Origin of the sequence: Arenicella chitinivorans (genome assembly GCF_014651515.1) — a bacterium.
Taxonomy (GTDB): Bacteria; Pseudomonadota; Gammaproteobacteria; order Arenicellales; family Arenicellaceae; genus Arenicella; species Arenicella chitinivorans.
In genome coordinates this window covers 1-57,671 of record NZ_BMXA01000001.1, presented here as the reverse complement: position 1 = coordinate 57,671, position 57,671 = coordinate 1, and the positions used below count along the sequence as shown (strand labels likewise).

General features: G+C 50.0%; 46 protein-coding genes (1 of these 46 running past the window's edge). 21 read left to right on the top strand and 25 right to left on the bottom strand.

Annotated elements, in window-relative coordinates:
* Window positions 1-71 carry the start of a cupin-like domain-containing protein gene (locus tag IE055_RS00230; RefSeq protein ID WP_189397999.1) on the bottom strand. 814 nt of this gene lie to the left of the window's left edge, so only the first 71 of its 885 coding nucleotides appear in the window; the start codon lies at window positions 69-71; its stop codon lies beyond the left edge, outside the window.
* A 331-nt stretch (window positions 72-402) separates the two neighbouring features.
* Here IE055_RS00230 and IE055_RS00225 point away from each other — a divergent pair, with 331 nt between their 5' ends.
* Both IE055_RS00225 and IE055_RS00220 read left to right on the top strand, forming a co-directional pair.
* Entirely contained in the window at window positions 403-1,353 is a 951-nt protein-coding gene (locus IE055_RS00225; protein WP_189397998.1) for a DegV family protein, read from the top strand.
* Window positions 1,354-1,521: 168 nt separating this feature from the next.
* A complete protein-coding gene (locus tag IE055_RS00220; protein WP_189397997.1) occupies window positions 1,522-2,760 on the top strand; it encodes a M61 family metallopeptidase in 1,239 nt (412 codons plus the stop codon).
* Between the two features lie 134 nt (window positions 2,761-2,894).
* Here the strand turns inward: IE055_RS00220 and IE055_RS00215 are convergent, their stop codons facing one another.
* Window positions 2,895-3,203, bottom strand: a complete 309-nt coding sequence (locus IE055_RS00215) for a hypothetical protein (RefSeq protein WP_189397996.1) — start codon at window positions 3,201-3,203, stop codon at window positions 2,895-2,897.
* Between the two features lie 213 nt (window positions 3,204-3,416).
* Here IE055_RS00215 and IE055_RS00210 point away from each other — a divergent pair, with 213 nt between their 5' ends.
* Entirely contained in the window at window positions 3,417-4,592 is a 1,176-nt protein-coding gene (locus IE055_RS00210) for a PQQ-dependent sugar dehydrogenase (protein ID WP_189397995.1), read from the top strand.
* A 44-nt stretch (window positions 4,593-4,636) separates the two neighbouring features.
* On the opposite strand, the gene IE055_RS00205 is transcribed toward IE055_RS00210, so the two are convergent.
* The 4 genes from IE055_RS00205 to IE055_RS00190 all read right to left on the bottom strand — a co-directional run bounded on the left by IE055_RS00205 (window position 4,637) and on the right by IE055_RS00190 (window position 8,745).
* Window positions 4,637-5,467, bottom strand: coding sequence for a hypothetical protein (locus IE055_RS00205; protein WP_189397994.1), 831 nt, complete (start codon window positions 5,465-5,467; stop codon window positions 4,637-4,639).
* 58 nt (window positions 5,468-5,525) lie between these two features.
* Window positions 5,526-7,001: an apolipoprotein N-acyltransferase gene (locus tag IE055_RS00200; RefSeq protein WP_189397993.1), complete on the bottom strand. Its 1,476-nt coding sequence runs from the start codon at window positions 6,999-7,001 to the stop codon at window positions 5,526-5,528.
* 80 nt (window positions 7,002-7,081) lie between these two features.
* Window positions 7,082-7,669 carry a hypothetical protein gene (locus IE055_RS00195; protein ID WP_189397992.1) on the bottom strand — a complete coding sequence of 196 codons (588 nt, stop codon included), beginning with the start codon at window positions 7,667-7,669 and terminating at the stop codon, window positions 7,082-7,084.
* Between the two features lie 248 nt (window positions 7,670-7,917).
* Window positions 7,918-8,745: a phytanoyl-CoA dioxygenase family protein gene (locus IE055_RS00190; protein ID WP_189397991.1), complete on the bottom strand. Its 828-nt coding sequence runs from the start codon at window positions 8,743-8,745 to the stop codon at window positions 7,918-7,920.
* Window positions 8,746-9,232: 487 nt separating this feature from the next.
* On the opposite strand from IE055_RS00190, the gene IE055_RS00185 reads away from it, so the two are divergent.
* Window positions 9,233-9,493: a hypothetical protein gene (locus IE055_RS00185; protein WP_189397990.1), complete on the top strand. Its 261-nt coding sequence runs from the start codon at window positions 9,233-9,235 to the stop codon at window positions 9,491-9,493.
* 16 nt (window positions 9,494-9,509) lie between these two features.
* Here the strand turns inward: IE055_RS00185 and IE055_RS00180 are convergent, their stop codons facing one another.
* The gene (locus IE055_RS00180; protein WP_189397989.1) at window positions 9,510-13,082 is read right to left on the bottom strand and encodes a C25 family cysteine peptidase; all 3,573 of its coding nucleotides are present in this window, start codon (window positions 13,080-13,082) and stop codon (window positions 9,510-9,512) included.
* A gap of 389 nt (window positions 13,083-13,471) precedes the next feature.
* Here IE055_RS00180 and IE055_RS00175 point away from each other — a divergent pair, with 389 nt between their 5' ends.
* The 4 genes from IE055_RS00175 (at window position 13,472) to IE055_RS00160 (ending at window position 20,001) form a co-directional block, all read left to right on the top strand.
* A complete protein-coding gene (locus IE055_RS00175; protein ID WP_189397988.1) occupies window positions 13,472-14,065 on the top strand; it encodes a hypothetical protein in 594 nt (197 codons plus the stop codon).
* Window positions 14,066-14,076: 11 nt separating this feature from the next.
* Window positions 14,077-16,965, top strand: a complete 2,889-nt coding sequence (locus tag IE055_RS00170; RefSeq protein WP_189397987.1) for an NIDO-like domain-containing protein — start codon at window positions 14,077-14,079, stop codon at window positions 16,963-16,965.
* Window positions 16,966-17,491: 526 nt separating this feature from the next.
* Complete coding sequence (locus IE055_RS00165) at window positions 17,492-19,045, top strand: asparagine synthase-related protein (RefSeq protein ID WP_229794050.1); 1,554 nt, start codon at window positions 17,492-17,494, stop codon at window positions 19,043-19,045.
* Between the two features lie 110 nt (window positions 19,046-19,155).
* Window positions 19,156-20,001 carry a sugar phosphate isomerase/epimerase family protein gene (locus tag IE055_RS00160; protein ID WP_189397985.1) on the top strand — a complete coding sequence of 282 codons (846 nt, stop codon included), beginning with the start codon at window positions 19,156-19,158 and terminating at the stop codon, window positions 19,999-20,001.
* 150 nt (window positions 20,002-20,151) lie between these two features.
* Here IE055_RS00160 and IE055_RS00155 read toward each other — a convergent pair whose 3' ends face one another.
* The 3 genes from IE055_RS00155 to IE055_RS00145 all read right to left on the bottom strand — a co-directional run bounded on the left by IE055_RS00155 (window position 20,152) and on the right by IE055_RS00145 (window position 23,967).
* The gene (locus IE055_RS00155) at window positions 20,152-21,456 is read right to left on the bottom strand and encodes an acetylxylan esterase (RefSeq protein WP_189397984.1); all 1,305 of its coding nucleotides are present in this window, start codon (window positions 21,454-21,456) and stop codon (window positions 20,152-20,154) included.
* A gap of 115 nt (window positions 21,457-21,571) precedes the next feature.
* Window positions 21,572-22,636, bottom strand: coding sequence for an energy transducer TonB (locus tag IE055_RS00150; RefSeq protein ID WP_189397983.1), 1,065 nt, complete (start codon window positions 22,634-22,636; stop codon window positions 21,572-21,574).
* A 134-nt stretch (window positions 22,637-22,770) separates the two neighbouring features.
* Window positions 22,771-23,967, bottom strand: coding sequence for a multidrug effflux MFS transporter (locus IE055_RS00145; RefSeq protein WP_189397982.1), 1,197 nt, complete (start codon window positions 23,965-23,967; stop codon window positions 22,771-22,773).
* Between the two features lie 457 nt (window positions 23,968-24,424).
* Here IE055_RS00145 and IE055_RS00140 point away from each other — a divergent pair, with 457 nt between their 5' ends.
* The 6 genes from IE055_RS00140 (at window position 24,425) to IE055_RS00115 (ending at window position 33,617) form a co-directional block, all read left to right on the top strand.
* Window positions 24,425-25,702: a M20 metallopeptidase family protein gene (locus IE055_RS00140; RefSeq protein WP_189397981.1), complete on the top strand. Its 1,278-nt coding sequence runs from the start codon at window positions 24,425-24,427 to the stop codon at window positions 25,700-25,702.
* 767 nt (window positions 25,703-26,469) lie between these two features.
* Window positions 26,470-27,345: a diiron oxygenase gene (locus IE055_RS00135; RefSeq protein ID WP_189397980.1), complete on the top strand. Its 876-nt coding sequence runs from the start codon at window positions 26,470-26,472 to the stop codon at window positions 27,343-27,345.
* On the top strand, window positions 27,338-27,568 hold the full coding sequence (locus tag IE055_RS00130; protein WP_189397979.1) for a hypothetical protein: 231 nt from the start codon (window positions 27,338-27,340) through the stop codon (window positions 27,566-27,568). The genes IE055_RS00135 and IE055_RS00130 overlap by 8 nt, the downstream gene beginning before the upstream one ends.
* Window positions 27,569-27,665: 97 nt before the next feature.
* On the top strand, window positions 27,666-29,744 hold the full coding sequence (locus IE055_RS00125; RefSeq protein ID WP_189397978.1) for an alpha/beta fold hydrolase: 2,079 nt from the start codon (window positions 27,666-27,668) through the stop codon (window positions 29,742-29,744).
* A complete protein-coding gene (locus tag IE055_RS00120; RefSeq protein ID WP_189397977.1) occupies window positions 29,728-31,260 on the top strand; it encodes an AMP-binding protein in 1,533 nt (510 codons plus the stop codon). Before IE055_RS00125 ends, IE055_RS00120 begins: the two co-directional genes overlap by 17 nt.
* 26 nt (window positions 31,261-31,286) lie before the next feature.
* Complete coding sequence (locus tag IE055_RS00115; RefSeq protein WP_189397976.1) at window positions 31,287-33,617, top strand: efflux RND transporter permease subunit; 2,331 nt, start codon at window positions 31,287-31,289, stop codon at window positions 33,615-33,617.
* 157 nt (window positions 33,618-33,774) lie between these two features.
* Here the strand turns inward: IE055_RS00115 and IE055_RS00110 are convergent, their stop codons facing one another.
* Genes IE055_RS00110 through IE055_RS00100 form a run of 3 tightly spaced genes read right to left on the bottom strand, consistent with a single transcriptional unit; the run spans window position 33,775 to window position 35,907 of the window.
* Window positions 33,775-34,953 (bottom strand): metallophosphoesterase, encoded by a 1,179-nt coding sequence (locus IE055_RS00110; protein ID WP_189397975.1) that lies wholly within the window; start codon window positions 34,951-34,953, stop codon window positions 33,775-33,777.
* 26 nt (window positions 34,954-34,979) lie between these two features.
* Entirely contained in the window at window positions 34,980-35,525 is a 546-nt protein-coding gene (locus IE055_RS00105; protein WP_189397974.1) for an HAAS signaling domain-containing protein, read from the bottom strand.
* Window positions 35,526-35,559: 34 nt separating this feature from the next.
* Entirely contained in the window at window positions 35,560-35,907 is a 348-nt protein-coding gene (locus IE055_RS00100) for a PadR family transcriptional regulator (protein WP_189397973.1), read from the bottom strand.
* Window positions 35,908-36,305: 398 nt separating this feature from the next.
* Between IE055_RS00100 and IE055_RS00095 the strand changes: the two genes are divergently transcribed.
* From IE055_RS00095 to IE055_RS00080, 4 genes are all read left to right on the top strand, one after another.
* Window positions 36,306-38,039 carry a peptidoglycan-binding domain-containing protein gene (locus tag IE055_RS00095; protein ID WP_189397972.1) on the top strand — a complete coding sequence of 578 codons (1,734 nt, stop codon included), beginning with the start codon at window positions 36,306-36,308 and terminating at the stop codon, window positions 38,037-38,039.
* A 32-nt stretch (window positions 38,040-38,071) separates the two neighbouring features.
* Window positions 38,072-39,784, top strand: a complete 1,713-nt coding sequence (locus tag IE055_RS00090; RefSeq protein ID WP_189397971.1) for an ATP-binding protein — start codon at window positions 38,072-38,074, stop codon at window positions 39,782-39,784.
* A gap of 35 nt (window positions 39,785-39,819) precedes the next feature.
* Window positions 39,820-40,758, top strand: a complete 939-nt coding sequence (locus IE055_RS00085; protein ID WP_189397970.1) for a response regulator — start codon at window positions 39,820-39,822, stop codon at window positions 40,756-40,758.
* A gap of 418 nt (window positions 40,759-41,176) precedes the next feature.
* Window positions 41,177-42,358 (top strand): PilT/PilU family type 4a pilus ATPase, encoded by a 1,182-nt coding sequence (locus IE055_RS00080; protein WP_189397969.1) that lies wholly within the window; start codon window positions 41,177-41,179, stop codon window positions 42,356-42,358.
* 233 nt (window positions 42,359-42,591) lie between these two features.
* Here the strand turns inward: IE055_RS00080 and IE055_RS00075 are convergent, their stop codons facing one another.
* From IE055_RS00075 to IE055_RS00055, 5 genes are all read right to left on the bottom strand, one after another.
* Window positions 42,592-43,680 carry a hypothetical protein gene (locus IE055_RS00075; RefSeq protein ID WP_189397968.1) on the bottom strand — a complete coding sequence of 363 codons (1,089 nt, stop codon included), beginning with the start codon at window positions 43,678-43,680 and terminating at the stop codon, window positions 42,592-42,594.
* A gap of 231 nt (window positions 43,681-43,911) precedes the next feature.
* Window positions 43,912-45,225, bottom strand: a complete 1,314-nt coding sequence (locus IE055_RS00070; protein WP_189397967.1) for an ArnT family glycosyltransferase — start codon at window positions 45,223-45,225, stop codon at window positions 43,912-43,914.
* Between the two features lie 239 nt (window positions 45,226-45,464).
* The gene (locus IE055_RS00065) at window positions 45,465-46,610 is read right to left on the bottom strand and encodes an AraC family transcriptional regulator (protein ID WP_189397966.1); all 1,146 of its coding nucleotides are present in this window, start codon (window positions 46,608-46,610) and stop codon (window positions 45,465-45,467) included.
* A gap of 223 nt (window positions 46,611-46,833) precedes the next feature.
* Window positions 46,834-47,250, bottom strand: a complete 417-nt coding sequence (locus IE055_RS00060; RefSeq protein WP_189397965.1) for a DUF6524 family protein — start codon at window positions 47,248-47,250, stop codon at window positions 46,834-46,836.
* A gap of 153 nt (window positions 47,251-47,403) precedes the next feature.
* A complete protein-coding gene (locus tag IE055_RS00055; RefSeq protein WP_229794049.1) occupies window positions 47,404-48,276 on the bottom strand; it encodes a LysR family transcriptional regulator in 873 nt (290 codons plus the stop codon).
* Window positions 48,277-48,409: 133 nt separating this feature from the next.
* Here IE055_RS00055 and IE055_RS00050 point away from each other — a divergent pair, with 133 nt between their 5' ends.
* The gene (locus tag IE055_RS00050; protein WP_189397964.1) at window positions 48,410-49,054 is read left to right on the top strand and encodes a class I SAM-dependent methyltransferase; all 645 of its coding nucleotides are present in this window, start codon (window positions 48,410-48,412) and stop codon (window positions 49,052-49,054) included.
* Window positions 49,055-49,155: 101 nt separating this feature from the next.
* Window positions 49,156-49,734: an outer membrane beta-barrel protein gene (locus IE055_RS00045; protein ID WP_229794048.1), complete on the top strand. Its 579-nt coding sequence runs from the start codon at window positions 49,156-49,158 to the stop codon at window positions 49,732-49,734.
* Window positions 49,735-49,991: 257 nt separating this feature from the next.
* On the opposite strand, the gene IE055_RS00040 is transcribed toward IE055_RS00045, so the two are convergent.
* The 3 genes from IE055_RS00040 to IE055_RS00030 all read right to left on the bottom strand — a co-directional run bounded on the left by IE055_RS00040 (window position 49,992) and on the right by IE055_RS00030 (window position 52,976).
* On the bottom strand, window positions 49,992-51,248 hold the full coding sequence (locus tag IE055_RS00040; protein WP_189397962.1) for a hypothetical protein: 1,257 nt from the start codon (window positions 51,246-51,248) through the stop codon (window positions 49,992-49,994).
* Window positions 51,249-51,358: 110 nt separating this feature from the next.
* Window positions 51,359-52,258 carry a DMP19 family protein gene (locus IE055_RS00035; RefSeq protein WP_189397961.1) on the bottom strand — a complete coding sequence of 300 codons (900 nt, stop codon included), beginning with the start codon at window positions 52,256-52,258 and terminating at the stop codon, window positions 51,359-51,361.
* Between the two features lie 127 nt (window positions 52,259-52,385).
* Window positions 52,386-52,976 carry a DJ-1/PfpI family protein gene (locus tag IE055_RS00030; RefSeq protein WP_189397960.1) on the bottom strand — a complete coding sequence of 197 codons (591 nt, stop codon included), beginning with the start codon at window positions 52,974-52,976 and terminating at the stop codon, window positions 52,386-52,388.
* A 61-nt stretch (window positions 52,977-53,037) separates the two neighbouring features.
* Here IE055_RS00030 and IE055_RS00025 point away from each other — a divergent pair, with 61 nt between their 5' ends.
* Window positions 53,038-54,039 (top strand): GlxA family transcriptional regulator, encoded by a 1,002-nt coding sequence (locus IE055_RS00025; RefSeq protein ID WP_229794047.1) that lies wholly within the window; start codon window positions 53,038-53,040, stop codon window positions 54,037-54,039.
* A gap of 186 nt (window positions 54,040-54,225) precedes the next feature.
* Here the strand turns inward: IE055_RS00025 and IE055_RS00020 are convergent, their stop codons facing one another.
* From IE055_RS00020 to IE055_RS00005, 4 genes are all read right to left on the bottom strand, one after another.
* Complete coding sequence (locus tag IE055_RS00020; protein ID WP_189397958.1) at window positions 54,226-54,921, bottom strand: substrate-binding domain-containing protein; 696 nt, start codon at window positions 54,919-54,921, stop codon at window positions 54,226-54,228.
* Between the two features lie 365 nt (window positions 54,922-55,286).
* Window positions 55,287-56,240 (bottom strand): hypothetical protein, encoded by a 954-nt coding sequence (locus IE055_RS00015; protein ID WP_189397957.1) that lies wholly within the window; start codon window positions 56,238-56,240, stop codon window positions 55,287-55,289.
* A gap of 16 nt (window positions 56,241-56,256) precedes the next feature.
* Entirely contained in the window at window positions 56,257-56,748 is a 492-nt protein-coding gene (locus IE055_RS00010) for a hypothetical protein (RefSeq protein WP_189397956.1), read from the bottom strand.
* Between the two features lie 417 nt (window positions 56,749-57,165).
* Window positions 57,166-57,324 (bottom strand): hypothetical protein, encoded by a 159-nt coding sequence (locus IE055_RS00005; protein ID WP_189397955.1) that lies wholly within the window; start codon window positions 57,322-57,324, stop codon window positions 57,166-57,168.
* Window positions 57,325-57,671: the final 347 nt, after the last annotated feature.

Sequence of the window (57,671 nt, the reverse complement as noted above, 5' to 3'; positions counted from 1 at the left end):
CGCTTACGCAGATCTGAAACCGGTAAGGAATTTTTTCGATCTACTGGGATATGTCGAATTGAATCAAACACGTAATGTCACTTTAGTTTCAAGTTTGCGCAACTAGCTTTCGAGTTAAGGTGAGTACCATTTTAAAGATTGCAGATTGTAGACGCCCTTCCCAAATTGAACCATTATTTTTTAGTAAACAATTGATTTATCTTCTCTCGTCAGTATCGAAATCGAGCTGACTCGTGTCAATCAAACCGACAAACCACTTTATTATTGCGCGCTTTTTTTAGATACTTGTTAGGGTTTGATAAAAACACTGAAGAACAGATAGTAACTGCTTATTCACAGGGATCTTTTTTACGCAGACGGTGTAAGATAGACCCATAATAAGCATCACAGGGGATTTTGGAAATGAAGTACGCGATCATTATCGACTCCATTGCGGGTATACCCAATAGCATTTTGGAGAGTCGACCGTTCAAGGTAATGCCCGTGACGGTTGAGGTTAACGGCAAGGTCATGCCGGATACATTTGATGAAAAAACCTTGATCAACATTTATCAAGGCAAGACGCTTACCGCGCATTCTGAGATCAAGTCATCGCCACCGAGCGAAGAGGCTATATCCAATCTTATCACGCGCGAAGTCGCGCCTTTTTATGACTACGCGTTTTGTCAGACCGTCTCCAAGCAGGTCAGCGCGACCTATGACAACTTTCAACGCTCCTCTGAGGGAATCGCCGCTAAAGTTCGCGCATTGCGTAGTCGTCTCGGTATCGATCACCCGTTCCGAATGTCAAGCCTGAACTCAGGCACAACCATTGCCGGCCAAGGCCTTGCCGCGATTTACGCAGACATGCTGCTGAGCAAGGGAACTGATGCGGGCCAGTACACAAAAACCATGAACAAGTTGATCCGCTTAATTCAGTGTTACCCGGTAGTTGCGGATTTAATGTATACGCGCGAACGGAGTATGGAGCGTGGCATCAAAACCGTCAGCTTACCCGCGGCGTTTATCGGCAAAACCGTTGGTCTCAACCCCATCGTGAAAATCAGCTACGACCACCAGGTTGAGCCTTTGCTGACCAAGCGCGGACTCGATACGGCAGTATCACACTTAATGAAATACGCGATCGAGCGTATCGAAGAAGGCCTGTATGTGCCGCTGATCAATCTAAGTTACGCTGGCGACCCGAGCGAGCTAGAGCAATTTGATGAATACGACAACCTCGTAGTGGCAGCGCGCAAACACAATGTAAAAATCTTAAAAGGTGTCATGAGCCTTGCTGCCAGTGCCTTCTACGGCCCTGGTGCCTTCGCCATGGGCATTGCACCCAAAAATCAGAAAGCGGTGCCAAAATAGGCGTTCAAACACCGACCACACTGGCCTGTGCACGCATTACAATCTCCTCATTGATGGGTTTGACCCAGCTTCAGCCGTTACACTCGCTCGAAGTCCGCAGCCTATGCATCCAGCTACTACATCCAGCTACTATTAGGCTGCACACACGTAATGTGAACCCTATAACTTATGATTCATCCACGTTCGTTAAAACGACTCACTCTGATCGCTATTGCATTGCTACTCTCCTCTGGGTCTAGCTGGGCGTCCGATGCAGGTTTAGCCAAAGATCGCGAGTACCAAATCCATATCCACGCAGATTTTAGGCACGTTGCAGAAAATGAAGGTCATGCTGCTTGCACACCTGTCACTGTCGAAGTTAAACAGAATCGGCGGTTACTGCGTGAGCTGCGCTGGCGTGCTCCAAAAAGTTATCAAGGGTTTGAAGCTGAATCAGGATTATCACATAACAATGACGAATGGGTCTGGCACATTGAGCGTTCTGAGGGAACGCTTCGGTATTGTGTGCAATTAAATCACAAACGTGGCACTCGTTACGACGCGCTCATCACACCAGATTGGGCGACATTCAGAGCGGACGACCTTTTTCCAGCCACAGCGAGTGTGGCACTCAAAGGCAGTTATTCCGAAACGACGTTACGATTTACCTTACCAGAAGGCTGGAGTTCAATCACCCAGTACCCTGAAACCGCCGAACATATGTATACGATCACGAACCCTGCGCGCCGATTTGATCGTCCGACCGGTTGGGTTCAACTTGGGAAGTTAGGTGTCCGACGTGACAAGATCGCCAATACCCGGATTGCCGTGTCAGCTCCGATCGGTCAAGAGCTCGCCCGCCTTGAACTGATCACGTTTTTGACCTTCACCCTACCGACCGTGCGCGACTGGTTTCCAGCATTCCCCGACCGACTGTTGATTGTCAGCGCAGAAGACCCTCTGTGGCGTGGTGCTTTATCCGGTCCTCGTTCTCTTTTTTTGCACGCCGAACGTCCCTTAGTCAGTGAAAATGGTACGAGCACGGTGTTGCACGAACTGGTCCATGTTGCGATGCAACGACAAGCCACCAACGACGCCGATTGGATCGATGAAGGCCTGGCGGAATACCTGTCGCTGGTACTGCTGCATCGCGCAGGTGGCATTACCGACCAACGACTGGCAAAAGCGCTCAGCCAACAGCACGAGTGGGGTAAACAAGCTGAGAGCCTAGCGAAGCAAAGTTCTCAAGCTGAGGCCACCGCAAGAGCGGTCACCGTTTTCGCAGCACTGCATGAGGAAATGGGTGATTCGAGTTTCCGCCAGCTGGTACGCCAACTCGCTGAACCGGGACCGGCTGTTTCTGCGGCAGCTCTAAGACGCTATGCCGATGCCGCGCATGGCAAACCTGTGCGGAGCTTACCAAACTAGGTACTACGCTGGCGTAACTTTGGTAGAGGCGTAACTTTGACCCCTATTATCTAGTGCATGGCCGCACAAGGCACTGAATTCGCCTTCAGGCGTGCTGCTTATCGGGCTAACTAAAACCAAGACCAAATAGCCATTCAGGACGTTGCTTTTTCAGACAATAGCGCTCGCACGTCCTTGTCGACCGTGAACGCGCTGCGGTCCGGGCTGACTTCTAAGATTTTATTGCAAAGCTCAGTGTAGAGATGCAACGAGATGCATTGCAATCGTCGATCCGCGCAGCGTGCGCCAATTTCAAGCACATCATAGATCGCATCGTCCGAGTACACATTGATCAGCCTGCCTGTGCGGCGAAATAAAATAAGTGCAAACTCCGAAACCAGCGCTGATGTCTTGCATGACAGGCAGGTTGGTTTAAAGTCAGCACGATGTAACGCTGTCCCCATTTGTAAATACCCCCAAAGTATTACATCCTCAATAGAACCACCTCGGTACTTCGCGCTCAATAGACTAAAGGCCCAAATTTACCAACACTAAGGTCTGAACACACACAATGTGACGCGCATTTCGTCGATCAACACCAAAAGTTAATGCACAGCATGGCCTCACAAGGCCTTTGTATAATGTGAACTAACCACATCTTTCGGAGCCAGACCAACATGAAAAAACTTAAGTATTTGCTGTTTTTACTCGCCATTGCTGGCGTACAGGCTGCGCAGGCCCAACCATTTGAACGCCGTGAAATTATGCAGTTTGAGCAACCTTGGGCTATGACGTTTCTACCTGATGGACGTCTACTCGTGACCGAGAAGCCTGGGCGATTAATACTCGTTAGTTTAGATGACAACGAGCAGACCGAGGTCGCAAATGTGCCATCGGTGGATTACGGCGGCCAAGGTGGGCTGGGAGATATTATTCTGCACCCTGATTACGCGGTGAACAAGCTGGTGTATTTGAGCTATGCGGAAGCTGGGGAGAATAATACCCGTGGCGCGGTTGTTATACGCGCCAAACTTATTCTAGATAAAAACGCGGGCACTGCATCGCTGACACAGATTGAACGTATTTGGACTCAGCACCCAAAGGTCACTGGCCGTGGCCACTACGGTCATCGTCTTGCATTTGACCAACACGGTTTTCTGTTCATCTCGTCTGGCGAGCGACAAAAATTTGACCCGTCACAGGATATGAACGCCAACTTGGGAAAAATCATCCGTTTACACGCGGATGGCAGCGTACCGCAAGACAACCCATTTTATGCGGACGGCGGTATTGCATCTCAAGTTTGGTCACTCGGTCATCGCAATCCGTTAGGCTTGGCATTTGATGCCAAAGGACGGTTGTGGAATAGCGAAATGGGCCCCTTACATGGCGATGAATTCAATCTTGTTAAGGAAAGCGAAAACTATGGTTATCCGATCGTTTCCAATGGTGATCATTACAATGGAGACCCAATTCCAGATCACGACACGCGGCCTGAATTTGAGGCCCCTGCAGCATACTGGGTACCGAGCATTGCACCCGCCGAAGTCATCTATTACTCCGGTTCCGTGTTTCCGGAATGGCAAGGCTCGTTTTTGATTGCCGGTCTAAAATCACAAGCGATTATTCGAGTAACCACGAATGGTGAAACGGCACAGGAAGTCGAACGATTTAATATGGGTGCGCGAATTAGAGAGATCGAACAAGGACCGGACGGCGCAGTTTGGGTGCTCGAAGATGGAAGCAATGCCAAGCTCTTAAAACTGACCCCGAAAGACCAAACAATTCTGGCATTCTTACCCGCGGTTTTGGCAGGCAGCGAGTCTAAGCAACAAACGAAGCGGCAGGACTAACTTCCTTGCATTCAACTCACGTTGAGACCGCGCCCTATGCGCCTCTATTCAGATGGGGTTTCGAGCAACAGGTCAAGTACCGGAACCATGTACCCGGAATCGCTAAAGTTGAAAATAAAATCAATATTGGAATGGCTCACACCTCGCCGTAAAGCGGGCGTGTGGGCTTGTTCTGATGAGCCAGCACAGGAGGTACATTGCAAAACAATCTGCATAGTTTTGTCGATACTGCCCGACGGCAGACCAGCCAGACGATAGTCAACGCTGTTCTCACCAGCAGGGAGTTTGATACCCGAACGACGCCCCAATCGCACGTTCCCAGCGGGTAAGGCGTATGCGGTTACTGAAAACTGTCGTTCGCTGGTCGCGCGTTTTTCTTCTGGCAACATTATTTTGCCCGACACAGTGGTCTGAGTGATCAGCTTGATATTAAACCGTGATGGCAACGCATCCTCGTCGAGTAGCGCCGCATCGCCAGCAGATAATGTATTCCCGTTCAACGTATAATACTGTTCTGGCACCAGTTCCGAGCACCCGCGGCAGGTCATTTTCAAGGAATATTTGATGCCGAAGCGACCGACACCGCTCACGCCAAAACCAGCACTGTTACGCCCTGTAGCCAAGGTGATTGCTTTACGTCTAACCTGTTCAACCGGGTACAACGTCACAGGAAAACATATGCGCGTGCCAGTGATCAAAAAAATGCAGGTCTCTCTAAACTCAATCGTGTGTTTACGGACTTCGACGGTGATCGGTAAATCACGCTCTGCGACACCATGATCCAATCGCAGCGTGCCAGAAAAAGTGGTTTGCAACGAACTTTGGGCCGCAACACCAGCACTGAAGAAGAGAGAAAGTAATAAAATGAAGCGCATTGTGGTCTACAGCGGTTGTTTCAGATAGGTTTACCGACTGCTTAGCCTAGCACAATTCTCAGTTTGGTTTGTTGCAGTGCTTACGTTGGTGCCATTGCTGCCAACCGAATGAGACCAGTACCATCGCCAATACCATCAACGACACACCGACGTACTGAAAACGCGAATACCAAGTCCTATACTCGAGAAGCGCGATGTCGGCCAAGAGCACGCCCGACTCATCAACTGGCAGGCTCTGTGTTACTCGGCCCCACGGGTCCACTACCTGCGTGACACCGTCGTTGCTCGCTCGAACCAAAAACCGACCCATCTCAGCGGCTCTGAGCTGGCCGTAGCGCGCTGCCAATTGCCGCCCTAAGCCGAGATCTTGATTATTCGCCAATGACACGAAGAGTGACGCACCCAGCGAGGTGTATTCACGAAACAAACCGGTATGGGTCTCCTCAAAACAGATGATCGTACCGATCTTGAGTGGCGGCTCCGTGGTATGTAGTAGCGATAAAGTGGCCTGCCCCGGATTAGTGAATTGGTTAAAAAAGGCGGGATACTTGGAGTCGTAACGCCCAGTCAGCTCACCGCCATCAAACAGTAGGGCGCTGTCAAAATGATGATCCGACTTCCCATCCAATACAATGGCGCCCAGCATCACTGGCATCTGTAGCTCGGTGGAGAGCTTTTTAAGACGTTGCAACAGTGATGGGTTGTGCTGTATCACGTCGACCGGCAGTGCATATTCCGGCCACACCACAAGATCCACACTCTGCCCGATAGTCCGACGACTCAACTGTTCATAGGTATTTGCGATAAGCCCGTTAGCGCTCAACTGCCGCCACGTCCAATCAAGCGAAAAATTACCTTGCACTAAGGCAATACGGTGCGTTGTCGCGACCGTCGGCAAGCTTGAGGAGTAGGCCCAACACCCCAACAGTAGTAATGACACCGAAATCGCCACGAGCGCGCGCCCAACACAGGGCATCAACAAAAGTTGCGCCCACGCAGCGTTGTTCAACACCATCAAAAATGTAATCCCAACGCTCCCGATATAGGTGATCAAGGGCACACACAAAGGTTGAAATAAGGCAATGTCCAACCAAAAATCACCCGCTGGCAAGCGTGAGAACAACGCCATCATGCTGAGCCACAACACCGGCGTTGACAGTTCAGGCATGATCCACCCGATGCGATGTTGCAGAATCTCGGGCACAACAATCACCACTGAAAACAGCACCAACAACGCTGCACCAACCAACCACATGTATGCCGAGTCGTACGCCCAGACCCACGGAAACACAATCAGACTGGAGATAATTGATACACCAACCACCAACGTGAGCCGTTGCCAGTGCTGACGACATGCGCCACTGATCGTCAGGATTGGCACGAGAAAGAAATAGACCGCGACGTCAACGCCGCTCACTAAACTCAGCACCAATACCCCGTAGGCCATCAACCCAACGAGCAATCGCCACCAGCCCCAGGGTTTGATACGGATTTGAATCAACGGATCTACTCGAAACATGCGTTCGGTTGTCATTGTTCTGCACCCATCATCCAAACCGCCTACGAAGGCGTCGCGCCCCACCGCCGCGACACCTCATAAACTAACCCCAGCGATCAAGTGCCGCCAGCGGCACAAACACCCGTATTGCAGTGGCAGTGACAGTTAGCATCGCCTGCGGCAACGCATAATTGATTGCTACCTTGGGAATTGCCAAACCCTTGAGTATTTTGACCATCACCAGGTGTTCCAATCTCGCCTGGACTATCTGTGCCGCCGATGCCGCCGATATAGTCACAATTGCAAGTGCCCGTGCAACCAGTCTCGATTGGACCTGGGACTTTACCCCCGCCGCCACCTTTTTTCTTCTTTCCGGCCTTATACGCCTCAACCTGTTCTGCGGTGAGTGGCTTCATACAACCAACAAGCATTTCCGTGGCATTAAGCTCGCCATTTTGGTCAAAGTCATATTGCTTGAAGAGCGCGACTAGGTCTTCACGCGCAGAAGGCAAAAGACTGTTTTTCTCCTCATGTTCGGTGACTTTCGCCAGAAACGTTTCGAGCTTGGTTCCCTCATTTAATTTCAAGCGCCCAAAATCGAAGGTTGCTTGGTTGTCGTTGGCGTGCGCGCTGCACACCAGCAGCATGGTTAACATCGTTAGACAGGTCGCCAGAGTCATTCTGGCGGATTTATTGACACACATAATTGAATCCTCTGAAATGGAAATATCTATCCTAGCTGCGCGTACACAGAGCATTCGTACGGTGGTTGCGCACCAAGGTTCCTTGCGCTACTACGGCTCGTAAATGTGATGCTTAGCGCAACATAAACGTATCAAAAGTAGGTGATATGCCCAACGGGCCATTCGGCCTCATCCATTTGAATGAATTGTGCTCGCTCACAGAAACCAATGAGTGCTATACGGGGCAGCAGCTCGGATGGAGTAGATGATCAACGACGCAATCGATTGCGAATGGCGGCGCGCAATCGTTGTGCAAAACTCGGCAAACGAGGCTGAATTGGATATTTGTAGGGCTCTGCGCTCATATCGCGAACGACTTCGGGCTCAAAATAAAAACGCTTGTGTTCACTCTCACTCGGACGCCATGTCTTGGGCGCGCCCACAAAATAATGCGTCACCTGTGACTTACGAGTCAGGGATTTGTCTTTCTGCGGTGAACCGCCATGCAAAATATTGGCACACCAAATAAGTGTCTGTCCTTTCTTTAGCAACCCCAGTTCCGGTTTATATCCGCGCTCATTGATGATTCGATCAAGCTGATCCAAATACTGGGGGTAGGAGTCATAGCTCGGGCGCAGATCAAAATAGTCGTAATTCATTTCCGGCAATTCTTGACTCCCCGGATAATAAACTAAAGGACCTTGATCTGGACCGATGTCTTCGAGTGCTGTCCATGCACCACACATGGCACCAAACGGCTCAGAATTAAAGTGAATTGAGTCCGAATGCACTCGCTGTCCGGTACCACGATAAAAATTGAGCGTCTGGAACGGCGCGGCAGGCTTACCATATAGGGCAGAGATCGTGTCTGAGATTACCTCCGAACGAGCTAGCTGCAAAACATGTTGGCTAATGTGCCAAGCATCTTGGATACGATTGTAATCAGCGAAAGGCACATGAATCGGGCGCTCGGCCTCACGCCCAAAAAAACCGTCAAGATCAGCGACAATACCGTTCAGAACGGACTCGTCGGTTCCGGAATCGATAACCACATAGCCATTGTTTCGAAACTCACGTTGTAGCTTTGCTAGATCCATGATGTGTGCGCAACATTGAATTTAAACTCACGCTAGTTTAGCGATCGCCAACCGGATACACCAGAGGCAAAATAAAAATCAATGTAAGGCTGCACCTTTTTATAGTGCTCAGGTTGAGTAACTCTGCGAACCTCAGGAATTCACCGGGCTAGCAACACACTAAATTCCAAGCCTAGCTTCGTTAAATGTTGTTTGGCAAGCGGACTCATAGGCCGCAGTTTAACCAGGTCGTAAATCAGGGTAACTGGGCGGTATGGCGAATCCATCGGCATTAAAACCAACATTATTCGACGTTGGTCACCTGATTTACGATTTGCCCAAGCTGAAAGCGAAGGTGTATGATGATCACTCCCAAACGTTAGATCCGACTCGCGTTTTATTACAACGATGTATCTTGGGACCCCGACCGCTCACGTAGCGCAGTCGGTCCACCCATCCGCTCAAAGTGGAGCGATTTCATTATCCACTTCACCTTGAAACACGAGCAATGAGTACAACACATCGTCCGAGCACACCCACATCCTGTCGGCTTATTTTGCAGCTATTTGTCTTAACACTGTCGATTGGTTTTACCAAACCTGCCTACGCGGCTGAATACCAGTTACGCGTAGAGTCAAAGGAAGCCGCCAAGGGTTATGTTAGCCTACAGATTTTCCGTAAACGCAAGTCCTGCCTCAAAGCGATTACAGAGCATCAGCCAAAATACCCAGGTCGTGAATTGGTGTGCGTGAAACTCACGAACCGGTAGCAATTTAAATAAATTATTACCTAAGCGGTAGCGCAGGATCACCTAGTAACACCCAATTGTTTAACATTGGGTTAGTCCCCACCATCTCGCGTTTGGCATTCAAGATAGCCTCGCCGATGGTGGTTGCACCGGCAGCACCTGCGCGTAAAAATCGCTCTGCGAACAAGGCGTTTTCTCGATACTCTCCGAGAACGCTGGCACCATGGATTGCCACAGCCCCTTGCAAGCCCGCAAACAACCATTGATGGGCAAGGGTGTTGATTGACGTCGACTCGTAGTTAGTGGTGTAACACGCCAATGGCATGACGATCAACGGCGTATCCGTATTATCCAATGATTGGATAAACTGCGTATCGACAACCCCTTGATAGCCCCATCCAGCGGTGCTGGCGTGTCCAGCGAAGCTGAGCAGCCCCACGCCACCATCGATACTTTCTCTGACCTGATCGCGAGCCTCTTGTATCGTCATGGCACCCTGTCTTACGCCGTCGAGATCAATCAAGGAGACACCATCAAACTCGGGCATCGCCATGAGTGGTATTGCAACGCGCCCTTGTAATTGTTCAGCAAAATCCAAATTTCGGTTATCCACAGCTTGTGCTAACAACAACGCATCCTGATATGGCTGCTGTTCACGCAACGTGTGCCACTGGAGTGTTTTATCGACAATGTTACTCAGGTCTCCCGAAGTGCGAACCGGCCAACGACCGATCGCAAGCTCTGGGACTCGGTCACCATTCAAATCCGCTAACGGATTATCCGTTGGCGCAAAATTCAAAACACTGACGGCGCGGTAAAAAGTTGGTATGTAATTGACCACATGTTGGCCGCTAAGTCCTCGATAATCGTAACTATGTCCACCAACGATTAACACATGCCGAGTTTCATCAATCTCGGGCAAGGACTTCAAATAACGAGCTAATGCGTGAGGCGTGTCGTTACCAAAACCAAACTGAGCAACAACCGAATGCCAGTCAACAAGTTCGACAGTAAACCCTTGATTTTCTTTGAACCGCCTAAATTGCTCCAGCTTATCGCCAACAAAATTTGGGTGCGCGACGATGACGTAGCTTGCTGGCGCTGCGGGCAAGCGTTCCGGTGAAACATACCTAAGCGCTGCTACTCCCTGCCAGACATCATCTCTCCCCCAGGCAAGGCGCATCGGCGCACGGGTAATCCGCGGGGGCAACGCCACAAGGCGTGCATCGTCCTTGATAACCTCACTGTTTGCGACCGACAGACCGCCGTTCAGTGTATAGATGAATACCAAGGTGTCCGGGTGAGCCGCATTGGTCACCTCAATGACCTCACTATCCGGTGGAATCACAATATCCTTCTCCAGAACGCTCTCTAAATCAGTAAATGCAGACACCGTCAGGTCATCGACGAGGATCAAGTCGGCCCAAAACCCTGTATCACCCTCAACCACAACTTCTACTTGGTTTACACCATTCTGTAACAGGCCGGGCGGTACAGTAACGCGTCCAGTTGCCGCATTGAAGCCATCAAACCAAGCTTCGTGCACTGGCGTACCATTTACCATGATCCGGAAATGATGATCGTCTGTCGCACCCGGAAAATCGACACCACCTAGCAAGGCAAATTCGATAGCGCCTGGTAATGCCGTCTCAACGTCAAAATCAAATTGATAGCCCTGAGTGTTCGGCGAGCCTGCTGCCAAAATACGGCTGTCATACCAAGGTGTTTCGCCCGAGCTAGACGCCGAATACAGCTTGTCTCTCGTCAGCTTGACACTGGTGAGCGCTTTATTTGAAACCGATTGAGTATCACTCGGGCCGGCATCAAATGTGTTTGCATCCAGCGCTAGACGTCGGTCCAAGCTCAATCGATAGGTGTAGCGATTTAGATATATCGCGTATTCACCCGTTGGCGGTTGAGCTACGAAATACACACTGTCATCCTCTGACAAACGATGATCTTTGCTCACGATGTGCCTGGCCACCGGCGCGCCATTGAGTGTCAGCGCCACGCGATCCAGGTTGACCCCGAGGTATCCTGGCGCAGCCGCCAAAATGTCACTACCCGACAGTCGGCGAATACCCTCTCCTTCGACATCGAATTCAACCAATCCATGTCGGCTCTTGCCGCTGGGAAGCGGTTCGCGCCATGTTGCCGTTGTTCCGATGCGTCGACGATGGTGTTTCTTATCGACCACACTGGCGCCGGTCATGCTCTCAAACTCAGCCCGAACCAGGGCCCAATCGACTGGGTCCGGGGCCGTGCGAGAGCCGTACCGCTCGCCAGACTCGAACGGCCCGTAGAACTCTTCAAGCCCCTGAGAATCAATGCTCGAAATTGCGAATCGCGACGCCTTGTTTGCTTGATGTCGAGTTAACCGAACACGTTTTTTATACGACTTGAGGGTTTCGGTATCTTGTCCATCTCCAGCAATAAAGCGTCGATTAATCTGAACCCATTCACCCTCAACTTCAGCCCAAAGATTAAACCCTAGGTGAAACACTTCGGCATTGGTCGACCACTCGAATAAAACCCAGCGACCGCGCAGTACCGCGCGAGCCTCGGCCATGGTGACAGGCGTTGTAAACGCGCTACCAAATGCCAGTACCGATGCGGTTTCGTCGATATGGTTCCGTTCAGCGTCAGAGACCTGGTCCTCGTCAAATGTGAGAACGATCTCGCTTGAATTAACACTGCATCGACGTAACAAGCCGCCGTTGTTGCCATTGCGAGTAACCTGCTTGGCAACCGCAATGGGCGTGGTCGTGAAGCACCCTGCGGCAAAACCGACACCTTCACCAGTGCTGCAAGCATTGTCATGACCATCTACATTATTTCCCCCTGTCTGCGCCTGGAATGCGAGCGATGCTGGGCCACCTAATGAACTTAGGTCCAGCGTCTGGCAACCGTTACGTTCCACCGCCAGATAACAAACTTCTTCGGTCGATGCTAACGGACCTGTACCCGCTTCCATTTGATCAAGCGATAGGTCAAACCCGGTCGCGGACAAGCTGCCTTGACGCACCGCGGTATCAAGGAACACGGGCTCGCCGGAAACCAAATTGTTGGTCGTTTGGACTTGGGTCAATAGCGCTGGCGCGGCCGTAAAACCACCACCCGGAAAGGTAACCCCAACGTAGCTTTGCGCACCTGAACACGCAGCACAGTTCGGGCCATATTGCTGCGCACTGATTTCCTGACAAGACGAGACAAAGTCAACCGTGCCGGAAGTACTCAATGGCACCGAGGTGGTGCCGTCTTGGACCGCCACATACTCAAAGATCATACCGCCTGATGCTCGGTCTGCATTAATCGGCTCATGGCAAGCCGCATCAAACCCCGTGGTTGTGATGTTACGAATGCGAATCGTACACGGGTCTGCGTTGGCGGCATTCTCCTCAGTCATCACGAACACATTTGGTGGTGATGCGAACTCGGCATCAAAAGTGATGGTGGTGAACGGCGTTGCGATTCCAGGACCTGGTGCTGTCGTTGCTGGCAACACACCGCTTCCGACTTCAATAACAGCGGGCGCACCCTGCACCGCTAAACTCGCCCCCAATAAGCAAACAATGCTCACCAGTGCGCGCAAACAATAGAACAACTTCATTGGCTCACTTACGATTTTAAGTCTTCTTTTGTAAGAAGCTAAATTGAGCGAACCAAACAAACCCGCGACACTCATCGCGAGTGCCTACCAACCCATTGACCCTGTCATTTATTAGCTTCCTATACCCCTGCACATAGAATGCCAAAAAATCATAACTTGGTCACGTCTTCGACCTGTGAAAATCAAAAAAAACAGTCATTCGTCTATTTAAGCGCGCATTCCATGACAGTTGTTTAGTATACTGAATCGTATGCTGACACGCTGGCGGGGGGGCTTGCGTAACGAAAGCCTCTCTTCCAACCCTACTCTGTCTCGCCAGCCCAGCGCAAACTCTGCGCAGCATAGATGCTGCGCCCTAACTCACCACACTCTGTTTGAAGGAGTACCACATGAGAAAAAATCCTACATTTTTCTATCCAAAACTATTGTTTGTCTTACTGCTACTGCCCTGGGTCAATGCCAACGCGACTACCGTGATGCAAATGAACCTGGGTCAACTCACCAATAACGCCGATAAGATTTTCCGCGGCGAAGTCATCGCGGTTAAATCCGATGCTGTCAATGTTGGCGGCGGAAAACTAAACACCACGACCTACACCATTCGCGTCAGTGACCTTATCAAAGGCGAACTAGCAAGCGAAAAAGGTAAAAGATCCAACTTGGTTCAGGTGCAAATGGTCGGATCGTTGAAACGACCCGCCGCTAAAGACGGTATACGCTATGTCGGCGGATTTAACACACCGAACCTCACCGTGGGGACCGAGTACTTACTGTTCACCACGCGTCCGAGTGCCATTGGCTTGTCGATGACCGTCGGTGTCGGACAGGGCTTGTTCAGTTTTAAAGATGGCACCTTCGTGCGAAACCAACACGACAACCAAGGTCTGTTTCGCGGCATGTCGACTTCATTCGTTGAACCGTTCAGTGGAGCGCTTGACTACGACGATTTTGTCAAAGAAATCGAATCGTTACTGCAACGCTAAGGGAGGACATCATGACTTTATTTAAGCAAAATTTACGACTCATTTCGTTCGCGTTAACCACGAGCTTGGCACTGCTTACGAATCACACAGCACACGCTGGCGGACCGCTGGAAGTATGCCAATCAGGCGTTCCTTACCTGTGGCCAAATGGCGGACAAAATGTGCCATTCAACCCGGACCAAGGCGCACTCGGGATCCTCGACAGCACGGCTGCCGTGCAGGCAGTTACGGATTCATTTCAAGCCTGGGAGGACGTAACAACCGCAAGTATTAGTTACAGCAATCAAGGGCAATTGCCGGTGGATGTGGATGTAACCAACTTCACACCTTACTTACAGGCCGCCGGTCCCGACGGTGTGTCTGCCATTGTGTTTGATGACACAGGCGAGATATTTGACCTACTTTTTGGAGCAGGATCTGGAATTCTCGGCTTTGCCAGTCCGGAATTTCTGGATGAACCAAGCTGCACGATCTTGGAAGGGTTCTCGTTTCTTAATGGCCCAGCCATCAGCAGTATTGATGGGCTGTTAAACCTGATGGTGCACGAATTCGGACATTATTCAAATCTTGCACACACTGAGGTCAACGGTCAGGTCTACGGTGACTCCGACACCACGGGTGCCGGCACGGATGACACGACTTTCGGCCCACCACCATCGCCACTGGACCCCGGTTTTGACGTAATCGAGACTATGTACCCCTTTCTGTTTTCCGACATTGACCAGGTATCGCGAACTCCACACGCGGATGACATTGCCGCCCTATCACGCATGTACCCAGAGGCGTCCTTTGCCAATACCGGCACAATCTCTGGCACCATCCTATTGGGCGACAGTAAGCTGACCGGGATTAACGTGATTGCCCGCAACCTGAGTGACCCATTTGCCGATGCGGTTTCCGCGATCAGTAGCGACTTTACTCGTGACTACAGTCAGGGCGATGCCATCACTGGTACCTATACGCTGACTGGCCTCACACCCGGTGAGGACTATGCGGTCTACGTAAACGGTTTATTATCTGGTAACGACCGATTCAGCACACCCGGTGCCACCTTGCCCGGACCAGAAGAGTACTATAACGGTGCCAACGAGTCCGGTAATGGCCTCACCGACCTGCCCGGCGACTTTACGCCGATCACTGCGGTCGCAGGGTCACCAATCACCGGCGTTGACATACTGTTTAACTTACCGGTCCCAGGGCAACCGCTGAACACTGGTGATGATGGCAATGTGGCCATTCCACTGCCGTTTGAGTTCTGTGTTGCCGGCGAACCCTACAGCGTCGCTTACATCAATGGGAACGGGTTTGTCACCTTTGGCAGTGCTGATGACGCCTTCGGTAACTTCATTGAAACCGAAGCGTCTTTCCTCTCTGGTCCGCCGCGGATCGCAGCCTTCTGGGATGACCTTTCACCCAATATTGCGGGCACGGTAAGCTACGATGCCAGCGCGCACACGTTCTCCGTTACCTGGGATGGTGTGCCGGAGTATGGCATCACCGATGGCACCAGCAGCAACACCTTCAGTATCGAAATTCGCGACAACAGCTTCCTTTGTACCGATAGCTTCCCGTACCACGGGTACTGGGCTAGCATTCTGCGGTCGGAGGTCAAGATCACCCATGGTGATATGACGGCGACGGATGGCCTAGTTGGCGTAAGCTCCGGCATTGCAGCGACCAGCCAGTTCGAGACCGAATCAGACCTCAGCGCAGTCAATGGTTACGGTCTGTTCGGCAAGGTACAGTTGCTGACGGAAGCCGCACAATACGAATTGTTCAGCGACCCTGATGTGTTTGACTTGGCCAACGGAAAAACCAAGTTTATTGGTGTTGGCCTCGGATATACCGACCGTTATGAGCGTAACCACCGCAGCCATCAACGCAACAACAGTCTCGAGACAGCCAGTAAAATTGCGCTGCCGTTTGACAGTATCGATACTTTCAGAGACTTTACCGCGCTGGCACCAACCGGCGAAGATGTCGATTTTTATCTGATCGACTCACCTTTGGCGGCCGGTTCAACACTGGTATCCGAAATTGTGACGGGGCAGATCGACAGTGTGATGGGACTGTACCACTGCAAAAACATTAAGGTGGAAAACAAGCGTTACGGAAAACATCACAGTCGCTATCATCGACACAAACCACGCTGCGATGCGGAACAAGCGGAACTGATCGCATCCAACGATGACAGCAATGGTTTACTGTCCAAAATCCAGGTCGAGATTCCAGAAGACGGCTATTATGCGATCGCCATCAGTTATTTTGGCGACACGGACTTTGACGGCGAAGATCCAGGCCAAGGCGCAGCGCTTGACGGTGGCCGCTATGTGCTGGATGCATTCGTGATTGAAGGATCAATCCTGACACTGGGTGATGAAGACGCGACCGAGATTGACCTTGGCTTTGATTTTACTTTCCAAGGCCAAAGCTATGACACGGTATTCGTCAATTCCAACGGCTTCTTAACTTTCGGCAGCGGCGCACCCAATGACTTTTCGCCGAGCGCCACGACGCTCGAATTGGGTGCACCACGCATCGCGCCATTGTGGGCTGATTTGAATCCGAGTGAGGCCGGATTGGTGGTGTCGAGTCTGAACAATGGCAGTTCGAAGACCGTTTCGTTTCTGGCCGTACCGCGATTTTCACTCTTCGGCGGTGCCGGACCCAATACGTTCGCGGTGACACTGAGTGCCGATAACAGCATCGCCTTCGCCTACGACGCGATCACATCGCCCTCTGGGTTGACTGGCGTTGCCGAAGGTAACAGTGCGACCGCGACGCCAGTGGACTTATCTGCCGCAGCACCGCTGAGCGCAACAGACTCCCCTTACGAGCTGTTTTCCACACCGACTAATCTGTTTGATTTAGAGAACAGCGCTTTGCAGTTCACTCCATAAACAACCAGTTTAAAAAACTGAATTCGAACGGGCCCCGTATTGAGGGCCCGTTTGTGCTAATTCAAACCCTAGGTAGTACTGCTCGACTTGGACAACGCGACCAACGGTCCTTTTATAAACCTGCCCCAATGCTCTAAAAATCGTTCACCCAAACCCAACCTCACCTAGCCGCCAACAGATGAGAAAATCCAGCGCCAACACGTCCATCCGGTTTAGCCCCACTTTCAACAAACACGCTAATGTTGATCGCACCCGCGATGAAACGCCAATGGCGAAATACACCAAACCACGTTTAATTCATTACGGTGATGTACGCGACACCACTTTAGGTGGAAGCCTCAACCCAGGCGACCCGGGTGTCCCTGGTTCAAATCGTCGGAATACCTAATCGAGCCGCATTTTGCAGCCGAGAACGCCTAATTGGAACATTCGATTAATTGGTCCCAACCAAGTTTCTGTTATCGGTCCACAACGCAGCCGGCCAACACCACACATTGTTTTGTTCTCCGGCCGCTTACTTCGACGCGTGGCACTTAGCACGTCACTTGACTGTGCTAACAACGACCTCGACGACCAAACACTGCTGCTTCACGCCTTCCAGAAGTGGGGAGCCGAAACCCATCACCATGTCGAAGGCGCCTATATAGCAATCATTGTCGATGCAGACGCCATTTTTCTGTTTCGAGGCGTATACGACTCTCCGGGGCTTTATTACCGAAATGATCGAGACGGTCTGACTATCAGTACCGATGCCACCCAACTACTGCGCACGGCCACCTCAGCCGTGTCAATCAATTCCGAAGCGGTGCGGCATTACCTAGCCTATTCCATACCAGCTATGGACGCCGGCTTCTTTCATAGCTTGTATGCCGTGCCCGCCGGTCAAGCGTTGAAGCTATCGAATAAGCAAATTCACTGCTTACCACAGTTCGATCCCATGGCAAATAGCGTGCCAGTTCCGCGCGAGACGAAGTCCGTCGCGCGCCAATGGCAACAAGCCTATCTGGACGCCACACGGGACGCGAGCGCATTGACCAATACCGTCGGATTGTTTCTCAGTGGTGGCCTGGATTCAGGAGCGCTTGCCGTCGCCGCTCACCAGCAACAGATTCCTTTGGAAACCATTAACCTTTCGCTGCCAGATTTTCCAGATGAAGATGAGTGGGCGTATGCAGAACATTTAAGCAAAGAACTGGGACTGCCCATCCACCGTGTGGATGTACGATCGCACTGCTTTGATGGTTTATTGAATATGCCGGTCAACTTACTAGCGCCAGGAATTAACCCGTATCAAGCGATGATCAATCAAGGGTATGAGTTAGCCGCCGAACAGGAGTTAAAACAAATATGGTTCGGGACCGGTGGCGACGAACTTTTTGCACCCAAGCGTAACTTATTGCGAGACCTCTGGCAGCATCGGCAAATGGGCGCGTTTGTCAGCACGCTGTGTTCACGCCGTGCACGACAAATTCCACACGTGCATAAAACTTGGCTTAACGCGATTCTGCACCGCCAGCCGCGCGCCATGCGCTATCCCGATTACATACTCGGAAACAAAACTGGCAACTTAACGTCGCCCTACACCTCCAGCCCAGCAATTCCAATTGAGAGCCAATATCATCGTGCCTTTCTGTTTCAGAGTAGTCATCTAAACGCGCAGGAAAACGAACGACCGCACACCGCCCCTCGCGGCCTACAGCGCGTGCACCCCTGCATTCACCCATCCTTGATTGAGCAGGGCCTGCTGACACCAGCATATCAAGCGCACTCACCGATCTACGACAAGGCAATTCTGAGAACCGCGTTGGCTGACCTGGCTCCAGCAGCAATGCGACGGCGTGGTCGCGTTGGGGTTTTGCGTCGTTACTACGACGATGGCTGGAATCACAACCTCGACACCATCCGTGAAGTGCTGTCAGACCCCGCTGCCAGCTGGCCACGGTTTGTTGCTCGACACACAGTCGAAAACGCCCTAAGCGCTTCGCAATCAGATTATTCGATGCTTTTGTTAAACTGTCTGTCGCTTGAGCTCTGGCTAAACGCTTTGCGTGCTGACCGCGTCAATTTCCGATGGGATTAACGCCGCTTGCCTGATCCCAGTTAAGCGCTCTCCACCAATACAGCTTCCGTTTTTGTTATGGGTTGGCATAATGGGCATCCTCAGGAAATCCCAGTAAGGACAGATCTAACATGCCAAAATTCATAGACCTCATTTTGATTTCACTTTTGATGTTGATACCGTCAGCGCATGGCTCAGAACTCAAGGTGTCGATCCAGCTTTGGTCGGTGAAAGAGGAACTCAAAGTCGATTTCAAAGGCACAATTAAGGCGCTTGCGGATATGGGATTCCAAGGCGTTGAGTTCGCGAATGAATTTGGCGAATTCGCCAATGACCCGGTGGGGTTGGTGGAATTTATTCGTAGTCAAGGTCTTGAGATCAGCGGTGCCCATACCGTATTTCCAACGCTAGAGCCAGACAAGATAGACGCAACGCTGGCATTTTATGCCGCCGCTGAAGTGCCTCTGGTGGTCATCGCCTGGGATGATCGCGCATTCGACCCAACAACAGTTTGGCAAACCATCGCCGACTTAAATCGCCTCTACGAACCAGTTACCCAGGCCGGTTTTCTATTTGGTTACCACAATCACGCTGAGGAGTTCGCGCCGTACCGTGGCAAAACAACGCTTTGGGATCACATCGCTAACTCAACACCGGAATCACTCGTAATGCAGCTTGACGCTGGCTGGGCCAAAACCGCCGGGATTAACCCTGAGTCAGTTGTTCGACAACACCCTGGCCGAACCTTTGCGATTCACTACAAAGCGAGCAGTCCGGAATCAGCCGGCCAAACCAGACCCATCATCGGCGAGGACACCATCAATTGGGCTGCGTTGATCGTGGCAAATAGTGAAGTCGGCGGCACGCAATGGGTCGTACTTGAGCAGGAAGTCTACCCCGACGGCTTAGCACCACTCGATGCAATTAGATTGTCAAAACGCGCTCTGGATGGATTTCTACAAACAGCAGAGCGGTAAAAATCACCTATTCCTACCCAGTTCCGAGGTGTGTGAGAACCATCGTCGAATGACCACTCAACGCTGTATTGCCAGCACGGCCAAAAGGGTATTGGCGGACATGTCATGGATTCGTGCACGTCAGGCAAAGTATACCCACTAAACCGCAGCCTACTTGAGTCCGGCCTGAACCCAATCAAAGATTGCCCTGCGAGTAGTGGCTGAGATCCAATGCTCAGTGGCTGGGGTAATTAAAGCCTGTTTCTCACTTTGGATCGTATTAAATGCCACGTAACTGGTGGTTGGTGGGCAGGTTTCATCGTTGTAACCCCAGGACATAAATACTGGAACCGTGATACTAGGTAGGAAGTTCACCACATCATAGTACGCCAGGGTCGTGAGTTTCTGTTCTGTATCCATGCCACTAAAACGGGTAAACAGATGGGGATACCCGCCTGCCCGGCCCGGTTTCATATAACCCGCCATATCAACCAATGCCGGATGGTTCGCAGCCAACGCTGTGATCCGTTGGTCCAAAGCCGCGGTGACCAACGCCAGCGCCCCCCCTTGGCTGGTACCTTGCGCAATCAAATTCTTGCCGTCCCATTCAGGCAGAGTGGTCAAAAAATCCAGTACCCGCAAAGACGATAAGTACGCCTTCTTCATGTAGTAGTTATCGCGATTATCCAGGCCGTTGACCAGATAACCGGTATTCCCTTTACCGAATGCGCGGCTGACTTCCTCGTAACGAGACCGCTCTAGATCCGGCCTAATTCCATGGATTTCCATATCAAAGCGAATCATCCCGGATTCCGCATAAAAGATATCTTTTTCTGGTGTCATCGGTTTGATACCGGCACCGGGAGGTGAGAACACCGCAGGGAATTTTCCGGGCCGGTTTGGGACGGTCAGGTATCCGTAAATGTAATTACCCTCCTCGTACGCCTGAAGTCGAATCAAATAGCAATTCACCAATGCGCTGGAGAATTCTGGAACAAACGTCTTCTCAACCACCATCGGCACGCGACGCGCTTTGCTCACCTCGGCCTGCCAGAATGCATCGAAATCAGCTGGCCGCTGAGTTACAGGCTTTAACTTCTCCGGCTCAAAGCCAAGTTTAATATGATGCTCATAGGTCAGGCCATCAATCTCTGCCGTTAACCGTATGGTGTTAAATCCTGGGGCAGAGCGCGTGCCGACATTGATTGTGGTAACGCCATCTTGCAGTACGGCTCGACCCTGAACCTCTGCGTCACGCATGTCTGGACCAACCTCGTACTCAAGCGTCAAATTTTGCACTGGCATGCCATAGCGAAATACGCGAACTTCGAGGCCAGCTGGTTCATTCACGGCGTATAACCAGTCAGCTTGATTCGGCGTCACCACCCAAAGCACATCATCACGATACGGATTATTCTCGGCTACCGCCAGCATCGAAAATAGAGAGACCAGGATTAAGAACAGGCGTTTTATCATTCGTTTGCACCAAGTTGAAATTGCTTGGTGGCATATACCCAGACCAATAATGCCACCGATGGCATTATTGTAGCCTGGTATGCTTACAGTTAGCGAATCAAGTTAAAGTTCCAGCCTAATCTGACATCTCAGCAAACTGAAACTGAGTTCCGGGTTTCGCACGCACGACTAACTGACAGCCGCTCAACGGGGCTTCGATTCGGTGTGACTCGACTTCAGGGTCAAGCACCTGCTCACCTGTGTCACATTCCAGCTTGAGTTGATCAACGTCATTCGTAAATCTGCTTACTGAAAAGCGGTTAGCAAACAATTCGATCACGTGAAAACCTCGACCACCGACGGTGATCTTCCGTTGCGTTGGTAACAATCTTGCCGGATTGTCGACCACCTGCTTAAGTTCCGGCAGTAGGAATTGATCAACTTCGATCAATCGACGATTAACTAAGCGTTCAAATTCAGCCGTCGCGCCGCCGACGTCGCTATGAATGTATAGCAGTGCGACTAAGTCCAAGGTAGTTGAGGTGTGCATTTTAGGCGTCAAACACCATCCATCCTTATCCACATCTGCTTCGTATAATTTTAGATGACGTAACGCAGTTATTTGCCGGTCATCGTATTGCTTGGTTTGATAATAATGACTTTGGGCGAGATAGTAATAAATGTAATCGCAAGGGGACCGAACCGCGTTGTAGCCTCGTTCAAATCGCTTTTTAAACTTTTTGTCAGAAGTCTCTCCCTTCTCCATCGCCCCGATTAGATATCGGTAATGCCGCTGGAATTCGGCACTCAACTTAGTCCGATCGACGCCTGCCATCTCATAATAAACTACCGAATTCTTGCGACTTCTGACCGGTTGCCCGGCCAACAATGCTGGCGAAAAAGTGTACTGTTCAACCACCTCGACCGCAGATTTCTCAAACCCCACATGGGTAGAGCGTAAAACTTTTACATCGTAGGTTTTACCTGCTTCGTCAATCATGTAACTCACCGCCACCGCACCTGGCTTGCCCGAACGTTCGAGTTGCGACGGATATTTAGGTGGTGGTCGGTGGTCATGCTCAGCCGCCGTGTAGACGCCCTCTGATAGACCGTCAGCAATAGCAGTCTGAAGTGCTAAGCTCAGTGCCAGTAGCGAAACCAGTGACAACCATTGCCACACCATCATTACTTGTGTCTTCACCAACCCCCCATGCAACGAACGTCCATACCTTTCCTCTGTGGTTGATTGTTCTGCAACGAGCTTGCATTTTAGGCGCTCTGCACACCCGGTTCCAGCCTCGGTAAGGCTAAAAGACTGGTATGGACACTAACCTGCTAGGACGGCACTGATTCGGATAGCTGTTTGTGGCCATTCGCATACTGCAACAACAACCAGGCCAGCGAACCGAGAATCAAGGCACCCGTCGTAATTGGCATCACGCTGCCGTCATACAGCTGACCGATCAGTGTGCCAAGTGAGATTGACATTAAGGACGATGTCGACCCGATAACGGCCGAAGCAATCCCCGCCAGATGCCCCATCGGTTCCATCGCCATGGCATTCAAATTGCCGAAGATAAAACCGAAACTTCCAAACAGCGTCGCGGCGTAGAGCAAGAACATCCACAAGGTAATATCTATAAATTGTTGCAGCACCAAGAAAGTGAAAGACGAAACAACAATCATGCTGAACGCACGTGACGCAATGAAATGCATACCCAGTCTCTCAACCAGTCGTGAATTGCACATCGACGACACACCCAGTAACAAAGCGAGCATACCGAAGTACACGCTGAACATCTTACCCGCCCCAAACTGCACTTGAATGATCTGCTGACACGAATTGATGTAGCCAATCAAACAGCCGAACACCATACCCATGCACACCATTAAGCTGGTGGTACTTCGGTTTGATAACACTTCCCTAAAGCCTGCTGCCAGCCTCGCTGCTCGGAATGGAATACGCTTATCGGCCGGCAAAGACTCAGAGAGGCGACAATAAATCCAGCCGAGAATCAGCATGGCATAAATGAAATACAACACAAAAATGGCCCGCCAGTCTGCAATCAGGAGTATCGCCTGGCCCAGTGCTGGCGCCAGCGTTGGCACCATGATAAAAATCATCATTACCAACGACATAATCCTCGCCATCTCGCGGCCTTTGTACCGATCACGCACCAACGAAACGGCGGCAATGTTCGGACCTGCTACGCCCAAACCCTGAATCCAGCGTCCGAGCAACAGCATTTCAAGACTCGAGGCGAGATAGCACACCACCGTGCCAACGAAGTACACACTCAATGCTACAAAAAGAACAGGCTTGCGGCCGAAAGCGTCGGACAATGGGCCACACACGAGCTGCCCCATCGCCAGTCCCAAGAAAAGTGCACTGATAACGAGTTGCACTCGATTTGGGTCCGACACATCGAGCGCAGAAGCCATCACCCCAAAGGCGGGCAGCAAGGCATCAATGGATATCGCCACTAGGGACATCAGTATGGCAACAAAGGCCGTAAATTCTCGTATCGACATACACTTAAAACCGGAATGATGTTCGGAACAAATTGCAAGCCGCACATTGTCCTCGAAAATGTACCTCGCCGTCGATCTTTTGAGTGATGTCAACTATGAACCAGGGCGATCACGACCAGGCATTCTAGCCATACCTAACTATTTGCCACTTCATAGTTCTGCTTTACTGCAAGAAACATACGCTCTTGCTAGGGAATTTTTTAAGCCCGCCTAATCGAAACGCGCCCATCGCACTTCAAGCGATGCGGGAAAGTCTCGATGGCGATGGTGAGATTGAAGAGCGCTCATGATTTTATGATTGGGCTTTGCATTTATTGGCGGTTGGAGAGCCCCACGGAGCGACTAGAAAGTGCCTATTTACAGCGTTAAAAGGTTCAATCTTATAAGTTTGAACGCTTTGCACGCCCAATCCTGTTGAACTTGGCTCATCGAAAACACAGAACCGAACAGGCTCAACATGAAATTACTAAAAACACTCTCTCTCGCCTTAACCATGTCAGTCACGCCCGCTCTGAGTCAGGCTAAGGACGACGCCAAGTCAAACCCATTCGCTCAGCGAGCGGCCGACATACAATCAGAACTTATCGAGTTGCGACGCGATTTCCATCGCCATCCCGAAGTCGCTGGTGAGGAAGTTCGTACCGCGCAGAAAGTAGCCGACTATTTAGACGGCCTCGGCCTGGAGGTCACCACAGACATTGGTGGCCATGGTGTTATTGGATTACTAAAAGGGAGCAAACCTGGCAAGACCGTGGTCTGGCGAGCTGATATGGACGCCATGCATTCAGACGAACCAGATCCAGTCAGCTTTAAGTCCGGTATAGAAGGCAAAAGACACATCTGCGGGCACGATGTTCACACCACGATTGGGCTTGGAATCGCCAAAGTATTGTCCGAACGCAAAGCAGAACTCGCCGGTAATATCTATTTTTTGTTTCAACCTGCTGAGGAAACATTGCACGGAGCCCAAGCTATGATCAATGACGGCGCATTGGATCTCATGCACGCAGATGAAATCTATGGTGCACACGTGTCGCCATTGCAAGTTGGGGTTATTTCCGCCAAACCGAACATGGTTTTTGCTGACTGGCATCACCTAGAAATCCGCTTTAACGGCAATGAAAATACAGCGGAGATTACGGCATTAATTGACCAAATCATCGCTGGACAACTGCGAACAAACACCGATATTCAACTGTGGAAACCTGAGAACTACCTACACCCAGAATACGGTGTTGCCAATCCGAATACCGTGTACAAAGACTACTTATTGTTGTCACAATCGGCCAAAACCCGAGATACCAACCAGCAACTCTCGATTCGAACTGCTTTCCTCACTACCAACACCGATGACTTGGAAACCGTGATCATAGACCTCAAGGCGAAATTGGCCAAGTCTCCTTACGCTGACCGCTTAATAAATATCAACGCTAGTCAACGTGTACCTGCGGTCACCAACAACGAAGAGCTCACCCGGGCATCACGTGCTTACTTACTGAATCTGGGTGACAACACCGAAATTGGTACTCACTACGGCGTGCTGCCTTTCATGACCGATGACTTTGCGTACTTCCAGCAGAAGATTCCCGGCGTATACTTCTTCTTGGGTGGATCAAACTTCCAACAAGGCGTCATTGCCGCACCACATACACCTAATTTTCAAGTTGACGAGTCCGCTATCGAAATTGGCGTGCGCACTTTCGCTGCGCTACTCAGCGAGCGCGCTCAGCGCTAAGCCCCCACCCGGCCAATTACTGGAATAACAAAACCCCATCAAATCTCGAACATTTCGTGAGCTTATACCGTCCCCCTGCTAGCCCCTGATTGTCGACCCGCAACACCAATCGACATCAGGGGTCTGGCGGATTTCAAAGCTCAGAGTTACGTGACATTTATCACGCACAGTGTCCAACAAATCGCCTTTTATTGTTTGATTTGTCCAGTAACTTCGTCCTATTATGAATAACGAACTAGGGATGGCTGCAAGTTTCATCCCTGCTTCAAAATAATAATAATTATCCCGAGGCGCTGAGCAACCCTATTTATACGGCTCATTGACCTCGCGTCAAAACCTAACCACCACCAAGGCAATGATTCGATCACACTCGATTATGGGTATCGTCACGAGACCCTGTGCGAGACCAGCGGTGCACAATGCACGCCCACACGCTGCGCACAAAACAGCAAACCTCGCACCGGATGTGCGTGCGGATTTAGTCATCCGTCAGATCACGCACACCACCAACCATTTGACCCGGCTGTTCAGCTGGCCCATCAAGTCCGTGCAAGCGTGTCTCGTCATTCATTGAACTAACTTAGGTGTAGCAAACACATACCCACGATGCAATGAGAGGGCATCAAACGTACCACAGGGGGAAAATACGATGATCAAAACCTAATCACATCAATTGGCTGTCGATTCAGACTGAATCCAGGACAGACGCTTTTGACGCGCGCAATCACCTGCTGCGTCCAACACAAACTCAGTAGTTAAGGAATCTTATGAGTAGTCAAGCATTTCAGGCGGTCACCAGCAAGCTGATCGCCAATTCTGTCAGTCAAGGTATCAATGCGTTTGCATATTTTGATTGGCCCCAAACATTGGAGGAGGACCAGTACTGGTTTTCGCCCGATGCACTGTCCGTCGCGCACACCGATAAGCGCGACGAATTAACCGAAGCCGAGCTGATCCGACTTGCTAAATGGGAGTGTGTCAACTCGTTCAGCCTCAATACGCTTGGAGAACGAGAGCTGATTGAGAACATGACCAATGTGATGGAGCAGCTCAAGTTAGGCGATGCGCAGGAGTACCTCTACCATTTTATTAACGAAGAAAACCAGCACATGTGGTATTTCCAAAAGTTCTGTCGCGCGTACGCTGGAAAGATCTACCCATCAATTGCGATTCCGGTGGAGGAGAAAACCTTAAGTAAACCACTGCATCATTTTCTGGTGTTTGCTCGCATCGTGTTATTTGAAGAGATCGGTCACTATTTCAATATCCAGAACCATAAGGACGAACGCGTCCACCCATTCGTGCGCAGCATCAACGAAGCGCATTACAACGACGAGGCACGCCACATCACATTTGGCCGACGCGTACTACGTGAACTCGCTGCGGATGCATTGACCAACGATGAGGACGTGGCAATCGCGACACACGAGTTGTCAAAAACCTTACTCGTGAACTACAACGCACTGTACAACCCATCAATGTATCGCGACGCCGGACTTGAGAGCCCAATGAAGATTCGCAGTTACTTGATTGACCATCCAGCACGACAAAGCTTGTACAAAAACGTCATTCTCAAGAGCGCCAACGCGGCCTTCGTCAAAATCGGCATTACCCTAAATTTTCCGGGAGACGAAAATGACTGAGCAATATCAAGAACTTGTTGACTGGGTGATCACCAAAAAAAAGCTTCCCGTCGATTTTAGTTTAGATCAGGACCTGGTCGATTCGGGAATCCTCGACTCCCTATTTTTCGTCGAATACGTGCTCATGATTCAAGAGCTGAGCGGCAAAGAAATCGAGGTCGGTGAGGAATTGCTGGAGTCCACACGTTCACTAACCAAAGTTAAAACCAACTTCTTTCAATAGATCACACAAACACAGACCCACAGTGACGGAGCAGGCACTCAGATTCCAACCGAGCATGACCACTCAGCACACTGATTGACCTTACAGGATGAATACCATGACCTACCAATACCCTACCCTTTACCAATTAGTTGAAAACCAAACTTTCCAACCTGCCAATGCATTGATTACCGGCGTTACCGGATTTCTCGGTGGCCATTTCGTATTTTGGAGATTACAAACACCGGGTAAATTATTTTTGTTGGTTCGCGCTGAAGATAAAGCCGCCGGCTGGCAACGTATTCTGGACTCGCTCACATTAGCCGCGGAATCCTATGCCATGCCGTTGCCGAGCGAAGACGAACTCCGTGACCGCATCGTGTGTGTGCTGGGCGACATGCTGGAGCCTAACTGTGGCATCGAGTCCGCCGACATGCAGGCGCTGCAAACCGCTGAAATCGATCATGTTTGGCATTGCGCGGCAGACATGGGCTTTTTACCCAAACATCGGGACCGCTTGATACGCACCAATGTGCAGGGCACAGAGATGTTAATGAGTGTCGCTAAACTGGTCGGTGTTCAACGTTTCGTCTACATCTCCACGGCCTATACCGCAGGCGACAAGCAGTATGAGGTCGCCGAAGCGGTGCATGATGGCACCCAGAATTTCGCGAACTGTTATGAAGAGAGCAAGTTCCTCACCGAAAAAACCGTGGAACGCTTCTGTGAACAAAACCAACTGGACTGGAACATATTGAGGCCGTCGATCATCATGGGCCCGCTGGAGAGTCGAAAAAGCGGTGGTACACGTTTTGGAGCCTATAGTTTTGTAGAAGGTCTCTTTGATATCCGCGAAATTCTGTCCAAGCTGAACCAAAAAATTCGCCTTGAGATTCCTGCCCACACGACATTCAATCTGATCGCAGTCGATCAGGTGGTGCTGGATATGATGTATTTGCAGTCGATTAACTTTGGCAACCAGCACGTCTACCACCTTGCCAGTGCGTCGACATTAACCTCGCGCGAAACCATGCGTTCGTTTGAACGCGCGATCGGTGTTGAAAGCCTTGATCTAGTAGATAAACGTGATAGCGCGCCAACTTCGTTGGAGTTGGTATTCGACAAAGGCACCGAATTTCACAAAGGCTACTACTATTCCACTAAGATTTTTTCACGCAGTCTGCCAAAACACGAGACCGAATTTGATATTCCGCTGCTGGACGAATGCATGGCGAATTTCCGGGTTGAGCTATCAATCGAGGAGAAACTCAAAGAGCAACTCGAATTCGAGACCGAGGAAGTTACCTCCTGGGATGGCCAACGCCTAAACGCGTATGCGCGTGGAGATCAAGACCTACCCGCAGTCATGTTCATCAACGCGTATGGGATGCCGCTACAGTTTACCGTGCCCATCTCTCGTACCATTTCCAAACAATATCGTTTTCTTACCTGGGATTCACGTTGGGTACCGGATACCACACAAGCGTTTGAAGAAGACAAGTGCGACTCACTCACGCATGTTAAAGATATGCTGGCGATACTGGACCAATTTGGTATCGAGCAATGTGCGCTGGTCGGCTGGAGTAGTGGCGCGCAAGTGTGCTTGCGGGCATTGCGTGAATATCCCGAGCGTTTCTCATGCGGTGTGTTGCTGAACAGCGGCGTGTCGCTGACAGGCGACGACATTCAGGAAACCGATTACCAGCAAAGCTTGCGTTCGCTGTTCCCTAAAATGGCCAAAACGCGCGCTGCCGCCAAACTCTATTGCGACTTAATCTATGGTGACACCACCAAGGTTGGCCTCAAGGACCAAGGCAGTATTGGCACCATGTTGAACAGCCTGGATCCCGAATTGATGAACATGACCAGTGCACCGTTCAAAGACCCGGAGTCACTGTATCGCTATGCCAATATGCTGTACCGCAACTTCGAGGAGCCACAAGATGCCTACACCGCAGACATCAACCACCAGGTTCTCGTATACGGTAGCGAAGAAGACGAGGTAACGCATATCGATGTCGCACGCGGGCTGGCAGCACGGCTAGTGAACGCAGAATTGCAGATAGCCAAGAATGCGACCCATTTTGCGCAGTACACAGACCAGGAAGTTGGCGATATGGTGGTCGCGTTTGTGAGCAAACACCTGCCAATCCAATCGATGGCCAGTGAGGACAAGGTTCATGTCGGTCGCTCGTGATGTTCTAATCAAGGCACTGGCGAACTACCCTCAGAACGCTGCACTCAGCCTGGGAAATTCGACCTATTCCTACGCTGAGTTGCTGGTCAATCTGGAGGACACCATCACGGATGCGCTGTCTGCGTGTGGCCATACCGGCTCGCTCGGCGTGCTGGCCGATAAGTCACTCAACGGGTACCGCGCGGTCGCCGGTGCTCTGTTGAGTGGTCAGACCTATATTCCGTTAAACGTAAAGTATCCAGATGCACGAAACCTCGCGATTCTCGAGCGTTCCGGCACCAGCTTGCTGGTAGTGGATGCCGCGTTTGAAGCGGTCGCAGCCCGTTTGAATACACAACTGGGTGGCGTATTAGACATTCTGGTCATCGACCATGACGAACATCACACACTGACCTCCGTTCTGCATCCTGCTGAGCGTGACCAGCGGGTCTCGATGGACCCAAGATTCGACGACCTGGCCTACCTGCTATTTACCTCTGGCAGCACAGGCGAACCCAAGGGTGTGCCGGTCTCGAACGGTAACTTGCTGGCGTATCTGGATAATATTTGTACGGTATTTGAGTTCAGAGAAGATGATCGTTTTTCGCAGTTCTTCGATTTTACCTTTGACCTGTCGGTGCACGATCTAATGGTGTGTTGGCAAAATGGTGCCTGTTTGTGTCCGCCCACCAAAGCCGGGATGTTGATGCCGCTTCACTTTGCTAAATCAGCACAACTCAGCGTGTGGTTTTCAGTCCCGTCGCTGGCGCTAACCGCCAAAGATTTGCTCGGCGATAAATTCAGCGAATTTGTCCTGCCGTCTCTGCGTTGCAGTCTTTTCTGCGGCGAGGCGCTACCGCAGACACTGGCACAGCAATGGCAAAAAATTGCCTCTGGACCGTTGATCAACCTATACGGCCCGACCGAGGCGACGATCGCCTTCACGGCACACGAATACAGCGACGCGGATACCGATTACAGCGTGGTGCCAATCGGCAAACCTTTCGGTACCAATCAGATTAGCTTGCTGGACGCAGCTGGCAACGCGCAGCCCCAAGCCGAGCTCTGTCTGGGTGGCGATCAAGTGTTTGCGGGTTATTGGATGCGCGATGACCTGACCGAAAAAGCGTTCCATCAGCGCGCCAACCAAACACCTTGGTATCGCAGCGGCGATGTGGCGTCCTTGCGCGATGATGCGGTATTGGTTTACCACGGCCGCGCCGACCGGCAGGTACAGGTTGGCGGGTTTCGTGTCGAACTGCAGGAAGTCGAACACGTGTTGCGCAACCTTACCGATCGCGGTGAGCTCGGTGTGATTGCGTACCCAGTCTCCGATATTGGCGAAGCCCGGGGCTTAATCGCATTCGTACGAGGTGAGGCGTTAGATACACAGGCGATTCGAGCAGCGTGCCAACAAGACTTGCCAACCTATATGATTCCAAGTGACATCGTCGCACTCGATGAGTTGCCCTACAACGCCAATGGCAAACTCGATTACAAACAGCTTTACAAAGTCGCAGAACAACGCACGGCCTAACGATCACCACACAGACAGTACATCAAATGGAAAACACACTCGCATTATGGTTGGTCAAACACCGTAATTATCTGGCCTTGGCCAGTGTTTTACTTACTTTGGCGCTCGCCCTCGGTGCTAAGAATCTTTATCTGAACACCAACTACAATGTGTTTTTTGATGCTGACGATGCGCAAATGGTCGCCCATGAGCAGCAGCAGTCTGAGTTCACCAAAACCGACAACCTGGTATTATTGCTCACGCCGAAAGATGCGCCAACGATATTCACCGAGGCTGGGTTACATGCTGTGTTTGATATCACCGAGCGTGCTTGGTCCACACCGTTTGCCATTCGCGTCGACTCACTCACCAATTTTCAGCACAGCTACGCAGAAAACGATGATTTGGTAGTGGCAGACCTCTTGCTTGAACCGGAGCCATTAAGCCAGTCCGACCTTGAGCGTTTGCAAAACATCGCAACCAATGAACCACGGCTGCGCAATCGAATCATTGCAGCCGATGGTAAGAGCACATTAATTAATGTCTCAGTTGAGCTACCCGCTTACCCGCACGCTTCAGCATCCCACAGTGAACGTGTAAACATGCTGTTGGCACGTGATACGGCGATTCGTGATGTGGTGGCCTACGGCGAAGCACTACAACAGGCCTTGAGTGCAGATTACCCAGAGCTAAGCGTCCACCTGCTCGGCGAAACCGTGATCAATCAACGCCTGGCGGATGCGTCTGACCGCGATGCCGCAAGCTTGATACCGGTGATGTTCTTGGTAATCGTGATCATTCTGGGAATCCTGCTGCGATCTGCGGTGAGTATCGTGGCGGCGCTGGGCGTCATCCTGTTCGCGATTGTGGCCAGTATTGGATTAAATGGCTGGCTTGGCGCTGCAATGAACATGGTCAATATGGTCGCGCCGATCATTATTCTGACCATCGCCGTGTGCGACAGTGTCCACGTACTGGCGAATTATCTCGACCAACTGAGTCAAGGCGACGAACCCGAACAAGCGATGCACCACAGCTTGCGTATTAACCTGCAGCCAGTATTCATCACCAGCCTGACCACGGCAGTCGGTTTCCTGACCTTAAATTTCTCGCCTTCGCCACCATTTCGAGACCTTGGCAGCCTGTGTGCCTTTGGTGTGATGTACGCGATGCTGATGACGATTACGCTACTGCCAGCCATCGCCGTGAAGTTTATTCGTTCAGCGAAACCTGTCACCCGTAAAGACCGCACACTAACACGAGCATCGAACTGGATTATTCAACACCAAACACTGGCGCTCGGCATCGCGACAGTCACCACCGTGGTGTGCCTGGCGTTTATCCCGCAAAACGAAATTGATGACGACCCAGCCCGTTATTTTAAAACACACAACCCGTATCGCATGGCAGTGGATTTTTCGCAAACCAGCCTGCCGGGCATCAACGATATCAATTTTACGCTGGATTGCGGCACACCCGACTGCATCTACCAACCCGAATTTCTACACGGCGCAGACAAATTTGCGTCGTGGCTGCGCACTCAGGACAACGTGGAAACTGTGATTTCCTACGTGGAAGTCATCAAGAAAATCAACGCTAACTTTCACGACGACCAGTCAGATCAGTTCAAGCTACCCGAAGACTCGGCACAGATAGCGCAATACAACCTATTGTACGAACTGTCGCTGCCCTATGGCCTGGACCTGAATACACTCACCAACATGGACAAATCCGCCATCAAAGTCGCCGCTTTCGTTCGCCAGACCAGTACCGGTAACTTTTTGGAGCTGGAGTCCGCCGCTGCCGATTGGCTGACCCAAGACCTGCAACTTTCAGCCCCCCGCGGAAGCAGTATTCGCATGATGTTTTCGTCTTTGGGTGAAGAAAACATCCGCGGTATGATCTGGGGCGCATTGTTCGCCCTGTTGGGTGTGACTCTAACAATATTGGCCTCACTGCGGTCTCTGCGATACGGCTTGATCAGCCTGGTCGCCAATAGTTTTCCAGCACTGATCGCCATCGGCATTTGGGGCATGACAATCGCACACGTAAACATGGCGGTCGCGGCGGTATTCAGCATCACTCTGGGCATCATTGTTGATGACTCCGTGCATTTCATTAGCAAATACCGCTACGCCAGACTGCACAAAAACTACACACCAGAGGATGCCATCGACTACACCATGCGCAATGTCGGTGGCGCACTTTTTGTAACCACCCTCGTACTCACCATTGGATTCGGCTTATTGTGCTTCTCGGATTTTAACCTCAACGCCTACCTCGGTGGCCTAACCGCACTGACGGTCGTTGTCGCTCTGGTTTTTGATTACCTAGTGTTACCACCATTGTTAATCAAGTTCGATAAACAGGGCACTTAGACCGTGAACGAGATGCTTTGTTTCGCTCACCGTAATGACACTTGCCCGTGATTCCACCTTAGCTTTCATTGCGAGTCGCGACGTGGCCATCTCGAACCGGACTACCATCCACGCTGGATCGACTCACTCCGAAAGCAAACCGCTAAATAGTAGCCCATCACAACAGTAGACGCCGACCATCATCCAGCGCCCGATAAAAACGCCGATTATGAATATAGAGCCCCTCTGACCGACGAGACGGAAATGTGCCGCGATAATCCGTCGGGTGCTTCACGTTGACCGCGAAAACCGACCCCTCGTAGAGTGAACTAACACGGTGCTGTGGTGTGTGCCCCACCACCATCGCTCGCACGTCAAAGGCCGCCAGAACCTGATCTACGTCAGTCTGCACGAGCTTGCCGGCAAGTAATCCACGATACCACACCACGCCAAGCGTCGTAGAGTTCAGCACATCTTCAGGCTTGGTCTCTTCTTCGGGTTGATTAAAATACTGTGTCCGATAGGCTGCTCGTACGATGTTATTGATCTGGCTCAGGCTTAAATTCTGAGCCGCGATCTGCGGTGCTATCCCACCATGTAGAAACAGCGTATCGTTGATTTTCTCAACAGCATTCTTAGACGCGAGCCATCGCCCCAACAGTGCTGAATCTGCAAATAATTCATGCTGGTGTAAACCTAAAATACCCGCAATATAGGTGTATTTATAGGCTGCTTTTAGATAGTTCCCTTGCAGATTTTTTACTTCATGGTTACCTAAAATATAATGCACTTTGCCGCCAACGGATGCGGCTTCTTGCTCTAATTTGTAGATCAACCATAATACTTGCGTCGTCGAAAAACCTCGGTCGACGAAGTCGCCGGTTAACACGAGGTGCCCTGAGCCAAACGCCCAGCTTAACTCAGTCGTGATAACGTCTTGTGCGATTAGAAAATCGCGCATCGCTTTAAAATTGCTTTCTACGTCTGAAATGACAAGGATTGGGGCAGTCGTTTGATACTCCGACGGTGGTGGCATTCCGACATCCGGGTGTATCTCAACCGAAAAGCGTGAGCCATCTAGTGGAAATTGAACCTCTGCAGAGATTGATGAGTCGGCGGGATAAGTCGTGGACTCAATGCTAAATCCGGACTCTTTGCCCCCTCGAATGTATGAAACCACAACGTTGTCGCCTTGGTAGAACACATGCGGCCCCTCATCACCTACTTTGCTTGCCAGCGGGTTATCGCCGTAGTGGATATCAGCACCAACGACGTAGGCGATGACCAACATCATCGCCACCAACGCCAGACATGACAACAGGAAGTTTCGTAATGCACTGGCCAACCTTCGGATCATCCGAGCGTGACTCAATTGATTTCGCACTACTCTGCCCGTTTAAGCTCAGATATGACACGCGTCGTAAAGTACGCCAACACCGCCGCTATGCCTAACATGATCGGCACCAGCCAATAGCCCAAAAGCTCTGCGCCTTGATCCGCCGGTGCACCAAATAATGAGATCGTCAAACTCTCACCGCCCGCTGCGGACCAAGCACCAAGCTGACTGGGGAATAGCAGCTTAACAATTGCCAACGCCACGATCCCAAGCGCCACACCATACCCGTACACGAACATGCCGACGGTTAATCCCTTTTTGGCATTGCGTTTTACGACTTGAATCGCATGCATTCCGCGTGGCAAGGGTGCGCCGGTTAGTACGTGTTCTGTGTAGCGAGCTGCCAACAATCTCGGCTCCCCGAACCTTGAAAGCAATCCATCAATATCGACTGACCCCATTTCAGCGTCTTCTGCCTCACACGCATCGAGGATGTGGCTTCTGACTTCCGCCACCACGTCTCCAACACGATCATGCTCTAATCGAGTTAGGTACTTTGTAAGGTCCGCTAAATATCGATCAATTTGTTTCATTTGCGCATTCATTCTCATTTACCAAAATCTTCCGTTACATCGACTGTTGGAGTAACGACTCAATGTCAGCAACGGTCTCGCGCCATCGTGCGGCAAGCAAAACCAGTTTTTCATTGCCTATCGCCGTGAGTTCAAAATATTTTCGTGGTCGTTTGTCCCCATCCTGAACCCAACTGGCCGTTACCAATCCTTCTCGTGTTAGGCGATCTAACAATGGATACAATGTGCCTTCCGGTATCAATAAGGATTCGTACTTGTGCAGATGATTGAGCAATTGGAGCCCATACATCCTTTGCTGTTTCAAGCAAGCGAGCACCGCTAAATCAAGCGCCCCCTTTCTGAACTGCGCATCCCACTTACCATCCAGCTTCTTGTCAGCCATACTATCTTAAACAATATACTTTGCAATACATAGTAATAAGTATAACAATACTCGATCAATTAGCAAGCGGTGATTTGACTGATGCTTGAGAACAACCACTTACAAACTTGTTGGCCGGTTTCAATTCTTCATTTCGGTCAACGCGACAGTACTTCTTAGTTGTTTAACCTTGCCTGCCACTGCCAGGCGCGCGTTGGCGCATCTATTCCAACTGACATTTTTAGCCGCACGGGTTACACTCTTTGACAGCTACGTCAAACACCTGTTTTTAAAGGAATTAACACCGTTTGATTGAGAAACCCACGACCACAGTTGCCGAACTGGAACGAATTCGAGAGAATGGCGTTGAAAATCGTTACAAACGCGCATCACGGTAACGAACAAAATAGAACAAAACCATGCGCAGTGTACTTCTGATTGTGACTAACTCTAATTTAAACTCACCCATCTTCGCTTTGGCATTGTTTCTGTTTGCTGCGCTTTTCTTGAGCAGCTGCCAGCGCTCGCAACCCAGTCCCGCACAAATCCAAAGTTATGTTGAGGGCTATCAGGTAGCGCATGATTTCAAGGTGGCGTCGATGGACTACGACGTGAGTCCTGAGGGCGATGGTGGCTCGGGTACGATCCGTGTGTCAGGTAAGCTTGAACTACGCGAACCCCTGTACGTCGAGGACTTGGGCAGCAAAAATTTTCGCAAGCGTGTCGCCACCATGCTGCGTCGTAACCGTTTTTCAGAACGCGAAATCAATCACGAAATTTATGACCGCGTTATTCGCGCGACGGCACGGGTTCCTGGGCGGGAGAACGAGTACTACACGTTTCTGAAACAAGAGTACGCACCAGGTTACGCCATCAACTTCTCAGCTGACCTCCGTTACACCCAATCCAGTGATGGCTATGTATTGGACGGACTGGTAAATCACCCCAAATTACAGGGATCGCGAATGGTTAAGTTCACCAACCCGATCGTTGATGACACCAAGCTGGTGGAACGCGCAGTAAAAGCGGTGTTGGATGAACAGGCTCGGTATCGCGAGATGATGAAGGCCAGCAGCGCCGTGCTCAACCAGCTGTGGGATGCTGAACACGGGCTGATTGTATGGAACCGAAAATTACCCTACCTTGGCAATGAAAACCTCTCGGCCGTGGAACTGACACAACTGCAGGAATTCCGTGAATGGCGCGGTGTTTACCGTATTTCAAACATCAAACCCGTGCAGTTTAATACCCCGCACGCATCAAATTTTTTCGAACTGGGGAGTTATACTACCGAGGGCGTAGCTACCTGTTTACGCCAAACCGGCTTTGCTCGGGAACTGACTTACCCTAAATCACGTTTTGAGGAGTATTGCGAGTTCGGCGAGCAATACCCGGTTGAAGTTCACGTCGCGTCGCTGTTGAACAAAACCAACGAATTTGAAGCCAGCGTCGCGTTTAAAATTGGTGACCTCAGTTCTGGCGAATTGACTTTCTCTGATCCCTATTTTCAGCACGAAGACAATGACGTTGGGCGTTACAGCGATCAATTACGAGTGGTGTTCCTCGAGAGCCCATTCGATCTTCGAGCACACAATCGACCCGCCTTTCAGGTGGTTTCTGTGGCCGACTCTGACGATGCGCTACTTCGACTTCAATACACGGGCAGCACCGACTACGCTGCCGCAGACGCCGATCGCGCGCTGGCAGAATCACCGCTTATCGCTGCGACTAGTTCGGCCATCGTGGATGCGGGCACGCAAGACATGACGAGTCAGAACGACAACGACTCACCTACGGCGCAAGCGCCAAGCTTAGATGACTCAGAACGAAGCAATGCACCGCTGACACAGATCGAACTGGTGAAGGCAATTCAACTCGAACTAAAACGGCTGAAAATCTATAACGCGCGCATTGACGGTATCGCTGGAGAACAGACTTTCTGGGCTATGGGATACGTCCAAAAGCAGCTCGGTGTGCGCAACATCGCCAAGCCTTCACAAGCGTTTCTGGAGTTATTGCAAGCAACGCCAGTCACGGCAATTCCAGCCCCAGCAGAACCTTATAAAGCCAAAGCACGCGAACCTGAAAAGAAGAAAACCTTAGGTAACTGGTTTTCCGGCCTGTTTAAAAAGAAAGATAAAACCAAGGATTAAACGTAACCCTTACCGAATGCTGAGAGCAACGAATGCGTAAATACATCCTCATACTGTTGGTACTTGGCGTCACTGGAATTGGGCTCACAGTGTACTTCTTAACACAGGACCAAAAACTAGACCAAACCGTGTATTTACGCACCACGGAATCGATACGCAATTTGCAAACCTTGGATAAAAACCTGCGCTTACTTCTCAATCAATCAAGATTCAACAGCCAGTTTGATCACCATCGTTTGCGTGATACCAATTATGAGTTGAGCGCTGAGTTCGATAACCTACGATTTGATGCGCTCTTCGAGGAGATCGAAGGCAGTCCACAATTGAGTCAGAACGTGACTGCGTTTGAGCGAGCGTTTACAGACCGCAATGAGCTGCTGGAGCAATATATCTCCGCTAATACCGATATTATTCAGCACTTACTTAACGTGAACAGCATCGCGCCAAACCTGATGGCCAATTCCGAGCTCAAGCTGCAAGCCGGTTTATACGAATCCATCGTACAGGCTCAGGCTAAGCTGCTGAGCCTTACTCTGGGCAGCAACATAGTTGGTGACCTGAGCCTAAAGCAATCCGATCCAGAGCAGCCACTTGCTTTGGGCACACAGCGCACATTTGACGAATACCGCGCGGCAGTCGTCGGCATCGCAAACCTGTACCCTGCAGCAGACGAGTGGTATCAAAAATTATTTTCGTTTGAAACCGGAGAGCTACTAAACCAAATCGAGTCGGACTACGCGGCATACCACAAGAACGCGATCGAAGGATCGAATACTTTACGCAATGCGTTATTCGCCTACGCCTTACTCTCGCTGACGGTACTGGTGTTTTTTGCCTACAAAATCTGGCGCAATTACGTGTCCCTGGAACAGCAGGTTTCAGATCGCACCAAAGAGATCAAGCAAGCGTACGAGGATTTACGCGAATCGCAACAGCAACTGATTCAGAGCGAGAAAATGGCCTCACTGGGCCAGATGGTGGCAGGCGTTGCTCACGAAATCAACACACCACTGGGGTACGTTACCAGTAATGCTGGATCGTTAAAGCTGAACCTATCCGAATTACATCCGTTACTTGGCAAGCTACACGCACTCGCAACCGATTTCGACGCGCAAGAGCAAAACCCGAGCGCTGTATCAGAGCAACTAACCGAATTGCTTGACGAGGCTCGTGAGCTCGAGGCCAATGAACTGATCGAAGAAAGCCAGCAACTACTGGACGATGGCATGTTCGGCTTGAGTGAGATATCCAAGCTGGTACAAAGCTTAAAGAACTTTTCTAGGTTGGACCGTCAGTCGACGGAAAACATCGATATTCATGACTGTCTAGAAAGCTCTTTGACCATCGCCAGCAATGCGATCAAAGAACATGATGTGACCGTAAATCGTGAGTTTGGCAGCTTGCCGACTATTGAGTGCGCGCCATCGAAACTGAACCAGTTGTTCTTAAACATTATTACAAATGCATGTCAGGCAATGCGAGACACCCATGGCGATTTGACTGTTCGAACCGCCGTTACGGGGCCTGACATACGCATCGACTTTGTCGATCAAGGTACGGGGATGGATGAAGAAACTCAGAAAAAAATGTTTGACCCCTTCTATACTACCAAAGAGATTGGTGAGGGGACCGGCATGGGAATGTCCATTGCGTACAAGATCATCGAGGAACATAATGGGCGTATTGAGGTCAGCTCCGAGCTGAACCAGGGGACCACCGTGTCTATCTTTTTGCCCGCAGCATAGGCGCTGAGATAAGCAAAAATGGGGATGTCAATTAAATGAGTAAAGCCAGCAAACAGTTCACCATACTGTGTGTCGATGACGAGCCGCGTATTACCAGTGCGCTGAAAGCGTTGTTCCGACGCGAATACAACGTCCTCATCGCCAACAGCGGTCAAGAAGCGCTCGAAATACTCGCCGATAACCATGTCAATGTGCTTGTGAGTGACCAACGTATGCCCGGCATGCTCGGCAGTGAATTACTGACCGAAGTCAGTCGCGCTTACCCACAAACAATCCGCATTTTACTCACTGGGTTTATGGACCGTCAGGCAATCGTAGACTCCATCAATGAAGGCGAGGTATACCGATTCATTAATAAGCCGTGGGACAACTTTGAAATCAAAGAAGTTGTTGCCGAAGCCGCCACTGCCTCGGAACTGCCGGCCGGCACCGTTTTTTTAGGCGATGGTACCGTGGTCGAAGGCGGGGAAGACGACGCCTTTATTTCGGCGACACGCGGCAAAGCCATTGTCTTGATTGAGCAAAACCAGGACGTGCGCAACCAGATTCGACGTTTTTGCACTCAACGCGAGATCATGGTCTATAGCACCCAGAATGTTGAGCAAGCGATCACCGCTGCCACCACGCGCGACAACGTCGGTGTCGTCATCGTTGAACTGACCGATCAACAAGAGACACTACACACCATTAATTTGCTCAAACAAGCGCGACCTGAGCTGGTCACCATTACCCTGACACACGAATACGACGCGAATACTGCGGTTGACCTGATCAACCAAGGCCAAGTGTTTAAGTACCTTGCCAGCCCGATCTGTTCAGAAGAACTCTATGCCGCCATCGACAAAGCATTCCGTCGACACCTGTACCTGAAAGACAATTCAGCCTCATGGCGGCGCTATAAAGTCGACAAACCTCAAGGCGTTATTGCTGCGGGTTTACAATCCATATTTGGCCGTCTGCTCGGTGCCGGCTGATTATTGATGTGTGTACGTCCGTGGCGTGCATAGATTTCTTTGCTTCGCTCAGAATGACGCAGTATCCGAGCATATCAATACCAACTAATTCATTACCGGTGAAAAACCTCGTGCGCAGGTACTACCCAGACATTGAGATCAACCGAATAGCACAGCACCCAAACGTCTCAGCGTACAACCGGGCATAGCACTCAGCAGTCATTGCGAACAAACCACCTCCGCACACCTTCCAAACTCGTCATTGCGAGGAACAAAGTGACGTGGCAATCTCATCGTTAATCCTCCCGCCTTCTAGATAACTGTAATTTATCTTCAAAATTCGCTGATTTGGCCCTCAACGGACGGCGAATGAGTTACCATTAAAGCTTGACAAAAATCCTTTAAAAACAATTGAATTTTACTGTAGGGGGAAATTCAAATGCTAGACGCACTATTGCGACTGATCGTCGATAAAGACGGATCAGATCTCTATCTATCTTCTGGCGCGCCACCGAGCATGAAAGTGCAAGGTCGACTCATGCGCGTTGGCAAAAACTCACTTTCAGGGGCAGATGTAAAGCGAATCGCGCTTGAAATCATGGACGCCGAACAGGCCAGCGAGTTTGAACACAAACCAGAAATGAATCTGGCAATCGACAAACCCGAGATTGGCCGATTTCGCGTCAATATCTTTAAGCAACGCGCGGAATACGCCATCGTAATTCGGGTGATCAAAACCGACATTCCGAACTTTAAAGACCTAGGTTTACCAGAATCGCTAACTGAGTTAATCATGTCAAAACGAGGGCTGATTCTGTTTGTTGGTGGCACTGGTTCGGGTAAATCGACCTCGCTGGCATCGTTGATCGATCATCGCAATACGAACCACGCGGGTCATATCATCACCATCGAAGACCCTATTGAATTCGTGCATCCGCATAAGAAAAGCATTGTGAATCAGCGCGAAGTCGGTGTGGATACCATTTGCTATGAAGACGCACTGGAGAATACGCTGCGCCAAGCTCCCGATGTGATCCTGATCGGCGAAATCCGCAGTCGTGAAACTATGGAACATGCACTGGCATTCGCGGAAACCGGTCACCTTTGCTTGTCGACACTACACGCCAACAATGCCAACCAGGCATTGGATCGAATCATCAACTTTTTTCCGGAAGACCGGCATAAACAACTGCTGCTGGATATGTCACTGAATATGCGCGGGATTATATCGCAACGTCTGATCCCAACTGTCGATGGCAAGCGTGCCGCTGCGATCGAGATTTTGACGGGCTCTCCGCGCGTCAAGGACCTGATTCGTGAAGGTCACATTGAAGAACTAAAAGAAGCAATGGAAGGCTCGGCGCAGTACGGTATGCAGACCTTCGACGATGCACTGCTGGGCCTGTATCAAGCTGGTAAAATCAGCGAAGACGAGACCATTAAAAACGCTGACTCGCCAAATAATCTGCGATTGAAAATCAAAAATGCCAATGGTTTTGAGGCCAAGACCGAGTTCACCTTACAGGTAGAAGAGCCTGAAGAGGACGATGACGACGATGACGATTTCGGTTCTTCGTTTGAAGAAAACAACGGCGTGGTTTACAACCGTAATTCCGCTTAAGCGCGAAGCAAGAGCACAGCGACTTTAATCGAGGGCGATTATTCGCTGTGCTCAGAATGCCCGAGCCACCTTACCTCAGGGACGAACTAACGGTTTGCAAAGTCACGAGCAGAATAATCGCATCGAAAAGCGAAGATCGTCATTGCATACGAAGCGTGGAAACCTCCGACAAGGCCCCACGCCTCACTGCATTCACCTCGTGAAAATCTTTCGGTATACGTCTCAAAATAAGATTAGTTTTCCTCATCATCATCTAGGAGCAGTAACGGCAATACGTTCGACTCCGGGACACCTTTTAATGGACACAGACCATCCCGGTCCTTACCAGTATTACATCGACGGGTGACAGTTCTCGTGGCAACACCGCTGCAACCAGGCCCACCCGCCGTACCGCCATTCAAACATGGACGCACCTCTTGAATATCCAAGGTGCACGTCGCATCACAGGCTCGTAGAATATCACCATCGACGTAATCACCATATCGTGGCAGATTAATTTCGCACTCTACCCCACTTGTGAAAGCAGGCTGATCGAATGACGTGTCAACGACGACAGTAGAAAAAACAACGGACCCCAGTTGACCCGTCGTTGCGGAACAAATTTCTCGAACTTGTTGATTAACTCTATTTGCTTCTGTTTCGCTCGGTAAACCAGAGTCCAACCGTTGACACGACAGCAAATCTTCATCTCGACTTAATTCTTCAAAGCCAACCGGACATTCAAAAGTATCGGTTGGTGGTATCGTAAAACCGCAAGAGAGATCAGTAAAATAAAAGAGCTCATCGTCGTCCTGTGACTCAGCGATACGGACTGCGGAAACAAGCACAGAGCCTCCGCTTTGCGCCAGACATGCGGCCTCGTCCTGCGCAAGCGCTTGCTGTGCCGTCGCCATGGTGTTGGCAGCACTTCCAAAGTATTCGCAAGCTAACGTATCAAAAGCACGATATACCTCCAGTGAGTCGTCTGGACACAGAATCGTTCCAGCCGGTACAACTCGATTTATACGACAGATCAAGCTGGGGAAAAAATCCCCAGAACTGTTAGAGAGTACGGCAGAGAATATTAATTCACTTCGAGGTTCCGCGATGCATTCTGCCTCTCGTACTAGTCGTCGACGTTCCGCCTCCTCTCGATCAGAAGTGGCACCTGTCGTACGAAAACAATCCACGTAGCCCGTCGTGACCACACCCTCGGTAAAATTTTCCGGACACAGCCCCGTTTCCTCATCGGCATACACGAGACTGGCGGTCGATAGAATTGCAGTGAATAAAAATGTGGTGAAACACGCCAGTGCGAGGCGGCAAAATTTCGATATCAGCATTGATCGGGCTCTCAGTTAGTTGTTATTAGGACAATCGTTCAAGCGCACCCTTATATCGAACCAATCAAATACGTCGTTGCGACGATGATAATTGGAACGCCCCCACTAAAGCTAAGCTGCAAGTGCATGGCGGAATTCCACTGCTCACCGCCGCTATTCGCTTAGCACCAACCCAACATGACATAGTCTTAACACAGTTAAGGCGCAACAACAATCTCAGAGCGTCTACAACTACCAGAAAACGCCTTGATGCAGCCATACTCTGACATAATTCAAGGAAAACAGGCCAACACCCAATGTGATGAACAAGGATGCCAACCACGATTTAGAACGAGAAGTCCCACGCATTCTGGAGATAAGAATAATCACCATCGGGAGCAGCGCGGGCAGTAAATATCGGCCATCCGGCTGTACGTCACGCAATAGGTTATGGTGTACAAAAAAACCGACCAGTGTGAACAAAATTCCCAGCGCGATGCTCGCCAACCTATCCCATGAAAAGAGTATGCGATACAAACAAAACACGATTGCGGTTATTAACACCCCGCCATAAAACCAATACACTGCCGCGACTGGTGACACATCAATCCACGCTAAATAGCCGACCATGGATGCCAAGCTTGTGCCAAAAAATGATTGGTGACCCGACAATAGGTCTACGAGACCAACACCTCGAGACCAGTAACCACGTTGATTAGCGACCCCGTCCGTCAGATACATCTGGACTGCTGCCGCGTTGTCTAAGCCGCTCGGGTCACTCCAACCATAGTGATACATATTCCAAATCGGCCACCACGCCCCTGCCACTATGGCACTCATAATTAAGGCTGGTATCCAACGAATCAACTTGTGCCGCTGCCGCCAGACTATGGGAGCGATGTAAAACAAGAACCATGGCAAACATAGCCAAGCGGTATATTTACTCTGCAACGTCAGACCACAGGCAATTGCGAAAGCAAACAACGCACTCACACACGCATTGCTGCGCGTCACCAGTAAGGAGGCAAATAACAAAGCGGCGACTGAGAAAATCGCACCAATATCATCGTTATTGGTGCTTGCCAAAATTACAAATCTGGGTGAGAGCCCAATCACCACCGCCGCCGCCAATGCCAGCCCAACATGTTGACACAACAAGTACGCACTTCCGAACACCAACCCGATCACCAACGCGCCCAGTAATACAGACCCTAAACGCACTCGAAATGCCCGCTGTTTCACTAATGATTCTGTGCTTGCATAGAGACCCGCCGAAATAATGTAGGTCAATGGTGGTCGCAAAGATCGAGTTGCACCCACATTGGAAAATTGGATCCGAGGGGCAAGTGCTTCCAGTGTATCAATTCGAATAATGGGCAATTGGTGTTGCTCAGCCAGCGCCAGAGTTGCGGCGTAGTTCAGGTGGTCGTCAACGCTGAATCGACTGGGAATCGTCGCCGCGTTAACCAGATAAAACAATAGGAAGCTGAAAAAGACAATTGCTGCAAATCCAAAGAGCCGCCCACGTGAGATAGTTGGTTCCTGAAGGATCAGTGAGCGAGACATAGAAGAAGTCATACCATTATGCTAGGGGAGAACCACCAGTCACGCAAACAGAGACAGTAGCATTTTCTAAACAATGCCTCGCGATGGGGGGGCTGAGATTCTTCGCTTTGCTTAAAAGCGCGTAGCCTGCCCTTGAGGTATAACGGAGTACCGAACGCAGCACCCACTCATCAATGTGCGACAATCCTCGTTAAGACTCTTTGCTTCGCTCAGTATGACAATCTGGGGAGCCGTCATTGTCAGGGTAGCGTCACAACCTCACCCCCCACGACCCCCCTCTTGTATTGCGACGGCGTAACGCCAAAACGCCTCTTAAACAAGGTATTGAAGGTGCTTTTAGACGCAAAGCCAGCGTCCATTGCCAACTCCAAAATTGTGCCCGTTGCGCCAGCTTTTAGGCGTTGAACCACATCGTCTAACCGATAGTCATTAATGAACTGATTAAAATTCTTCCCTTCCTGTTGGTTCAGTGATTCCGATACGTGGTGCGTACTTAGGCCGGTTGCCTCAGCCAGACCCGTCAGCGTCAATCCACTGTCACGAAACAACCCCTCTGATTCCACATGCCGCTTGATTTCATCGATCATGCTTGCTCGGATTTGTGTATCGAGCATACCACCGGAGCCCGATTTCGCGCTCCTTTCATCCGCTTCCAACTGTGCTTGCACAGTCGCCAGTTTTTCGACCGCAAACAACTTCGGACTGCGCCATTGGGCAATCGCCACCATGTAAATAAACAGCACGATCAGTGCGTCCGTCGCCACCACAGTAATAGGCGGAAGCAAACTGGTAAACGACAAAATCAGCTTAGCCACCCAAACAATGAACACGCTCCCTACGAAAATCCATAGCCATCTAAAAATCTCTGGATCAACTGAGGAGAGTGTCCTACCCGCTTGCATCTGCAATCGTCGGATCGTGACAAGCGTCAACACAAAGTAGAAAAACGCAAATCCGAAAAGAAGATACTCACTCAACCATAAACGCCAGTTCGGTGCCGGTGCGCCGATGACCCAAGCTCGAATTTCGTCACCCGAAAACACGATTGAATCGATATTAAGCAGATAACAAGCAATGACTGGCAAGGCGTGTACTGAATCAGAGAGCCTCAAAGGGCGATCCACGATCGCCGTACGACAATATAGATAAAACAGCGGCCCGAGACACACCGGTATGTAAAACAACCACCCAACCGCCCAGCTAAATGCCTCAGGTTGATTAGAAAAAAGTAAAAAGGGGAATAATAGAATCAGGGCAACCAACAGACAATGCACGCCCAGTAACTTACCGGCGGTAGCCACTCGACGGTCTGCCACGAGCAAGGCGAACAGCAGTACTCCCTGGAACGCACCAAGTATGATGATGTACTGATGAAGCTGCGTCATTACTAACCTTGGGTCAATGCCTAGCTACCGAATTGATGATATAGCGCATCTTATCATCGACCGTGGTTTGGATGTTGTGGCTGGGTTGGAACTGTGGTCGGGGAGATTCTTCGCTGCACTCAGAAGCGCGTAGCCTGCCCTTGAGGTATGACGGCGTTTTCATGCTTTCCTCCTAACCGTCATTCTGACAAGCGCAGCGACGTGGCAATCTTAATCAGCCAAACTAATCTTCATCCACATCATCAATGTCCACTTGCCCAGTGAGTCGACGTCGAATGTGCGACCATGACATACCGATGGCAAGCAATAGCGAGACTATCACCAATACCACCCAGGTCATCACGCTGACGTTATCCGTTTGCAACCACCCTAGGTCGTAGAATAACCAGACGAAACTCGCGAAGAATGCAGCGGCTAACACAAGCCCTAGAACGCCAAGTGAGCGAAACGTGGCGCGCAAATAGATGCCCCACGCAATGAGAATGAACAAACCACAGATCGCCAACGCAGGTGTGAATTTTGGGAACACGCCTTCGACCCAATGATAGTAGGAATACGTAGAAGGGTTGTACGTCGCAAACACGAGCACCAACGCAAACACAAAACGAACAAACACACTTCCAAAGCCGAACGATTTCATAGCACCCTCAAACGGTAAGTCAAATAATTACTGGCTCGGCCACGAACGACCTCAAGGGACCGTATTATAAAGAAGTGTTGGTGCAAGAGTCGATGCACTAGCCGATTTTTCATGATGGCGGCATTGAGATTCGCCGCTTTGGCTCAGAATACCTCAAGCCGCAAGAGCCTCAGCTAGCAAGTCGAATACCAATTGAATTCGTTTACTGGTGCGAAGCTCTCGATGCGTCGTTAACCAAATCGGAAACTGAATCAGATCCAGGCCAGCAATTACTCGTTGTACACTTGGTTCAGCGTCGCCTATGTGCGTTGGTACCAGGCCGATTCCTAAGCCCATTTTTGTCATTTCCCAGTGAACCAAATGACTCTCGCACACCACCGAAATATTCTCATCGGTAAGCATTAAACCTGACCCCGCCATGGCTTTTTTATAGGCTTCGCAACTGCCTACTGAAATAAAGTGAGCATGCGTCAAGTCCTGAATCGTCTTCGCCGGACCGATCTTTTGCAGGTAACCGGGCGTGGCATAAAAGGTTGCGCTCATCTCTTTGATCTTTTTAGTGATCAACTCAGACTGGGTCGGGCGCACCGCGCGCACTGCGATATCCGCTTCACGTTTTTGTAGGTCGCTGATTTCATTCGTTGCGACAACTTCGATCGTGATTCCAGGCTCTCGATCTCTTATCTCCATGACGATCTGAGGCATCACCAATGTCGCGTAGATTTCACTTACCGAGATGCACACAGTACCCGTGATAGATTGTGACTGGCCCATTGCGGCCAAAGACACATGTCCAGCCGCCATGCCCATCGACTTCACATGCTCAAGCAGGTAGGCACCACTTTGTGTCAGGGTTAAACCTCGCCCCACCCGTTGAAAAAGAGTGACGCCTAACTCCCTCTCTAAGGCGTTCACTTGCCTACCTAGGGTCGGTTGCGTGAGCCCGAGAACACGAGCCGCGGCAGATAATGAACCCTGTTCAGCGGTAACAAGAAAGGCTCGCGCGTGGTTCCAGTCAAATTCCATAGACGCTCAACTCATACAAATATGCATAAATAAAATGCAACTATAGCGCTATTAAGACTACATATAAACCAATATGATTGATGGGTGTCTAATAGCGTCGCTCTCTAAAGCACGTCGTGGAGAAATATAAAATATGTCCGGCCGTAAAAATACCAATTCGAAATCAAGTAAGTTCTGGGATAAAGCCGCAAGCAAGTATTCCCAACAAGCCATTTCAGATATACCCAGTTATGAGAAAAAACTCGAGATAAGTAGGCGCTACTTTAGTGCTCAATCAAGTGTGTTTGAATTTGGTTGCGGCACTGGGTCAACTGCGCTGATTCATGCACCTTACGTTGAACATGTCCACGCTATCGACTTCTCTGAAAAAATGATCGACATCGCAAAAGCGAAGGCTGCGAATGCTGGAATCACGAATGTTCGGTTTGAAAAGGATTCGATTGATAATTTTGTCTCGCCGCCCGAGTCTTATGACGCCGTACTGGGGTTAAATGTGCTTCATCTACTGGATGACATGGATACCGCAATTGCAAAGTCATTCCAGCTCATTAAACCAGGTGGTGTGTTCATTACCAGCAGCGCCTGCTTAAGTGAAGGTTTTTACGTGCTGCTGTGGCCTCTACTCTGGCTTGGAAAGCTATTTGGGAAGGTTCCAACCGTCAAATTTATTTCAGTCCGAAGCCTGGTCAAGAGCTTAGTTGCTGCCGGCTTTGAAATCGACCACCAATGGCGACCAAGTAAAGCTTTATGGGTTTTTATCGTTGCTAAAAAACCGTAAAGATAACGGATCAGTATCTATAGCCAAGTTGTATCGGCATCCGTAATGTTTCCAGTGGCCTTACGAAGAGTCAATGAGTTAAACCAAACCGAGACAGAAACATGAAATCGAAATATGTAGTACCTCTCTCACTAGTGCATTTGCTTTTCTCGGCAAATTGCCAGACTGCAATGGCAGAATATAACGACGCATTTGAGTCACGGCATTCAGTTGAAGTGAGTCTTTATGCAGGCGAGCTAGACTCTGACCTTAACCAACAGGGATTTAGCGACGAAGACACGAAACACTACAGTCTGGCTTATCAATATCAGTTTAACAGTGGTTTCTACACTGGTATTGGCTACTTAGACGGAGAGAGCGGAAGCTTGTCTCCGATTGACGATTTGTTTGGTGGAGACGAGTTACTCTATGATGCGGTGTTTATTACAGGTGGCTATCGCCATGCGCTGTCTGCACGACACGCGTTATTCGCCGACATTTCAGCATTAAGATACGACGCCAATTTGCTGTTAAACGGTGCGCCTTCGATTTCAGAAAATGGGACTGGCTTTGGGCTGGCGCTTGGTTGGCGATACCAGCTAGGCAATCACATCGGGCTTAAGTTCGGCCTAGATAAGATTCAGTTGAATTCCGATTTTGACATTCTAAGTGTCGGTGGCGGTCTGAGTTACCGCTTCTAGCAGTGCGCTCAGAACGTACACGCCTCAACTGCGAATCAAGACTTAATCGATTGCCGAGCGCGATACCGTCAACAGCCTTTTAACCGGGAAAATAGATACGCAACTTTAACTGCGGCCACGGTGTTTCGTTCTGAGGTCGCGCGCGCTTTCCAGTCATTTCGAATATCCGCTGCACTCATAATGACCCGGTTCGAGTCAATCGAAAATTCGCGAATGCGCGCGTAGCATGGCAATCTCACCCGAAGATCAATGGATGTCTACATCGCAACAGATAAGCACCGATACCCGTGAGCATCCTCAAGCGGCCCACCCATGCAAACTCGCTTGGCATCCTCAGATAGAACGGCATCGAATTCGTCGTCGTAATACGGGTTCTCGATGCTTCCCAGTGTGGCGTCATTGACCTCATTATTAATCAAGCCATTAAACAGCGCGATCTTCACATTAAGATTAAAACCTCTGGCGATATAAGGGTTAAGGTCAGGTTTGGCGTCGATAAATATCTTACTTCCCAAAAAATTCCTGAGGTGAGAGGCGTTCACCTCCATGTGATCATCGTGGTCAAATCTCGGCTGCGTCATCTCTGAAACGTCGATTGCCTGCAAGTAATGTGGAACTAATTCATTCAGTGTTATGTTCGGCTTCAAACCCATGCGTACCACCCAGTCTGGCCATGCACTGTACTCGTTATACTCACTGTCGAGCAGAACCGTACCTAATCCACTTCGAGCAAACATAAACTCATGCGCAAGCACGGCGTGCAGACTCAATTCATCGGTCGTCAATGGTTTAATTTTGCGACCGTGCAGATTGAACTCCCGGTGAATCACTGACAACACATCAATGGTCTCATTGAATTGTACGTATGACACCATACGCGCAATCAACGTGTCAGTTTGTGCGATGAGCCTTCTTTGCAAACCCAGAACCTCATACAGGTTCGCACTGGCAAGCTCAGGCTCACCGGCCTTAGCCAAGGCGATGGCCTCAAGGCTGACCAAACGATTCCCTTTGGTCCAGGCAGAAAATCCACCAAAGTGCTCCAAATAGTGTGGCTCGGAGAGTGTTCGATAATCACCAAAGCTAAGAAGTTTGAGATACCGTTTTTGGGCTGCAACCATTTCAGGTGAGTCAAGTGGAATGTCGGAGTCTTCGAATAATCGAGAGAGACAACCCTCACCGTCTCGCAAGCTACAGAACGCCTTATAGTCGCCAAGCTGTAATGTGTCGCGCTCACTCAAGCTGGGCAACTCATCAAAGCTGGTGAGCGAGGCGTAAGCTGCTTCTAATTGACGGATTTCCGCAAGAACCTCCTGACCAACCAGCATGGGATCAGCTCCCAACTCGGCTTCCATACCCAGATGGTATACAAACGCCTCACTCGGCGAATGCCAGTCTACCTGTTCAATCAACGCCACCGCTTCCGGGCTCAGGTCGTCGTCAGTTTGCAAACCGAGACACACCACCACGAGTAAGCAAAGCAGTCCCAACAAAATTTTGTATCTTTTCTTCATACTGATCAATCCATATAGCAACAACGTTTCGAACGGAAACAATACAGGCTCTGCCTGGCACTCTAAATTGGCCCGTCAATCACCAATAATTAGTCCGTGGTCTTATTTTTTTAGATAGCAATATGACTGAGATTGGCCTTGATGTAGCGAATGATGTTGGAATCTAACGCATCGTTCGCAAGTTCGAAAACATCAAACGCATCGTCAATTTTATGCAGCGCTAGGCCTTTCGACTTGCCTTTGAACGTATCGAACCACGACAAGTCACTCGCTGTGTAGCGGTACTCCGCAAGACCCTCTTCATCGGATTCGATCGTCCGCGCGATACCAACCGCTAAGGCTGCTGCTAGCTTCTCGTCTCCAACGATTTGTAAGGCTTGGTAACAGCCCTTGATCTCATGCGCTGACCTTTGTAAAACAAATGAGTCAATGCCATTTCCGCCAACCTCACACTGAAAGGCCCAAAGGTAATACAAATGCTTTACCGGTTCTGGTAGCGCATCAACTAGGTCTGCATCACTTTCGTCATAAGCGAGTGATATTGAATTTTGGATATGGGTACACAAAACCGGATTCCAAATTGGTTCCCCGTTATTTAGTAACTCGTCTTTCGAAATTTTTTCGTATTTGACGGCTTGTGGCAACCTCGCCATACCTGCTTGATCATGAGGCTCATCACCCTTCTCATTCGGGTCATAAAACAAGAGGGAATTGGGTGATATTTTTATGGTTGCAGGCTCGTTGGCAACACCAAAGCTGCTTACATAGTCAAATTCGTAACAGACGGGGTTGTCCTGTGTGTTTGTGATCAGCGATCTAAAATTAGGCTCAGTATCTAAAAACGCGCGGGCCTTCTCCTTTGCGTCACGCGTGCTCTCAGCCTTGACCGTCAATGCGAGAATACAGGCGAACTGATTTACAAATTTGTCGATTATGTATGGTGATTTTTTCTTAGCTTCAGCCGTCAAAAGACAATTGCTGATCGTTACTGAAACAAGATAGCTTTTCATGCTGGTAGGCGTCATCGAGTTGCTTTACAAGCATCTTGAACGGACGATTCGCAGAATTCAAGCGGCGTTTATAAACTGACTCTGTTCAAAAGTTCATCTCCCGACTAGCCAATGTGATTTGTACAGCCTAGATATCGGGATTTTTAATCCATCGGTAGTCCATTTGTCGCGCCGTTTTTTCCGCGAGTTCGCTATTCTCTAGCTGACTTACGATGTGCAAACACAGATCGATACCCGCAGAGATACCTGCTGAAGTGAATAAATTACCTTGTTCTACCCATCGTACGTTTTCGACCACGTCGAGGTGTGGAAATTGCGTTCGTAAATCATCGATGTCTTCCCAGTGCGTGGTCACCTTTTTACCATCGAGTAAACCCGCTGCCGCCAAAATAAAGGCGCCAGTACAAACGGATGCCAAGAGCTCTATCTTAGCCGCCTGATCACGAACCCAGCTCAACACCGGTAGCTTGTGCATTTCTTGGGTGTGATCGCCCCCTGCGACCACCAGCACATCCAGCGCAGGATGATTTTGAATGCTGAACTCAGGCCTCACGCAATAGCCAGCTCGAGCGGTGACTGCGTCGGGTTCTTCCGCAATTAAAAACACCTCAAACGGACGCCCTCCTGAACAGACTCTACTCGCAGTAGAGAACACTTCGAAAGGGCCTGAAAAGTCCATCACCTCGGCTTGATCGTAGATATAGATACCAATATTCATCTCAATAGGTCATTTACGGTGATTCGAGATGTGCATGGTGCGACAATCCTGTTTGACAGAAATGACAAATATAGTTAATTTTCTGCCAATGAGTACAGTGCGTAACATTATTTTTGTCATTTTTGAGCAGTTTGAATTGCTTGATTTATCTGGTCCCTCTTCCGTGTTCCATATGGCCAATAAGCTGGCTGGTAAAGCGGTTTACACAATCCGTACTGTGTCCTGCTCTGGTGGCCTGATCGACTCTAGATCGGGTATCGCCGTGTCCGCCAACGCACTGCAAGACATTCAACTATCCAGTACTGACACACTGTTAATTGTTGGTGGTGACCCCGCCGCAATAAACACGGCTTGCAAAAACCCAACGCTCAAACACTGGCTGCAATCGAATTCTAAGCATGCAGATCGGCTCGGCTCGATTTGTTCCGGCGCATTAATTCTCGCCGCCGCAGGACTCCTAGAAGGTAAAAAGGCCACCACCCATTGGTCCGACCTGAGTGCCCTTAAGCGTGAGTACCCGAAAATCCACGTTGAACAGGACGCGTTGTATACCGTAGATGGCAACATCTGGACTTCGGCTGGTGTCACCACGGGCATCGACATGGCACTCGCCATGGTGGGCAGGGATTTAGGCAATGCGACTATGCGAGATGTCGCCAAGTGGCTGGTGCTGTACGTGCATCGTCCAGGGTATCAGTCGCAATACAGTCAGTTAACGGATGCGCAAGCCAAACTGGATACCGCACTGGCAGAGGTTGTGCTGTGGTTAGACGAACATATGCACTTGCCGATCAAAGTCAGTGATATGGCAGACCGATGCGCCATGAGTGAACGCAGTTTTCACCGTAAGTTCGTTGAATCTTTGGGTACAACACCCGCGAAATTTTTAACGACTCGACGCCTATATCACGCCAAACACTTAATTGAATCCGGCCTAGCGCTGAAGACAGTCATCAGCAGAGTCGGTTATCAGTCAGAACTTGGATTTCGCATGGCATTTGAAGCGCTGTATGGTATTAGCCCAGCCACTTACAAGCGGATGCATTGCGCTCGCTCGAATTGAATCGGCGTGCGGTTCGGTTCAGGGGAGACGCATTACTGTATTTATTTCTTCGCTTCGCTCAGAAGCGCGTAGCCTGCCCATGGGGTAGGTCGATGGCGCTAGCTACTTGAAAACCGTGATTGTGAGTGCGGCGTGGCAATCTTCGCGCCTAGCTACGTGTACGTTTCAGCTTAGATTGCCTGCAACTTAAGACGAGAGCGCCTCTGCAAGCAATTCAAATACCAACTGGATTCTTTTGCTGGTACGGAGTTCTCGATGCGTCGTTAACCAAATCGGAAACTGTATCAGTTCTAGCCCTGTTATCACCCGTTGTACACTTGGATCGGCGTCCCCGATGTCGGTCGGGACTAGCCCAATGCCCAAACCTGCCTTGGTCATCTCCCAATGCACTAGATGGCTCTCACATACGACTGAAATATTGTCGTCGGCGAGCATTAAACCCATTCCTGCCATCGCCTTTATAAAGGCCTCGCGACTGCCGACAGAAACAAAGAGCGCATGTGTTAGCTCCTGAATTGTATTAACCGAGCCGAGCTTTTGCAGATAACACGGCGTCGCGTATAAGGTTGCGCTCATGTCCTTGATCTTTTTGGTAATCAGCTCGGTCTGTGTTGGACGCACAGCTCGAACAGCAATGTCCGCTTCACGTTTTTGTAGGTCACTGATCTCGTTCGATGCGACGACCTCGATCATGATTCCAGGTTCCTTGTCTCTTATTTCCTTGACGATTTTGGGCATCACCACGGAAGCGTAAATCTCGCTTACTGAGATGCACACAGTCCCCGAGACGAATTGCGACTGACCCGTCGCTGTCATATCTGGGACACCCATCATAACCATCTTGCCATAAACCCGCTTCACTGACAGACGAAAGTCAATCAAGGATGAATAAACAAGGATGGTTATGACCTTACCAAGAAGCACTCTCGTATCGTTGGACAGCAATTCTTATGATGGGTGTCCTTTTATATTCGGGTTCAGCTTCTTCACCTTGCTAAATAGCGGATAGCCTGCACATGGTGTATGACGGTGATTGAGTCAAACGAAGACTCGTCATTGCGAGCGCAGCGTGGCAATCTGTTTACGATAAAGTACTAACTCGGCTCTGACCCCTTTCCGGACCCTTATGATGGGCGTCCTTTTATCATTTCTCACCCATTGCTGAGAGCTTCTCTCACCCGTCATCGCGAGCGCAGCGCGGCAATTTTTTTACGAAACAGTACTAATTCGACTCTGACGCTTTGACCCTATTTGCTGGCTGATAACTCTAGCCTTTTATCAAGGCACTCTGATGGTGGAAAATATTTTAAGTACCATTCGCCCTGCTCATAATTGGCAATGCTATAGGCAGCTACACCGTACCGTTCGACGGCGACAACTTTGGGAATAGTATTATCGAACTCTCCAAGCCCCATTAAAATACGCTCTTCGCTTAATTTGGAATAGAGTTCTCTTGCTCTTTGGGTGATCCACTTTTCGTCCGCTTCAGTAATCTGAATCTCCTTCATACTGTCTAGGGCGAGTGTAAACGGTATTGTTTCTATCAACAGCGTGTCTCCACGCATTGCTGAAAATTCGTCCCAAGCAACGCTCTCTAAAAACGTCTTTTTCGCTAGTACTTTTTTGCCCGCGACCATCTGTGCCACGGCCTCCCCTTTCAGCTTGGTCGAAAAGTGCGACATCGCACTCCCAGTACCACCATACACAGCTGCGGTCCATGCTGCTTTGTCTTTAAGCTCATCGGTTACATCAGGGTTCGCTACAATCGCCGATAGGGCCAGCAAATCACCCTGATCGCCCAAGGCCTTCAAAGCTTCAATATCATAACTCGTATAACGATTGAATTGCTCGACCCTATCGCCATCAAGGTGATTTCGTGAAGCAGCCCATTCGGTATATTCATTCTCGGATTGTTCTCGGCCTTCGTCGCTTAGATCTGTAGACAAACACCAATCTTCGTCATAATTGAATACCTTCTCCTCTGAGGTTGCAGTCTCAATCCTTTCCTGGTTGCTGTTGGTTGATCGTTGCTCATCGTCATCGACCCGAGCGAGTATTTGAGGCTGTGGCAAAGTGATTTCTATATGACCTTCTTCGTCTGAGCCAGCAACTTTGACTTGTTGGGAGCTCTGCCAATAGTACAAACCAATTGCTAACAGACTAACCGTTAAAGCACCGATTATCTTGGATTTTGTGAACATAGCTGTAATCTAACCTTTAATTGAATTCACAGTCGGCGTTTCTTTCAATGTTTTCACACACCTTTAATACTGCCTGCTCCCGCATATTCGCTCTCCCGACACAAGCGTCGTATAGTTGAATACCCGTGGTAGCGGTAATTCTGGTTGTGCCGGAGGCACCCGGAACACTGATCTCAAATGTCGTTTCAACGTTAGGGTGACTCAAATATGGAACGCATTCAGTTTCTACCCTGCCTACCGTTCCTGCAATAGCTTGTTCCTCACATTTTGCACGCTCTTTTTTATAGTGCGCTTCACACAGGCGCTCTTGTTCTTCAATATCGCCGGATATACCGTCACCTGGCCGAGGTGATGTATCAATACTATTGATATAACGCCTGAAATCGTTTCTATCTCCAGAGTATGATAACCGTGGCGAGGTAACAGCAATTTCCTCCATTACTTGTGCATCACACTCGGTGACCATCGAAAAAAGCACTAACAACGAGGCGACGAGAAAATTCTTCATATTACTTCCATGTACTTTGGTATTAATTTGCTGAAGCAATAATATACATTATGTGGTCAAGCAATCTAGACTGTGGATTTAGAGTCATAGTAGAACACCCATCAAATTACCCTAGTCTCGAGTGTAGTGAATTCGACCCATAACACTAGAATAGAGAGAAACTCCGACCTTGAATCGTTAGAAAGCGAGTTTTTACGAGTAAGTCGGGTATAAGTGATAGTGTATGATGGGTGTCCTTTTATATTTTTTATATTTTTTGAAACTGTAAATTGTTGTCTAAGACCGCAACTCTACTATTTAAGCGTCAACTCAAACCATAAAAACTCGACCAATCTCGTGCGCGAAGATGAGACTGGCGACATTTTCTTAAGCCATTCTTATGATGGGTGTCCTTTTATATACTTTTCTTTATATACTTCATATTAGGTTCTCAGTAAATTGAATTAAGTACGGTGCTAGGGTCGACGAAAAATACTCAGGCTTGGTCGACATAAGCAGACGATTTAGCAACCAGCGCCAAGTACAGGCATTTACCCAACCGTAGCGATTGAGCCAAGTCACAGATATTGGTTGCATCAGGATTGCATTTGGTTCAATGCGAGGAAAAATTTTAGGAAAAGCGCATACGTATCTTAAAACTCAATGCTTGCGGGGCGATGTATGGCGACGAGAGCCGATCGAACTAAATGGTTTTAAACGTAGACTTGGCCTCTTTTGAATTCGGCAGAGCACTACCGTACTGCCCGTCGCTTCAATCAGAAGCGCGTAGCCTGCACTTCGGGTATAACAGTGAGTGAGTCAAACAAATACCCGTCATTGCGAGCGCAGCGTGGCAATCTTTCTTTTCTTCCTAGAAAATTAAATCGGCTCTACTGTGATGAATACCTCCCATCTTCTTTGACAAGTCGATATTCGACTCAGAA

Coding starts and splice junctions, on each gene's coding strand:
- IE055_RS00225 (WP_189397998.1), top strand. CDS start 403: ATGAAGTACGCGATCATTATCGACTCCATTGCGGGTATACCCAATAGC.
- IE055_RS00220 (WP_189397997.1), top strand. CDS start 1,522: ATGATTCATCCACGTTCGTTAAAACGACTCACTCTGATCGCTATTGCA.
- IE055_RS00215 (WP_189397996.1), bottom strand. CDS start 3,203: ATGGGGACAGCGTTACATCGTGCTGACTTTAAACCAACCTGCCTGTCA.
- IE055_RS00210 (WP_189397995.1), top strand. CDS start 3,417: ATGAAAAAACTTAAGTATTTGCTGTTTTTACTCGCCATTGCTGGCGTA.
- IE055_RS00205 (WP_189397994.1), bottom strand. CDS start 5,467: ATGCGCTTCATTTTATTACTTTCTCTCTTCTTCAGTGCTGGTGTTGCG.
- IE055_RS00200 (WP_189397993.1), bottom strand. CDS start 7,001: ATGACAACCGAACGCATGTTTCGAGTAGATCCGTTGATTCAAATCCGT.
- IE055_RS00195 (WP_189397992.1), bottom strand. CDS start 7,669: ATGTGTGTCAATAAATCCGCCAGAATGACTCTGGCGACCTGTCTAACG.
- IE055_RS00190 (WP_189397991.1), bottom strand. CDS start 8,745: ATGGATCTAGCAAAGCTACAACGTGAGTTTCGAAACAATGGCTATGTG.
- IE055_RS00185 (WP_189397990.1), top strand. CDS start 9,233: ATGAGTACAACACATCGTCCGAGCACACCCACATCCTGTCGGCTTATT.
- IE055_RS00180 (WP_189397989.1), bottom strand. CDS start 13,082: ATGAAGTTGTTCTATTGTTTGCGCGCACTGGTGAGCATTGTTTGCTTA.
- IE055_RS00175 (WP_189397988.1), top strand. CDS start 13,472: ATGAGAAAAAATCCTACATTTTTCTATCCAAAACTATTGTTTGTCTTA.
- IE055_RS00170 (WP_189397987.1), top strand. CDS start 14,077: ATGACTTTATTTAAGCAAAATTTACGACTCATTTCGTTCGCGTTAACC.
- IE055_RS00160 (WP_189397985.1), top strand. CDS start 19,156: ATGCCAAAATTCATAGACCTCATTTTGATTTCACTTTTGATGTTGATA.
- IE055_RS00155 (WP_189397984.1), bottom strand. CDS start 21,456: ATGATAAAACGCCTGTTCTTAATCCTGGTCTCTCTATTTTCGATGCTG.
- IE055_RS00145 (WP_189397982.1), bottom strand. CDS start 23,967: ATGTCGATACGAGAATTTACGGCCTTTGTTGCCATACTGATGTCCCTA.
- IE055_RS00140 (WP_189397981.1), top strand. CDS start 24,425: ATGAAATTACTAAAAACACTCTCTCTCGCCTTAACCATGTCAGTCACG.
- IE055_RS00135 (WP_189397980.1), top strand. CDS start 26,470: ATGAGTAGTCAAGCATTTCAGGCGGTCACCAGCAAGCTGATCGCCAAT.
- IE055_RS00130 (WP_189397979.1), top strand. CDS start 27,338: ATGACTGAGCAATATCAAGAACTTGTTGACTGGGTGATCACCAAAAAA.
- IE055_RS00125 (WP_189397978.1), top strand. CDS start 27,666: ATGACCTACCAATACCCTACCCTTTACCAATTAGTTGAAAACCAAACT.
- IE055_RS00120 (WP_189397977.1), top strand. CDS start 29,728: ATGTCGGTCGCTCGTGATGTTCTAATCAAGGCACTGGCGAACTACCCT.
- IE055_RS00115 (WP_189397976.1), top strand. CDS start 31,287: ATGGAAAACACACTCGCATTATGGTTGGTCAAACACCGTAATTATCTG.
- IE055_RS00110 (WP_189397975.1), bottom strand. CDS start 34,953: ATGATCCGAAGGTTGGCCAGTGCATTACGAAACTTCCTGTTGTCATGT.
- IE055_RS00105 (WP_189397974.1), bottom strand. CDS start 35,525: ATGAAACAAATTGATCGATATTTAGCGGACCTTACAAAGTACCTAACT.
- IE055_RS00100 (WP_189397973.1), bottom strand. CDS start 35,907: ATGGCTGACAAGAAGCTGGATGGTAAGTGGGATGCGCAGTTCAGAAAG.
- IE055_RS00095 (WP_189397972.1), top strand. CDS start 36,306: ATGCGCAGTGTACTTCTGATTGTGACTAACTCTAATTTAAACTCACCC.
- IE055_RS00090 (WP_189397971.1), top strand. CDS start 38,072: ATGCGTAAATACATCCTCATACTGTTGGTACTTGGCGTCACTGGAATT.
- IE055_RS00085 (WP_189397970.1), top strand. CDS start 39,820: ATGAGTAAAGCCAGCAAACAGTTCACCATACTGTGTGTCGATGACGAG.
- IE055_RS00080 (WP_189397969.1), top strand. CDS start 41,177: ATGCTAGACGCACTATTGCGACTGATCGTCGATAAAGACGGATCAGAT.
- IE055_RS00075 (WP_189397968.1), bottom strand. CDS start 43,680: ATGCTGATATCGAAATTTTGCCGCCTCGCACTGGCGTGTTTCACCACA.
- IE055_RS00070 (WP_189397967.1), bottom strand. CDS start 45,225: ATGTCTCGCTCACTGATCCTTCAGGAACCAACTATCTCACGTGGGCGG.
- IE055_RS00065 (WP_189397966.1), bottom strand. CDS start 46,610: ATGACGCAGCTTCATCAGTACATCATCATACTTGGTGCGTTCCAGGGA.
- IE055_RS00060 (WP_189397965.1), bottom strand. CDS start 47,250: ATGAAATCGTTCGGCTTTGGAAGTGTGTTTGTTCGTTTTGTGTTTGCG.
- IE055_RS00055 (WP_229794049.1), bottom strand. CDS start 48,276: ATGGAATTTGACTGGAACCACGCGCGAGCCTTTCTTGTTACCGCTGAA.
- IE055_RS00050 (WP_189397964.1), top strand. CDS start 48,410: ATGTCCGGCCGTAAAAATACCAATTCGAAATCAAGTAAGTTCTGGGAT.
- IE055_RS00045 (WP_229794048.1), top strand. CDS start 49,156: ATGAAATCGAAATATGTAGTACCTCTCTCACTAGTGCATTTGCTTTTC.
- IE055_RS00040 (WP_189397962.1), bottom strand. CDS start 51,248: ATGAAGAAAAGATACAAAATTTTGTTGGGACTGCTTTGCTTACTCGTG.
- IE055_RS00035 (WP_189397961.1), bottom strand. CDS start 52,258: ATGAAAAGCTATCTTGTTTCAGTAACGATCAGCAATTGTCTTTTGACG.
- IE055_RS00030 (WP_189397960.1), bottom strand. CDS start 52,976: ATGAATATTGGTATCTATATCTACGATCAAGCCGAGGTGATGGACTTT.
- IE055_RS00025 (WP_229794047.1), top strand. CDS start 53,038: ATGACAAATATAGTTAATTTTCTGCCAATGAGTACAGTGCGTAACATT.
- IE055_RS00015 (WP_189397957.1), bottom strand. CDS start 56,240: ATGTTCACAAAATCCAAGATAATCGGTGCTTTAACGGTTAGTCTGTTA.
- IE055_RS00010 (WP_189397956.1), bottom strand. CDS start 56,748: ATGAAGAATTTTCTCGTCGCCTCGTTGTTAGTGCTTTTTTCGATGGTC.
- IE055_RS00005 (WP_189397955.1), bottom strand. CDS start 57,324: ATGCAACCAATATCTGTGACTTGGCTCAATCGCTACGGTTGGGTAAAT.